At 70.7% G+C, this 53,632-nt stretch carries 60 protein-coding genes, 1 tRNA gene and 1 pseudogene (1 of these 62 cut by a window edge); 34 read left to right on the top strand and 28 right to left on the bottom strand.

Annotation, left to right across the window (positions count from 1 at the left end; all coding sequences use genetic code 11):
- On the top strand, positions 1 to 1,548 hold the 3' portion of the coding sequence (locus tag Mco01_RS20815; RefSeq protein WP_204058573.1) for a cellulose binding domain-containing protein. 285 nt of this gene lie to the left of the window's left edge; only the last 1,548 of its 1,833 coding nucleotides appear in the window; its start codon lies beyond the left edge, outside the window; it ends in the stop codon at positions 1,546 to 1,548.
- Positions 1,549 to 1,647: 99 nt separating this feature from the next.
- Here the strand turns inward: Mco01_RS20815 and Mco01_RS20810 are convergent, their stop codons facing one another.
- A complete protein-coding gene (locus Mco01_RS20810) occupies positions 1,648 to 2,025 on the bottom strand; it encodes an STAS domain-containing protein (protein ID WP_204058572.1) in 378 nt (125 codons plus the stop codon).
- Positions 2,026 to 2,259: 234 nt separating this feature from the next.
- Here Mco01_RS20810 and Mco01_RS20805 point away from each other — a divergent pair, with 234 nt between their 5' ends.
- Positions 2,260 to 2,595, top strand: coding sequence for a hypothetical protein (locus Mco01_RS20805; protein WP_204058571.1), 336 nt, complete (start codon positions 2,260 to 2,262; stop codon positions 2,593 to 2,595).
- A gap of 65 nt (positions 2,596 to 2,660) precedes the next feature.
- Here the strand turns inward: Mco01_RS20805 and Mco01_RS20800 are convergent, their stop codons facing one another.
- Positions 2,661 to 3,695, bottom strand: coding sequence for a GlxA family transcriptional regulator (locus tag Mco01_RS20800; RefSeq protein WP_239103774.1), 1,035 nt, complete (start codon positions 3,693 to 3,695; stop codon positions 2,661 to 2,663).
- A 143-nt stretch (positions 3,696 to 3,838) separates the two neighbouring features.
- On the opposite strand from Mco01_RS20800, the gene Mco01_RS20795 reads away from it, so the two are divergent.
- Positions 3,839 to 4,477 carry an HD domain-containing protein gene (locus Mco01_RS20795; RefSeq protein WP_204058569.1) on the top strand — a complete coding sequence of 213 codons (639 nt, stop codon included), beginning with the start codon at positions 3,839 to 3,841 and terminating at the stop codon, positions 4,475 to 4,477.
- Between the two features lie 169 nt (positions 4,478 to 4,646).
- Positions 4,647 to 5,666 (top strand): L,D-transpeptidase, encoded by a 1,020-nt coding sequence (locus Mco01_RS20790; protein ID WP_204058568.1) that lies wholly within the window; start codon positions 4,647 to 4,649, stop codon positions 5,664 to 5,666.
- Positions 5,667 to 5,746: 80 nt separating this feature from the next.
- Here the strand turns inward: Mco01_RS20790 and Mco01_RS20785 are convergent, their stop codons facing one another.
- Both Mco01_RS20785 and Mco01_RS20780 read right to left on the bottom strand, forming a co-directional pair.
- Positions 5,747 to 6,766 (bottom strand): alcohol dehydrogenase catalytic domain-containing protein, encoded by a 1,020-nt coding sequence (locus Mco01_RS20785; RefSeq protein WP_204058567.1) that lies wholly within the window; start codon positions 6,764 to 6,766, stop codon positions 5,747 to 5,749.
- A 212-nt stretch (positions 6,767 to 6,978) separates the two neighbouring features.
- Positions 6,979 to 8,208 carry a PAS domain-containing sensor histidine kinase gene (locus Mco01_RS20780; protein ID WP_204058566.1) on the bottom strand — a complete coding sequence of 410 codons (1,230 nt, stop codon included), beginning with the start codon at positions 8,206 to 8,208 and terminating at the stop codon, positions 6,979 to 6,981.
- Between the two features lie 155 nt (positions 8,209 to 8,363).
- Here Mco01_RS20780 and Mco01_RS20775 point away from each other — a divergent pair, with 155 nt between their 5' ends.
- From Mco01_RS20775 to Mco01_RS20760, 4 genes are all read left to right on the top strand, one after another.
- The gene (locus Mco01_RS20775) at positions 8,364 to 9,233 is read left to right on the top strand and encodes a helix-turn-helix transcriptional regulator (protein WP_204058565.1); all 870 of its coding nucleotides are present in this window, start codon (positions 8,364 to 8,366) and stop codon (positions 9,231 to 9,233) included.
- A 21-nt stretch (positions 9,234 to 9,254) separates the two neighbouring features.
- Positions 9,255 to 9,725 (top strand): DnaJ family domain-containing protein, encoded by a 471-nt coding sequence (locus Mco01_RS20770; RefSeq protein ID WP_204058564.1) that lies wholly within the window; start codon positions 9,255 to 9,257, stop codon positions 9,723 to 9,725.
- Positions 9,726 to 9,923: 198 nt separating this feature from the next.
- The gene (locus Mco01_RS20765; protein WP_239103773.1) at positions 9,924 to 10,754 is read left to right on the top strand and encodes a helix-turn-helix domain-containing protein; all 831 of its coding nucleotides are present in this window, start codon (positions 9,924 to 9,926) and stop codon (positions 10,752 to 10,754) included.
- Positions 10,741 to 10,899 (top strand): hypothetical protein, encoded by a 159-nt coding sequence (locus tag Mco01_RS20760; RefSeq protein ID WP_204058563.1) that lies wholly within the window; start codon positions 10,741 to 10,743, stop codon positions 10,897 to 10,899. The genes Mco01_RS20765 and Mco01_RS20760 overlap by 14 nt, the downstream gene beginning before the upstream one ends.
- A 5-nt stretch (positions 10,900 to 10,904) precedes the next feature.
- Here Mco01_RS20760 and Mco01_RS20755 read toward each other — a convergent pair whose 3' ends face one another.
- Together Mco01_RS20755 and Mco01_RS20750 are read right to left on the bottom strand one after the other, a co-directional pair.
- A complete protein-coding gene (locus Mco01_RS20755; protein WP_204058562.1) occupies positions 10,905 to 11,936 on the bottom strand; it encodes a zinc-binding dehydrogenase in 1,032 nt (343 codons plus the stop codon).
- A 166-nt stretch (positions 11,937 to 12,102) separates the two neighbouring features.
- A complete protein-coding gene (locus Mco01_RS20750) occupies positions 12,103 to 12,597 on the bottom strand; it encodes a hypothetical protein (protein WP_204058561.1) in 495 nt (164 codons plus the stop codon).
- A gap of 274 nt (positions 12,598 to 12,871) precedes the next feature.
- On the opposite strand from Mco01_RS20750, the gene Mco01_RS20745 reads away from it, so the two are divergent.
- Positions 12,872 to 16,030 (top strand): AfsR/SARP family transcriptional regulator, encoded by a 3,159-nt coding sequence (locus Mco01_RS20745; protein ID WP_204058560.1) that lies wholly within the window; start codon positions 12,872 to 12,874, stop codon positions 16,028 to 16,030.
- A 9-nt stretch (positions 16,031 to 16,039) separates the two neighbouring features.
- Here the strand turns inward: Mco01_RS20745 and Mco01_RS20740 are convergent, their stop codons facing one another.
- Positions 16,040 to 16,486: a S26 family signal peptidase gene (locus Mco01_RS20740; RefSeq protein WP_204058559.1), complete on the bottom strand. Its 447-nt coding sequence runs from the start codon at positions 16,484 to 16,486 to the stop codon at positions 16,040 to 16,042.
- A 162-nt stretch (positions 16,487 to 16,648) separates the two neighbouring features.
- Between Mco01_RS20740 and Mco01_RS20735 the strand changes: the two genes are divergently transcribed.
- From Mco01_RS20735 to Mco01_RS20720, 4 genes are read left to right on the top strand one after another with little or no spacing between them, the layout of a single operon-like run.
- Positions 16,649 to 16,858, top strand: coding sequence for a hypothetical protein (locus Mco01_RS20735; RefSeq protein WP_036325072.1), 210 nt, complete (start codon positions 16,649 to 16,651; stop codon positions 16,856 to 16,858).
- Between the two features lie 27 nt (positions 16,859 to 16,885).
- Positions 16,886 to 17,401 carry a MauE/DoxX family redox-associated membrane protein gene (locus tag Mco01_RS20730; protein WP_204058558.1) on the top strand — a complete coding sequence of 172 codons (516 nt, stop codon included), beginning with the start codon at positions 16,886 to 16,888 and terminating at the stop codon, positions 17,399 to 17,401.
- Between the two features lie 23 nt (positions 17,402 to 17,424).
- Positions 17,425 to 17,982, top strand: a complete 558-nt coding sequence (locus Mco01_RS20725) for a peroxiredoxin family protein (protein WP_204058557.1) — start codon at positions 17,425 to 17,427, stop codon at positions 17,980 to 17,982.
- Positions 17,979 to 19,787 carry an ABC transporter ATP-binding protein gene (locus Mco01_RS20720; protein ID WP_239103772.1) on the top strand — a complete coding sequence of 603 codons (1,809 nt, stop codon included), beginning with the start codon at positions 17,979 to 17,981 and terminating at the stop codon, positions 19,785 to 19,787. Before Mco01_RS20725 ends, Mco01_RS20720 begins: the two co-directional genes overlap by 4 nt.
- A gap of 21 nt (positions 19,788 to 19,808) precedes the next feature.
- Here the strand turns inward: Mco01_RS20720 and Mco01_RS20715 are convergent, their stop codons facing one another.
- Genes Mco01_RS20715 through Mco01_RS20705 form a run of 3 tightly spaced genes read right to left on the bottom strand, consistent with a single transcriptional unit; the run spans position 19,809 to position 21,596 of the window.
- Positions 19,809 to 20,390: a GNAT family N-acetyltransferase gene (locus Mco01_RS20715; protein ID WP_204058556.1), complete on the bottom strand. Its 582-nt coding sequence runs from the start codon at positions 20,388 to 20,390 to the stop codon at positions 19,809 to 19,811.
- A gap of 37 nt (positions 20,391 to 20,427) precedes the next feature.
- Positions 20,428 to 20,826, bottom strand: coding sequence for a VOC family protein (locus tag Mco01_RS20710; RefSeq protein WP_204058555.1), 399 nt, complete (start codon positions 20,824 to 20,826; stop codon positions 20,428 to 20,430).
- Positions 20,823 to 21,596: an arsenate reductase/protein-tyrosine-phosphatase family protein gene (locus Mco01_RS20705; RefSeq protein ID WP_204058554.1), complete on the bottom strand. Its 774-nt coding sequence runs from the start codon at positions 21,594 to 21,596 to the stop codon at positions 20,823 to 20,825. The genes Mco01_RS20710 and Mco01_RS20705 overlap by 4 nt, the downstream gene beginning before the upstream one ends.
- Positions 21,597 to 21,651: 55 nt before the next feature.
- On the opposite strand from Mco01_RS20705, the gene Mco01_RS20700 reads away from it, so the two are divergent.
- Complete coding sequence (locus Mco01_RS20700) at positions 21,652 to 22,971, top strand: APC family permease (protein WP_204058553.1); 1,320 nt, start codon at positions 21,652 to 21,654, stop codon at positions 22,969 to 22,971.
- Between the two features lie 18 nt (positions 22,972 to 22,989).
- On the opposite strand, the gene Mco01_RS20695 is transcribed toward Mco01_RS20700, so the two are convergent.
- Positions 22,990 to 23,577: a TetR/AcrR family transcriptional regulator gene (locus tag Mco01_RS20695; RefSeq protein ID WP_204058552.1), complete on the bottom strand. Its 588-nt coding sequence runs from the start codon at positions 23,575 to 23,577 to the stop codon at positions 22,990 to 22,992.
- Between the two features lie 154 nt (positions 23,578 to 23,731).
- Here Mco01_RS20695 and Mco01_RS20690 point away from each other — a divergent pair, with 154 nt between their 5' ends.
- On the top strand, positions 23,732 to 24,496 hold the full coding sequence (locus Mco01_RS20690; protein ID WP_204058551.1) for an SDR family NAD(P)-dependent oxidoreductase: 765 nt from the start codon (positions 23,732 to 23,734) through the stop codon (positions 24,494 to 24,496).
- A gap of 16 nt (positions 24,497 to 24,512) precedes the next feature.
- Positions 24,513 to 25,493, top strand: coding sequence for an aldo/keto reductase (locus Mco01_RS20685; protein WP_204058550.1), 981 nt, complete (start codon positions 24,513 to 24,515; stop codon positions 25,491 to 25,493).
- 119 nt (positions 25,494 to 25,612) lie between these two features.
- Here the strand turns inward: Mco01_RS20685 and Mco01_RS20680 are convergent, their stop codons facing one another.
- A complete protein-coding gene (locus Mco01_RS20680) occupies positions 25,613 to 26,248 on the bottom strand; it encodes a sigma factor (RefSeq protein ID WP_204058549.1) in 636 nt (211 codons plus the stop codon).
- Positions 26,249 to 26,496: 248 nt separating this feature from the next.
- On the opposite strand from Mco01_RS20680, the gene Mco01_RS20675 reads away from it, so the two are divergent.
- The 6 genes from Mco01_RS20675 to Mco01_RS20650 all read left to right on the top strand — a co-directional run bounded on the left by Mco01_RS20675 (position 26,497) and on the right by Mco01_RS20650 (position 31,976).
- A complete protein-coding gene (locus Mco01_RS20675; protein WP_204058548.1) occupies positions 26,497 to 27,216 on the top strand; it encodes an alpha/beta fold hydrolase in 720 nt (239 codons plus the stop codon).
- 178 nt (positions 27,217 to 27,394) lie between these two features.
- On the top strand, positions 27,395 to 28,618 hold the full coding sequence (locus tag Mco01_RS20670; protein ID WP_239103771.1) for a low temperature requirement protein A: 1,224 nt from the start codon (positions 27,395 to 27,397) through the stop codon (positions 28,616 to 28,618).
- Between the two features lie 49 nt (positions 28,619 to 28,667).
- Positions 28,668 to 29,423, top strand: a complete 756-nt coding sequence (locus Mco01_RS20665; protein WP_204058546.1) for an SDR family oxidoreductase — start codon at positions 28,668 to 28,670, stop codon at positions 29,421 to 29,423.
- Positions 29,424 to 29,463: 40 nt separating this feature from the next.
- On the top strand, positions 29,464 to 29,901 hold the full coding sequence (locus Mco01_RS20660) for a cupin domain-containing protein (protein ID WP_204058545.1): 438 nt from the start codon (positions 29,464 to 29,466) through the stop codon (positions 29,899 to 29,901).
- Positions 29,902 to 29,964: 63 nt separating this feature from the next.
- Positions 29,965 to 30,195 (top strand): hypothetical protein, encoded by a 231-nt coding sequence (locus Mco01_RS20655; protein ID WP_204058544.1) that lies wholly within the window; start codon positions 29,965 to 29,967, stop codon positions 30,193 to 30,195.
- A 26-nt stretch (positions 30,196 to 30,221) separates the two neighbouring features.
- Positions 30,222 to 31,976 carry a ferritin-like domain-containing protein gene (locus tag Mco01_RS20650; RefSeq protein ID WP_204058543.1) on the top strand — a complete coding sequence of 585 codons (1,755 nt, stop codon included), beginning with the start codon at positions 30,222 to 30,224 and terminating at the stop codon, positions 31,974 to 31,976.
- A gap of 11 nt (positions 31,977 to 31,987) precedes the next feature.
- Here Mco01_RS20650 and Mco01_RS20645 read toward each other — a convergent pair whose 3' ends face one another.
- Positions 31,988 to 32,320, bottom strand: coding sequence for a cupin domain-containing protein (locus Mco01_RS20645; protein ID WP_204058542.1), 333 nt, complete (start codon positions 32,318 to 32,320; stop codon positions 31,988 to 31,990).
- Positions 32,321 to 32,391: 71 nt separating this feature from the next.
- Between Mco01_RS20645 and Mco01_RS20640 the strand changes: the two genes are divergently transcribed.
- The 3 genes from Mco01_RS20640 to Mco01_RS20630 all read left to right on the top strand — a co-directional run bounded on the left by Mco01_RS20640 (position 32,392) and on the right by Mco01_RS20630 (position 35,816).
- On the top strand, positions 32,392 to 33,342 hold the full coding sequence (locus tag Mco01_RS20640) for a helix-turn-helix domain-containing protein (RefSeq protein ID WP_204058541.1): 951 nt from the start codon (positions 32,392 to 32,394) through the stop codon (positions 33,340 to 33,342).
- A gap of 257 nt (positions 33,343 to 33,599) precedes the next feature.
- The gene (locus Mco01_RS20635) at positions 33,600 to 34,652 is read left to right on the top strand and encodes a hypothetical protein (protein WP_204058540.1); all 1,053 of its coding nucleotides are present in this window, start codon (positions 33,600 to 33,602) and stop codon (positions 34,650 to 34,652) included.
- Positions 34,653 to 35,321: 669 nt separating this feature from the next.
- On the top strand, positions 35,322 to 35,816 hold the full coding sequence (locus tag Mco01_RS20630; RefSeq protein WP_204058539.1) for a DinB family protein: 495 nt from the start codon (positions 35,322 to 35,324) through the stop codon (positions 35,814 to 35,816).
- 766 nt (positions 35,817 to 36,582) lie between these two features.
- On the opposite strand, the gene Mco01_RS20625 is transcribed toward Mco01_RS20630, so the two are convergent.
- The 3 genes from Mco01_RS20625 to Mco01_RS20615 all read right to left on the bottom strand — a co-directional run bounded on the left by Mco01_RS20625 (position 36,583) and on the right by Mco01_RS20615 (position 40,069).
- Positions 36,583 to 37,755, bottom strand: a complete 1,173-nt coding sequence (locus Mco01_RS20625; RefSeq protein WP_204058538.1) for a hypothetical protein — start codon at positions 37,753 to 37,755, stop codon at positions 36,583 to 36,585.
- Between the two features lie 240 nt (positions 37,756 to 37,995).
- Positions 37,996 to 39,243, bottom strand: a complete 1,248-nt coding sequence (locus tag Mco01_RS20620) for a calcium-binding protein (protein ID WP_239103781.1) — start codon at positions 39,241 to 39,243, stop codon at positions 37,996 to 37,998.
- A gap of 142 nt (positions 39,244 to 39,385) precedes the next feature.
- The gene (locus tag Mco01_RS20615) at positions 39,386 to 40,069 is read right to left on the bottom strand and encodes a lamin tail domain-containing protein (protein WP_204058536.1); all 684 of its coding nucleotides are present in this window, start codon (positions 40,067 to 40,069) and stop codon (positions 39,386 to 39,388) included.
- 109 nt (positions 40,070 to 40,178) lie between these two features.
- Here Mco01_RS20615 and Mco01_RS40230 point away from each other — a divergent pair.
- Positions 40,179 to 40,553: pseudogene (locus tag Mco01_RS40230) on the top strand (DDE-type integrase/transposase/recombinase); the annotation flags it as partial.
- Here the strand turns inward: Mco01_RS40230 and Mco01_RS20605 are convergent.
- Positions 40,528 to 41,106 carry a transposase gene (locus tag Mco01_RS20605; RefSeq protein ID WP_372444894.1) on the bottom strand — a complete coding sequence of 193 codons (579 nt, stop codon included), beginning with the start codon at positions 41,104 to 41,106 and terminating at the stop codon, positions 40,528 to 40,530. The pseudogene Mco01_RS40230 and the gene Mco01_RS20605 sit on opposite strands and share 26 nt — an antisense overlap.
- 757 nt (positions 41,107 to 41,863) lie before the next feature.
- On the opposite strand from Mco01_RS20605, the gene Mco01_RS20600 reads away from it, so the two are divergent.
- Complete coding sequence (locus Mco01_RS20600) at positions 41,864 to 43,045, top strand: cellulose binding domain-containing protein (RefSeq protein ID WP_204058534.1); 1,182 nt, start codon at positions 41,864 to 41,866, stop codon at positions 43,043 to 43,045.
- 466 nt (positions 43,046 to 43,511) lie between these two features.
- Here the strand turns inward: Mco01_RS20600 and Mco01_RS20595 are convergent.
- Both Mco01_RS20595 and Mco01_RS20590 read right to left on the bottom strand, forming a co-directional pair.
- A tRNA-Arg gene (locus Mco01_RS20595) sits at positions 43,512 to 43,584 on the bottom strand.
- Positions 43,585 to 43,690: 106 nt separating this feature from the next.
- On the bottom strand, positions 43,691 to 44,149 hold the full coding sequence (locus Mco01_RS20590; protein ID WP_204058533.1) for a MaoC family dehydratase: 459 nt from the start codon (positions 44,147 to 44,149) through the stop codon (positions 43,691 to 43,693).
- Positions 44,150 to 44,257: 108 nt separating this feature from the next.
- On the opposite strand from Mco01_RS20590, the gene Mco01_RS20585 reads away from it, so the two are divergent.
- Together Mco01_RS20585 and Mco01_RS39825 are read left to right on the top strand one after the other, a co-directional pair.
- Entirely contained in the window at positions 44,258 to 45,481 is a 1,224-nt protein-coding gene (locus Mco01_RS20585; RefSeq protein ID WP_204058532.1) for an esterase-like activity of phytase family protein, read from the top strand.
- Between the two features lie 238 nt (positions 45,482 to 45,719).
- A complete protein-coding gene (locus tag Mco01_RS39825) occupies positions 45,720 to 45,848 on the top strand; it encodes a hypothetical protein (protein ID WP_275410532.1) in 129 nt (42 codons plus the stop codon).
- Between the two features lie 35 nt (positions 45,849 to 45,883).
- Here the strand turns inward: Mco01_RS39825 and Mco01_RS20580 are convergent, their stop codons facing one another.
- Positions 45,884 to 46,411 (bottom strand): DUF4142 domain-containing protein, encoded by a 528-nt coding sequence (locus Mco01_RS20580; RefSeq protein ID WP_204058531.1) that lies wholly within the window; start codon positions 46,409 to 46,411, stop codon positions 45,884 to 45,886.
- Between the two features lie 134 nt (positions 46,412 to 46,545).
- The gene (locus tag Mco01_RS20575) at positions 46,546 to 46,923 is read right to left on the bottom strand and encodes a VOC family protein (protein WP_239103770.1); all 378 of its coding nucleotides are present in this window, start codon (positions 46,921 to 46,923) and stop codon (positions 46,546 to 46,548) included.
- Between the two features lie 99 nt (positions 46,924 to 47,022).
- On the opposite strand from Mco01_RS20575, the gene Mco01_RS20570 reads away from it, so the two are divergent.
- Positions 47,023 to 47,355 carry a nuclear transport factor 2 family protein gene (locus Mco01_RS20570; protein ID WP_204058530.1) on the top strand — a complete coding sequence of 111 codons (333 nt, stop codon included), beginning with the start codon at positions 47,023 to 47,025 and terminating at the stop codon, positions 47,353 to 47,355.
- A 136-nt stretch (positions 47,356 to 47,491) separates the two neighbouring features.
- Positions 47,492 to 47,923: a DUF4304 domain-containing protein gene (locus tag Mco01_RS20565; RefSeq protein WP_204058529.1), complete on the top strand. Its 432-nt coding sequence runs from the start codon at positions 47,492 to 47,494 to the stop codon at positions 47,921 to 47,923.
- 33 nt (positions 47,924 to 47,956) lie between these two features.
- Here the strand turns inward: Mco01_RS20565 and Mco01_RS20560 are convergent, their stop codons facing one another.
- The 4 genes from Mco01_RS20560 to Mco01_RS20550 all read right to left on the bottom strand — a co-directional run bounded on the left by Mco01_RS20560 (position 47,957) and on the right by Mco01_RS20550 (position 50,099).
- Positions 47,957 to 48,784, bottom strand: a complete 828-nt coding sequence (locus Mco01_RS20560) for a MerR family transcriptional regulator (RefSeq protein WP_204058528.1) — start codon at positions 48,782 to 48,784, stop codon at positions 47,957 to 47,959.
- A gap of 87 nt (positions 48,785 to 48,871) precedes the next feature.
- Complete coding sequence (locus Mco01_RS20555) at positions 48,872 to 49,468, bottom strand: hypothetical protein (protein WP_204058527.1); 597 nt, start codon at positions 49,466 to 49,468, stop codon at positions 48,872 to 48,874.
- A gap of 148 nt (positions 49,469 to 49,616) precedes the next feature.
- Positions 49,617 to 49,742, bottom strand: coding sequence for a hypothetical protein (locus Mco01_RS39820; RefSeq protein ID WP_275410530.1), 126 nt, complete (start codon positions 49,740 to 49,742; stop codon positions 49,617 to 49,619).
- 60 nt (positions 49,743 to 49,802) lie between these two features.
- On the bottom strand, positions 49,803 to 50,099 hold the full coding sequence (locus Mco01_RS20550) for a hypothetical protein (protein WP_204058526.1): 297 nt from the start codon (positions 50,097 to 50,099) through the stop codon (positions 49,803 to 49,805).
- 173 nt (positions 50,100 to 50,272) lie between these two features.
- Here Mco01_RS20550 and Mco01_RS20545 point away from each other — a divergent pair, with 173 nt between their 5' ends.
- Together Mco01_RS20545 and Mco01_RS20540 are read left to right on the top strand one after the other, a co-directional pair.
- Positions 50,273 to 50,557, top strand: coding sequence for a putative quinol monooxygenase (locus Mco01_RS20545; RefSeq protein WP_204058525.1), 285 nt, complete (start codon positions 50,273 to 50,275; stop codon positions 50,555 to 50,557).
- A 147-nt stretch (positions 50,558 to 50,704) separates the two neighbouring features.
- Complete coding sequence (locus Mco01_RS20540; protein ID WP_204058524.1) at positions 50,705 to 51,163, top strand: barstar family protein; 459 nt, start codon at positions 50,705 to 50,707, stop codon at positions 51,161 to 51,163.
- Positions 51,164 to 51,496: 333 nt separating this feature from the next.
- On the opposite strand, the gene Mco01_RS40225 is transcribed toward Mco01_RS20540, so the two are convergent.
- The 3 genes from Mco01_RS40225 to Mco01_RS20525 form a co-directional block, all read right to left on the bottom strand.
- The gene (locus tag Mco01_RS40225; protein ID WP_204058609.1) at positions 51,497 to 51,802 is read right to left on the bottom strand and encodes a suppressor of fused domain protein; all 306 of its coding nucleotides are present in this window, start codon (positions 51,800 to 51,802) and stop codon (positions 51,497 to 51,499) included.
- Positions 51,799 to 52,065 (bottom strand): hypothetical protein, encoded by a 267-nt coding sequence (locus Mco01_RS20530; RefSeq protein WP_204058523.1) that lies wholly within the window; start codon positions 52,063 to 52,065, stop codon positions 51,799 to 51,801. Before Mco01_RS20530 ends, Mco01_RS40225 begins: the two co-directional genes overlap by 4 nt.
- A 228-nt stretch (positions 52,066 to 52,293) precedes the next feature.
- Positions 52,294 to 52,626 carry a hypothetical protein gene (locus Mco01_RS20525; RefSeq protein ID WP_204058522.1) on the bottom strand — a complete coding sequence of 111 codons (333 nt, stop codon included), beginning with the start codon at positions 52,624 to 52,626 and terminating at the stop codon, positions 52,294 to 52,296.
- A gap of 259 nt (positions 52,627 to 52,885) precedes the next feature.
- On the opposite strand from Mco01_RS20525, the gene Mco01_RS40075 reads away from it, so the two are divergent.
- Positions 52,886 to 53,530, top strand: coding sequence for a tyrosine-type recombinase/integrase (locus tag Mco01_RS40075; RefSeq protein ID WP_307825613.1), 645 nt, complete (start codon positions 52,886 to 52,888; stop codon positions 53,528 to 53,530).
- Positions 53,531 to 53,632: the final 102 nt, after the last annotated feature.

Genomic DNA, 53,632 nt, shown 5'->3' with positions numbered 1-53,632 from the left:
TACCACTGGAAGACGAACACGGCCGACGGCGGCTACGTCGCGCCCGGCACCGACTTCGACACGTACATGGGCACGGTCCGCGCGATCGGCGCGCAGCCGGTGATCATCGCGAACTACGGGAGCGGCACCCCGCAGGAGGCGGCCGACTGGGTGCGGTACGCGAACGTCACCAAGGGGTACGGCGCGAAGCTCTGGGAGATCGGCAACGAGGTCTACGGCAACGGCCACTACGGCTCCGGCTGGGAGAACGACACCCACTCCGACAAGAGCCCCCGGGCGTACGCCACCAACGTGCTGCAGTACATCTCGGCGATGAAGGCCGTGGACCCCTCCATCAAGGTCGGCGTGGTTCTCACCACGCCCGGAGGATGGCCGGACGGCGTCGTGGGCTCCGGCGACGGCGCCGACTGGAACCACACCGTGATGTCGATCGTGCAGGACAAGGCCGACTTCGTGATCGTCCACTGGTACCCGGGGGCGTCCTCGGCCGCCGACAGCCTGACCAAGGCCGCCCAGATCCCGTCGATGGTGAGCACGCTCCGGTCGCTCATCGGCCAGTACGCGGGGAGCAGGGCACCGGGCATCGGCATCGCGGTGACCGAGATGAATCCGGGCTACCAGCTCACCAGCGCGACCGCGGCCCTGTTCGCCGCCGACACCCGGTTCGCCTGGTACGAGAACGGCGCGTTCAACCTCGACTGGTGGAACACGCACAACGGCACGAGCCAGTCACCCGGCACCAACGACGACGGCACGGCCGACTATCACGACGAGGGCGTCCTGTCGTCGGGAAGCTCGGGCGAGCCGGCCCTGAACACGCCGTTCCCGCCCTACTACGGACTGGCGATGGCCGGGAGGGCCGGGTCGCCGGGGGACGCCATCGTGCAGGCCACGTCGTCCAACCCGCTGCTCGCGGCGCACGCGGTGAAGACCTCCGGCGGGGTCAACGTGCTCCTGGTCAACAAGGACCCGTCCAACTCCACGACCGTCGCGTTGTCGTACTCCGGGTTCTCCCCGGGGGGCGGCACCGTTCTGCAGTGGAAGAAGGGCGCCACCTCGATCTCGACGACCACCGGCTCCTCGGCGACCTCGATCACGCTCCCGCCGTACTCGATCACCGTGCTGAAGGCCTCGGGCGGCGGCACGCCCTCGCCGTCCCCCAGCCCCACCCGGTCGCCGAGCCCCTCGCCGAGCCCGTCGCCGAGCCGGACGCCCACACCCACCCCCACGCCCACCTCCGGGCAGGGATGCACGGCGACGTACACGATCACGAACTCGTGGCCCGGCGGCTTCCAGGGTGAGGTGTCCGTCACGAACACCCGGACCACCGCCGTCTCCGGCTGGACGGTCGGCTGGACGTTCGCGAACGGCCAGACCGTCGGCCAGCTGTGGAACGGAACGGTGTCCCAGTCGGGCGCCTCGGTGACCGTGAAGAACGTGAGCTACAACGGCTCGCTCGCGCCCGGCGCCTCCACGACGTTCGGCTTCACCGGCACCGCCCCCGGCGCGAACGCCGTCCCCTCGCCGATCGCCTGCACCGCGAGCTGATCGAGCGATCGAGCCGGCCGCGGCGCCGAGGCCTTCGTCTCGGCGCCGCGGTCAGCCGTGCGCGCGGCCGGATCCGCGGGTCGCGGGTTCACGCGCGGGTCAGACGGGCGGCGACCGGTGGGCCCGTACGGCCGACACGGCGTCGTCGACCGTGGGCTCCACCCGGAAGGCGGGCCGCAGGCCGGTCAGCGTGAGCACCCGTTCGAGGTGGGCGGGCAGGGCGCTGAGGACGAGGAAGACGCCGTGCTCGCGGCTCTGGTTGAGCAGGACGGCGAGCGCGCCCACCCCCATCGAGTCGCAGAACGTCACCGCGCTCAGGTCGAGGACCAGCGCGAGCGGCGTGAGCGTGTCCCTGGCCTCGGTGAGGCGTTCCCGGAACTGCGCGGCGTGGTTGTAGTCGAGATCTCCGGACGCGCTCGCGACCATCACGTCCTCCTGCACGCGGACGGACATCGCGAAGCGCTGTGTCGGATCCATCTGATCGGGCATCGTCGTGTCTCCGCCCAGCGGGGTCAGGGCGAGCATGTTGTCGTATGTCTACCAGCCCACAGGGTGATCACACGTCGGAAGGGGCATCGGACGGGAGCTTTTTCGTGATCCCTTGGGATGAGGTCACGTTTCCGCTGTCTGATCACGGATACGAAGCGGTACGCAGTCGTTACGTTTAGTAATCAAGCTGGAGTATCGCCAATGCGTTTCACCGCTCGTACCATGTCCGTTGCCCTGCTGACCTCGGCCGGGCTGCTCGCCACGAGCCCGGCCCACGCCAACCCGACCCCGGCGCCCACGGTGACGGCGTCGCACACGGCCACGCACACTGCCACGCCGAGCCCGACGCCGAGCCCGACGCCGACCGTCACACGGCGGCCGGGCATCGTCATCGGGCTGACCATCCTGCTGCCCATCCGGCTGAACGTGGGCCTCGACCTCGGCATCGGCGCCCGCGTCGGCGGCGCGGGAACCGGCACCGGCGGCACCGGTACGGGCACGGGGACCGGCACCGGGACCCTGACCGCCTCCGCCGCGGCGGCCGCCTCGGTCCACTAGAAGCCGGTCGCGCCGGAACCTTCGCCGCCCGTCCCGCCGTCCGCGGGGCGGGCGGCGTCCGCGTCTCAGTCTGCGAAGCCCCGAGGGGCGACGTCCCCCGCACCCCGGCGCGCCTCGCCGGCGGCGCCGCGGTAGGCCGAGCGGAACCGCTGCTGGTAGGCCCGTGGCGGGATGCCGACGTGCTGGACGAAGGCACGCCGCAGGGACTCCGAGCTGCCGAACCCGGCCCGTTCGGCCGCCGCCGTGACCGAGTGCCCGGCGTCGAGCATCGCCTTCGCGGCGTCGAAGCGGATGAGCTCGACGTACTTGGCGGGCGACATGCCGACCTCGCTCTGGAACAGCCGGGACAGGTGGCGCGGGCTCATCCCGGCCCGAGCGGCCAGCCGCGGCACGGCGTGGTCGCCCGCGGGATCGGCCGCCACGGCGTCGAAGACCGCCCGCAGCGCCGGTGTCTGGGGGCGCGGCCCGCGCAGCGACGGCGAGAACTGCGACTGGCCGCCCGGACGTTGCAGGAACACCACGAGAGACTGGGCGACCCGCCGGGCCAGCTCGTCGCCGTGGTCGTCCTCCAGCAGGGCGAGGGCCAGGTCGATGCCCGCGGTGACCCCGGCCGAGGTGTAGAACCGGCCGTCGCGCACGAAGATCGCGTCGGGCTCGACCGAGACGCGGGGGAACGACCTGGCCAGCGTGCCGGTATGCCTCCAGTGGGTGGTGGCCCTGCGGCCGTCCAGCAGGCCGGCGGCGGCGAGGATGAAGGCGCCCGTGCAGATGGACGACATGCGGTCGGCGTGCTGCGCGAGGTCCCGCACGGCCGCCAGGAGCTCCGGGCCCACCGGCCGCCCGGGGAAGATGTCACCCCCCATGACCAGGACCGTGTCGAACCGGGCGGTCCGGTCCGCGGCCGCGTCTACGGGGATGCGCATGCCCGTCGAGGTGACGACCCCCTCGCCGCCCGGCGAGCACAGCACGAGCCGGTAGTCGGCCCCCATCCGGTTGGCCTCGCTGAAGACCTCGCTCGGGCCGGCCACGTCCAGCAGCTTCACCCCGTCGTACACGAGGATGCCGACGCGGTGCGCGCCTCCCCGCCGTGCCGTCGCCACCGTCCCCCACCTCTGGCATGACATGTCCGTTTCTGTGGAGAATACGTCCCTTCGGACGGGGCGCTCATCGGGCCCCGGTTGCGAGGGTGGTGCTGACCAGGAAAGTCCCCGTCGCGGGGACGCCAGGGAAGGAGACCACCCTCATGTCCGAGACCGTCGCCGGCGTCGCCATCCCGGACTCGAAGCTCGCCGCGGAGGCGACCGAGCTGGTGCGGGAGGCGGCGCGACCGCTGCTGTACCACCACTCCCGCCGGGTCTACCTCTTCGGCTCGCTGCAGGGCCGCAGGCTCGGCCTGGACGCCGACCCCGAACTGCTCTACGTCGGGGCGATGTTCCACGACCTCGGGCTCACCGAGCGGTACCGGCGCACCGACCAGCGGTTCGAGATCGACGGCGCCGACGAGGCCCGGCGCTTCCTCGCCTCCCATGGGGTGCCCGAGGCCGAGGTCCGGACGGTGTGGGAGGCGATCGCCCTCCACACCACCCCGGAGATCCCGTACCGGCTGGAGCCGGAGATCGCGCTCGTGACGGCCGGCGTGGAGACCGACGTGCTCGGGATCGGCTACGGCGACCTCGATCCGCAGGATGTGGCCGCGGTCACGGCCGCCCATCCCCGGCCGGACTTCAAGCGCCAGATCCTGGCGGCGTTCACCGAGGGGTTCCAGGACCGCCCGGACACGACGTTCGGCACGGTGAACGCCGACGTGCTGGAGCATTTCGTGCCCGGTTTCCGGCACATCGACTTCGTCGAGGTGATCCAGAACTCCGACTGGCCGGAGTGACGCCGGCCGGGCGGTGGAGGCGCGCGGGCCGGGGCCGCACCTACCGGGGTTCCGTTATGTGATCGTTGCCATGGTCTGCGCACATATCAGGGCATTCGGTCGTCCTACGTGTGGAGGAATGCCAGGCGAGTGCCTGGAGTGAACCACGCACGTTTATGAGGAGAAGACCGTGAACACCCTGAAGCGGGCGGCCGGCGCGTCGTTCGCCGCCGTCGCCCTCGCCGCGGCGACGGCCTGCTCGACAGGAGCCGCGGCCCCCGCCCCCGCCCAGGTCGCCGCGTCCGCGAAGAGCACGGCCTCGCCGGCGCCCCCGGCGCGGCTCAGGGTGGCCGCCGCCTCGACGACGCAGCGGAAGACGCCGCTCGGCATCGCCGACATCACGCCCATGGGCGAGAACGTGGAGAAGGTCGGCGTCGGCTTCCCGATCATCGTCACGTTCGATCGGAAGGTGACCGACCGCGCGGCGGCCGAGGCCGCCCTGCAGGTCCAGGCGGACAAGCCCGTCGAGGGCGCGTGGCGGTGGGTCTCCGACCGCAAGGCCGTCTACCGCACCCGCACGTACTGGCACCCGCACCAGAAGGTGACCTTCACGGCCCATCTGAGCCAGATCCCGGGCAACGAGAGCGCGAAGGACGTCACCCGGCGCTTCGCCGTCGGCGCCGCCAACATCTCGGTCGTCGACACCAAGAAGCACGTGATGAAGGTCCGCAGGGACGGCAAGCTGGTCAAGAGCATCCCGATCAGCGCGGGCCGCGGCGGCCTGATCAGGAACGGCGTGGACGTCTACCTGACGACCAGTGGCGTCCACCTGACCATGGGCAAGAAGCGGGTGGAGACCATGACCTCCGCCTGGATGGGCGTGACCGACCCGAAGAACCCGCTCTACTACAAGCTCCAGATCCCGTGGGCCGTGCGGATCTCCGACAGCGGCGAGTACGTGCACCAGAGCGCCGGCGACTACCAGTTCCTCGGCAAGTCCAACCAGAGCCACGGGTGCGTCCGCGCGACGCCGGCCGGGGCCAGGTGGTTCTACGGCATCGCCCAGCGCGGCGACGTCGTGAAGATCACCGGCACCAAGCGCAAGCTCGACTGGCGCAACGGCTGGAGCTACTGGCAGCTCACCTGGACGCAGTGGAAGAAGGGCAGCGCACTGCCCGCCGGCGGCGCGGCCGCCGCACAGCAGGGCTGAGCACCCGTTCTCCCGAGGCCCGCGCCCCCTGAGGCCGCGGGCCTCTCCGCGTTCCGCTCGCCGGACCGCCCGCCCGGGTCTCAGGCCGCGGGGTCGAGCACGATACGGAAGCGGGCCCGGCCCGCCCTCAGCCGCTCGTACGCCTTCGGCGCCTCGGAGAGGGGGAGCACCTCGGTGATCGGCCGGATCCCCTGGCTCAGCGTGAACGCGAGGTTGTCCTCGCCCTCGACGGTCCGGCCGGTGATCGTGCCGCTGATCGTGCGCTCGCCGAAGATCAGGTCGCCGGGCGTCACCGTGATCGGGTCGAGCCCCGCGCCCACGACGATCAGCCGGCCGCGCGGCGCCAGCCCCGGGATCAGCGGCGACATGGACGCGCCGCTGGCCGCGGTGGCGATGATCCCGGCCGCCCCGCCGAGCCTGCGCAGCGCCTCGCCCGGCTCCTCGGCGTCGCCGTCGATGTAGTGCCGGGCCCCCAGCGACGCGGCCAGGTCGGCCTTGTCGCCGCCACGGCTGATCGCGACGACCTCGTACCCGAGTTTGCTCGCGTACTGCAGGCCGAGGTGCCCGAGTCCGCCGATGCCCTGGACGGCCACCAGAGCCCCGGGACGCGCGCCGAGGTCGCGCAGCGCGCTGTAGACGGTCAGGCCGGCGCACAGCAGCGGCGCCGCCTCCACCGAGTCGAACGCCTCGGGGATCCCGACGAGCGCGTTCGCCTTCGCGTACGCCACCTCGGCGTAGCCGCCGTCCACCGTGGTGCCGGTCAACGGCTGGGCGGTGCAGTTCACGAAGTCGCCGCGGCGGCACTGCTCGCAGACGCCGCAGTGGCCGCCCAGGAAGCCGACGCCGACGCGCTCGCCCACGTGCCGGCCGGTCACGCCCTCGCCGATGGCGTCGATGCGGCCGACGATCTCGTGGCCGGGCACGATCGGCGCCGACGGGTCGGGACGGAACAGGCCGTTCACCGCGAGGGCGTCGGTGGCGCAGACGCCGCACGCCTCCACCCGCAGCCGCACCTGGCCGGGGCCCGGCTGGGCCGCCTCCCGCTCGGCGAGGGCCCAGTGGCCCGCCCCCGACACCGTGAATGCTCGATAGCCGGACATGCTCCGGTCCTCCTTTTCAAAATGACCGGTCGTCTTGGAATGGAACGACCGTAGCAGCGGCCCGGCGACGATGCAAAGCTCGTTCTGAGACGGACCCCTACGTGGTGGCGCACGCTCAGGGCGAGAGCACTTGTACGAGGTCTGCGGCGACCGGGCCCACGAGTCCCGCTCCTGAGGGGGAACCGTGGGACGGCGGGTCAGGCCGATCTCGCCTACGCCGCCGCGAGAGGCAGGCGGAGCACCAGGCGTGCGCCGCGAGGGCTGTCGGCCGCGTAGAGCCGGCCGCCGTACGTCTGGGCGATCTCCCGTGCGATCGGCAGCCCGAGGCCGGAGCCGCCGGGGTCCCGGAGACGGGCCTCCTCCAGCCGGCACAGCCGCTCGAAGACCCGCTCCCGGTCGGCCGGCGGGATGCCGGGACCGTCGTCGATGACCTCAAGGACCGCCTCGGGCGGCTCGACGGACACCACGATCTCGATCGTCGACCGGGTGTGCCGCTCGGCGTTGGCCACCAGGTTGTCCAGCAGCCGGGCCAGCTTGATGCGCGAGGCGCGCACCATCACGTGCTGCTGGAGCCGGGTGCGGAGGGCGGCGGCCGCCGGGGAGTGGCGTTCCAGCTCCTCCGCCACCAGGTAGCCGAGGTCCAGCACTTCGGCGCCGCCGGGCGTGCCGGCGTCGAGGCGGGCGACCTCCAGCAGGTCGGCGACGATCTCGTTCAGCCGCTCGGCGTCACGCAGGAGCTTGCGCAGGATGCCCTGCAGATCGATGTCGGGCTGCGCGAGCGCCACCTCGAGCTCGGTCAGCAGGCCGGTGATCGGGTTCCGCAAGTCGTGGGAGGCGTCGAAGACGAGCCGGCGCTGCTGTTCGATGGCCTCGCGCAGCGCCGAGGTGGTCTCGCGCTGCCGGTTGTGGGTCCGGATGAGCTGCTCGTTGAGCATCTGCAGCTCCCCGGCCCGGGCGTAGACGTCGACGTCGACCTGCTCCAGCCGGGTCCGCGCGCCCCGGACGCCCTCCCTCGACCGGCGGAGCGCCGACACGAACTCGGTGACCTCCTCGGTCGTGTGGATGATCAGCTCGATGTCGCCGCCGGGGCCGAGGACGGGCGTGTTGACCGTGCTCCAGTAGCGCTCCTCGAACATCCCCGGGCTGCCGGGCGTCTCCACGTCGTACCGCTGCACCGGCATGAAGTCCCGCCGGCCGGTGGTCAGGACCCGCGCGAACGAGGCGCCGAGGGTGTCCGCCCCCTGCGTGTCGCACTCCTCGATCATCGCCGGATTGGGCGGGAAGACCGCGAACAGGTGGCGGCCGAGCAGCTCCCCGGCCGTCCTGTCGATCGCCTCGAGGTAGGCGGCGTTGGCCGCCACCATGACGAGGTCCGGCGTGAGTATGAGCGAGGGGGTCGGACTGACCGCGAATACCGCCTCGTAGTCGACCATCGTGTCCATCTCACCGGCGCCTCTCTTCGGACACCTGTATCTCCAGGTTAGGCGGCCTGTCCGGCCGTGAGCGCGGGGCCCGCCCTCTTTACGGGTGTCCACGTCCAATAGGACATACCAGGACGACCTACCTTTTTTTGTAATACAGCCCGTAACGTGTCGATATGGTGACTGGGAGCCCACTGGGGGACTTTCTCCGCGCTCGCCGGCAGGTCACGACCGCGGACCAAGTGGGCCTGAAGGTCGGCCGGCGGCGGACTCCCGGGCTGCGTCGCGAGGAAGTGGCCATGATGGCGGGCGTCAGCGCCGAGTACTACACCCGGCTGGAGCAGGGGCGGGAACGCCGGCCGTCCGAGCAGGTCATCGAGTCGCTGGCCCGGGCCCTGCAGCTCGACGCCGAGGCCACCGAGCGCCTCTACGAGCTGGCCCGCCCGCGGTCGTCTCGGCACAGGCCCGCCGACACCGCCGGCCAGCTCACTCCCACGATCCTGCGGCTGATCGAGAAGTGGGACCACGCGCCCGCGTTCGTGGTGAACCGGCGGCTGGACATCCTCGCGAAGAATCCGCTGGCCAGGGCCATCTTCGGCGACATGGAGCACAACGACAATCTGATCCGGCTGACGTTTCTGAATCCGCGGGCCCGCGAGTTCTACCGGAAATGGGAGCAGGAGGCCCAGGCCGACGTGGCCCATCTCCGTGCTGAGGGCGGGGCGGCCGACGACCCCTTCCTGCTCGAACTCGTGGAGGAGCTGTCGGACGGCAGCGAGGAGTTCCGCCGGCTGTGGGCCCGGTACGACGTCAGGGGCAGGAACCAGGAGTTCGTCCACCTGCGTCACCCCGACGTCGGGGACATGACCCTGCGGCACCAGACGGTGCGCATCGACAGCGCCCCCGACCTGTGCGTCTTCCTCGGAGAGGCCGAGCCGGGCAGCCCGTCCGAGGACGCCCTCAGGAGGCTGCGGAACTCGCCCGCAGCGAGCCCGCCCGCCGAGGAGCCGGGACGGCGTTACGTATCCTCGGAGGGGCAGGGCTGATCGTGGGCCGAGGGGTGGGTCGTGACGAACCGCAAGCCGCCGGGTGTCAGCTTCGAGACATGGATCGACCGGCAGATCCGCGAGGCCGCCGAGCGCGGGGAGTTCGACGACCTCCCGGGCGCCGGCAAGCCCCTCCCCGGTGAGGGCAAGCCGTACGACGAGATGTGGTGGATCAAGCAGAAGCTGGAGTCCGAGGACCTCTCGTTCCCCCTCCCGGGGACGCTCGCCCTGCGCAAGGACGCCGAGGACTCCCGGGCCGCGGCGCTCGACGCCCGGACCGAGGCGGAGTGCCGGCGGATCGTCGAGGCCGTGAACGACCGCATCCGGGAGAGCCGGACCAGGCCGCTGTCCGGCCCGCCCGTCTTCCAGGGGCTCCTCGACGTGGAGGAGATCGCCGCCGAGTGGCGGGCCCGTCACCCCGTCGAGGACCCGCCGGCCCCCGCGCCGCCGCGCCGCGGGCGTTCGCTGTTCCGGAGGCGCGGACGCGCCTGACGGCGTCGCAAGGCACGTGTACGGCCGTCATCCGGGCTCGGCGAAACCCGAGACGAAGACGGCCACGTCACGGCGGCGGGAGTCGGCCGGCCAGACCAGCCAGGTCCGCCGGACCACGGGGTGCCCGGCACCTGCGGGTTCGCCCTCGATTCCCGGGAGGAATCGCCGAATGTCGTAGGCGGCCGTTAGAAAGGGCGGGTGACCAGCACGCGGAACGGAGTGGGATCGGAGCTGGCCCGCTGGCGCCGGTCCCGCCGAATCAGCCAGCTCGAGCTCGCCTCGCTGGCCGGCACCACCCAGCGCCATCTGAGCTTCATCGAGAGCGGCCGCTCGCAGCCGGGGCGGGCGATCGTGATCCGGCTGGCCGAGTCCCTCGGCCTTTCCCTGCGGGAACGCAACGACCTGCTCGCCACGGCCGGGTTCGCGCCGGTGTTCACCGAATCCGGCCTGGACGAGGCGGCGCTGCGTCCCGTCCGCACTGCTCTGGAGCAGATCCTGCACGGCCACCTGCCGTACCCCGCGCTCGTCATCGCGCCGTACGGACGACTGGTGGCCGTCAACGACGCGGTCGAGGTGTTCACCGAAGGCGCGTCCCCGGAGCTGCTCGCTCCCCCGGTCAACCTGCTGCGGCTCATACTGCATCCGGACGGCATGGCGCCGAGGGTGCGGAACCTGGGCGAGTGGGGCCGTCACATCATCGAGAACCTCCGGGCCAGGGCGCGGCGCAGCCCCGACCCGCGCCTCGACGCGCTGGTCGACGAGCTCGCCAGGTACGTCCCGCAGGTCCCGGTCGGCCCCGACCACCTCGGCTTCGCGGTTCCCCTGCGCCTGGCCTCGGCGGACGGCGAGCTGCGCCTCATCACCACGCTCACCTCGTTCGCCACCGCCACGGACGTCACGCTCGCCGAGCTCCACCTGGAGGCCTTCCTCCCCGCCGACCAGCCCACCGCCGAGCTCCTCCGCACCCGCGCCGAACGCCGTGCGTCGAGCTCCCTCACCCGGCACCATGATCCGGATGCGAGACGTTGACGCGCTGCTCGACGCAGAGGACCCCGCCTGGCCGTGGATCCTTCAGGAGGTGTCGCGAAGCGGGGTGCCCGTCGAGCTGGGCCTTCCCGATCCCGGCCTGGGAGGCTTCCGGAACGCCCTGCTCAGCGGTCGGCGCGTCCGGTGAACGGCTCAGGGGCGGATGAGGACCTTGAGCGCCTCGCGGTCGGCCATCGCGCGGTAGCCGTCCGGCACGCCGTCCAGGCCGATCGTGCGGTCGAACAGCCGGCCCGGGTCGATCCTGCCCTCGAGGACGTCCGGCAGCAGTTCCTCGATGTACGCCCGAGCGGGCGCCACGCCGCCGGTCAGCGTGATGTTGCGCATGAACGCGTCCGCGCCCATGGGCACGTCTCCGTACTGGGGGAGGCCGACCCGGCTGATAACGCCGCCGTCGCGCACCACGCCGAGCGCCGTCTCGATCGCCGGCCTCGTGCCGACGCACTCCAGGACGCTGTGGGCGCCGTCGCCGCCGGTGAGCTCCCGTACGCGTTCGACGGCCTCCTCGCCGCGCTCGCCCACCACGTCGGTGGCGCCGAAGTCGCGGCCGAGGTCGGTGCGGTCCTTGTGGCGTCCCATGAGGATGATCCGCTCGGCGCCGAGCCGCCGGGCGGCCAGCACCGCCGACAGTCCCACCGCTCCGTCGCCGATCACGGTGACCGTCGTACGCGGGCCGGCCCCGGCCTTCACCGCGCAGTGGTGGCCGGTGCAGAAGACGTCCGAGAGGGTGAGCAGCGACGACAGGAGCGGGTCGTCCTCCCCTACCGGCAGCTGCACCAGCGTCCCCTGGGCCAGCGGCACCCGTACGGCCTCGCCCTGACCGCCGTCGAGGTCGTGCCCCCACTGGCCGCCGTTCCGGCAGGAGGTCTGCAGCCCCTCGGCGCAGAAATCGCACGTGTTGTCCGACCAGACGAACGGCGCGACCACGACGTCGCCCGCCTTCAGCCCGGACACCTCCGAGCCGACGTCCTCCACGACCCCGAGGAACTCGTGGCCCATCCGCTCCCCGTGCTCCGAGGGCGGCAGGGAGCCGTACGGCCACAGGTCGCTGCCGCAGATGCACGAGCGCAGCACGCGCACCACGGCGTCGGTCGGTTCCCGCAGCTCCGGGTCCGGAACGTCCTCCACCCGCACGTCCCCGGCGCCGTACATCACAGTCGCTCGCATGGCGAGACCCCTTCCTGGTGCTCATCTCCGTCGCCTCGCCGATCAGGCCGGTGTCGAGCCGGCCTGCCACGGCCACGGAAATGCCCGATGGGCACCGTCCTGGTGTTGCCTCTCCGTACGCCGGTAAACGCCACCGGCGGCATGCGCGGCAACAGAAAATGCCAGGTCAGCGCGGTCCGCCGTAGAGGGACACGCGCTCGTCCTTCTCGTGGCCGACGTCCTCGCCCAGGAACACGTCGCGCCGCCACGGCTCGTGGGCGATGTTGACGATCCAGTGCTCGTAGTACCAATCCGTGCCGTACCCGCTGAAGCGGAAGTTGGCCTGGTAACGCGCACGCTCTCCCGGCCGCAGCACGAACACCTGGCCCGGGAAACGATCCCGCGGGTACGCGGCCGGGACCGGCGTCCGCGTCACGTGGAGCGCCGCCTCCGACACCGTGAACCGCAACCCGTCGAGCCTGACCGGGAGGGTGTGGTCGCTGACGACGGCGGCCGGGGCGTACCCGGCCCGTTCCTCGGCGAGCAGGTCGTGGCGCACGAGCGGCGCGTCCGGCATCGGCGGCAGCGCGAACGCCGCGGGGACCTCGCGCCGGCGTGCGGCCTCCGCCGCACCGCGCCCCTGCTTCGTCCACCGGATCACGATCCGCTGCACGATCACCACGAGTCCCCCTGGGATCTCCCCCGCGGCCCGTCCTGCCGCGGAGACAGGTACTGAGATCGAAGCGTACCGATGTCGAAAAGGGGGTGCCATCTGGGCCTATACCTCGTCTATACCGGCGTCTTCGATGCTCGGTCCAGGCCCGCGATGTCCTTCGGCGAGAAGGCGAACGTCCAGGCACGACTGAAGTGGGAGCGCTCCCACGCTCCACGATCGCGGGGCCTCGGCTGATGGATGGGGGCCGCCGCAGGCGGCCGGGTTCTCTCGGGGGTGAGGGGTGTTCCAGTTCGACGTTCTCGGGCCGCTGCGGGTGAGCCGTGACGGGGTGCCCGTCCCACTAGGCGCGGCGATGCTGCGGCGCCTGCTGGCGACGCTGCTCTGCGCGGCGGGCAGACCGGTGGCGGTGCCGGCGCTGATCGAGTCGCTGTGGGGCGACGATCCGCCGCCCAGCGCGCACAAGACCCTCCAGGTGTACGTCCTGCGGCTCAGGCGGGCGATGGGCGAGCGTGATCGCATCGTTCACGGCGCCGGCGGCTACGCCGTCACCGTACGGCCGTCGGAGCTGGACGCGCTGCGCTTCCGCGACCTCGCGGCGGCCGGGCGGGCGGCGAGGAGAGACGCGGACCCGGCGACGGCAGCTGCGCTGTTCCGGCGCGCGCTCGACCTGTGGCGGGGTCCCGCGTACGCCGGCGTCGAGGACGTCGCGCTCGTCGCGGACGAGGCCCGGCGGCTGGAGGAGGAGCGGCTGCTCGCCCATGAGGAGCTGGCGATCGTCGATCTGGCCCGCGGCCGCGACGCCGAACTGGTCACGGACCTGACGGAGATGGCCGGCCTGCATCCGTACCGGGAACGGCTGCACGCCTGCCTGATGCTGGCGCTGTGCCGCGCCGGGCGTCAGGTCGAGGCGCTGGAGGTGTACCGGCGGGCCCGGACCGTGCTCGGCGAGGAACTCGGCGTGGAGCCGGGCCGGATGCTGCGGCGGGTGCACGAGGCGGTCCTGCGGGGCGACGCGCCCGGCTCGGTCGTCGACGAGCTCCTCGGGCCGGAGACGGACGACGGGGACGGGCACGGCGCGCACCTCGACACCGGGAACGGCGACGCCGAGGAGCGGACGAGCGAGGGACGGACTGGGCCGGCGGCGGTCGCGCCCTGCCACCTGCCCCCGGACGTCGCCGACTTCACCGGCCGCACCGAGACGGCGGAGTCGCTGCGACGGTGGCTCGCCGACGCGGGGCCCTCCCCGACCGTGACGGTCGCGGCCCTGTACGGCGGGGCGGGCGCCGGCAAGACCGCGCTCGCGCTCCACGTCGCCCACCGCCTGCGGGAGACGTTCCCGGACGGCCGCCTCTACCTCGACCTGCGGGGAACCCGGGAGCGGCCGGTCGACCCGGCCGAAGCGACGGCGCGCCTCCTGGTCGCCCTCGGGGTGGACGCGCGGGAGGTGCCGGACGGCGTCGAGGAGCGGGAGAGGCTGCTGCGTGCCGTCCTGGCCGACCGCCGTGTGCTGCTGGTGCTGGACGACGCCGCGGGCGAGGAGCAGGTGAGGCCGCTGCTGCCGGGCGGCGCGGGCTGCGCCGTGCTGATCACGGGCAGGCGCAGGCCCGCCGGGTTGAGCGCTCACTGCGTCCGCGTGGACGCCCTCGACCCGGCGTCGGCGACGGAGCTGCTCGGGCGGATCGCGGGACCGGAACGGGTGGCGGCCGGCCCGTCGGTCGCGGCCGAGATCGTCCGGCTCTGCGATCACCTGCCCCTGGCGGTGCGGATCGCCGGGGCCAAGCTGACACTGCGCGAGCACTGGCGGCTCGACGACCTGGCGGACCGCCTCCGGGACGAGCGGCGGCGCCTCGACGAGCTCGCCGCGGGCGACCTGTCGGTGCGGACCGGCCTCGCCGCCGACTACGACAGGCTCGACAGGGCCGCGCGGAGGGCGCTGCGGCTGCTCGGCCTGCTCGACGTCCCCACGTTCGCCGCCTGGACGCTCGCGGCGGCCCTCGACGTCACCGTGCGCGAGGCCGAGACGTACGCCGATCTGCTCGTCGACGCCCAGTTGCTGCGCTGCGAGGGCGGCGACGGGGGCGGCGGGTTCCGGTACCGCCTGCCCGGCCTCGTCCGGCTCTATGCCCGGGAACGCGCCGAGCTGGAGGAAGCCCCCGGCGAACGGGACAAGGCCGTCACCCGTGTCCTCGGCGGGCTGCTCGCGATGGCCGACGCGGCGGGCCGCGGTCTGCCGGAGCAGGTGGCCTCCGACATCCGTGGGACGGCCCCCCGCTGGTACGCCGATCCCGTCACCACGCGGAGGCTGGTGGGCGACCCGCTCGCCTGGTTCGACAGCGAGCGGGAGGCCCTGGCCGCCGGGGTGGCGCAGGCCTGCCGTCTCGGCCTGGACGAGCTGGCCTGGGAGCTGTCCGCGCGGGCGGCCGGCTACTACGCCGTCCGCGGCCACTACCGGGACTGGTCGGCCACCCACGAGGCGGCGCTGAAGGCATGCGCGGCGAGCGGCAACCAGTGGGGCGAGGCGGCGATGACGCGCGACCTCGGCTACCTGCGCATGGCCGGAGTGGAGCCTCGTCGGGACGTCGCGGCGGACAAGGCCGAGGAGGCCCTGACGGTGTTCCGGACGGCGGGGGAACGGCACGGCGAGGTCGACCTGCTGTGCCTGCGGGCCCTCGCGCTGTGTCGCGCGGGCGACCCCGAGCAGGCCCGCGCGGTGGCGGACGAGGCCATGGCCACCGCCGAGGAGATCGGCTACGACCTCGCCCAGGCTCGCCTCTGGTACGTCCAGGCCGTCACCTGGCGGGAGCAGGGCCGCCACGCGGACGCGGCCGCCTGCGCGGAGGGCGCGCTGCGCCTGGCGGTCCGCGGGGGCGGCGTCCTGACCCGGGCCCTCACCCTGTGGGAGCTGGCCACCGCCTGCCGGGACCACAGCGCGAGCAGGCGGGTCTCCCACCTGCTGTGGGAGGGCCTGCAGGTCTGCCGGCCGCGTGGGGAGCGGCTGGCCGAGGCGTATCTCCTGCTCGCCCTCGGCGATCTGCGGCTCCGCTTTGGGCGCCGGGACGCGGCGAGGCTGGTCGAGCCGGCGCTGGCCGTGTTCGGCGAGTTCAGGGTGCCGTCAGGGCAGGCCGCCGGGCTCCGGGTCCTGGGCGAGTCGCACCGCCTCGACGCCCGGCCGGAGCAGGCGGTGCGGACGCTCACCGACGCCGTCGGCGTGGCCCGCGAGCTGGGCGACCTCCACGAGCAGGCGCTCGCCCTCGGGGCACTCGGCCGCGCCCAGCGCGACCGCGGCGACCCGGTCGCGGCCGCGCGGTCGTGGACGGCCGCCCACGGGCTGTTCCAGCGGCTCGGCGACATCGGCGGAGCCGCCGAGATCGCCGCGTCGCTAGCGGAAGAGGCCTCCCGGACCGCCGGACTCTCCGGCTGGGGCGGAGTGCCCGGCTAGCGAAGGCCTTCAGGACAACCTGCGGACGACGACGCCCAGCACCTCGTTCACCGGCAGGTACCCCCAGTGCCGGGAGTCCCGGCTGATCGGGCCGTCGCCGAGGACCACCAACCGGCCGGCCGGGACCACGTCGTCCGGCCCCGCCTGCACGCGCGCCGCGACCTCGGCGGGCACCCCGTCGCCCGGCGTCGCGGCGATCCGCTTGATGAGCCACTCCGTCCCGCGCAGGTCCCGCCCCGAGGAGCGGGCGCCGTCCGGCTGGACGCGCCGGAAGACCACCACCTGGCCGCGCCGCAGGGCCACCCGCCCGCCGCGCCGCAACAGGACCCGGTCGCCCGGCTGGTACGTCGGCACCATGCTCGTCCCGGCCACCCGTACCACGACGAAGCGGCGCCGGGCCGCGACCAGCCCGGCGGCGACGGCGAGGAACAGCAGCAGCATCACGAAACGTCGCATCGGCACCCCTCCGGCCCGGTCAGCCCGATCGGGATTCTGACCTGCCCCGGTTGCGCCGCGGTAGCGCCATCCGGCGGCCGGCCGCAACCGCGGCGCAGGCGCCGTCGAGCATCCTCACTGGGCGGGCGGCCTACCACGCCCGCACCCCTGAAGGGAGAACGCATGATCCGGACGCTGAACCGCCTGGGAGACCGGCTGCTCGCACGGCTCCTCCCGGGCGCCGAAGCCCAGGCCGACAACTGTTTCACTTACTGGCCGTCGGGCGGTTGCGACCGCTACAAGGACTGCTACCCCAACCCGACCGGCTTCCTCTGCATCACGTACTGGCGGAGCAGCTGCAGCGGCGCCTGGCAGAACATCGGCTACTGCTGACGGGCTCCACGTCCCATGGTCTACGCCGTGCTGACCGTCCGGCTCGTGCTGACGGGGGTCTTCCTGATCTCCGTCCTCACGAAGCTGCGCACGCGGGAGGCGTTCGGCGAGTTCACCACGGCGGTACGGCGGCTCGGCGGCCTTCCCACGGGCCTCGGGACGCCGGCCGCCGTGGCGGTCGTCGCCGTCGAGGCCGGAACCGTCGTCATGCTGGCGGCGCCCGGGCTCGGCGGCGACGGCAGACCGGGCCTCCTGCTCGCCGGGGGCGTGCTCCTCGGGTTCGCCGTGGTCCTGGCCACAGCGTTGCGCCGGGGGACGACGGGGCCGTGCCGGTGCCTGGGCGGCTCGGACGAGCCGATCGGCCGCCGGCACGTGGCGCGCAACGTCGTCCTCGTCGCATGCGCGGTGGCCGGGGCCGCCGCGACGTCCGCCACGGGCGGGACGCCCGTGGCGGCGCCCGCCGCCGCGCTCTGCCTGCTGGGGGCCTCGGTCGCCGTGGGCGCCGTCGTCCTCCTCGACGACCTGCTCCACCTCCTCCGCTGACCCTCGAATCGAAGGGAACGCCCATGGCCGTCCTGGTCGCCGCCGTCATCCTGCTCGGCGGGCTCGTCCTGGTGAACCTGCTCCTGACCGGCGCGGTCATCAGGAAGCTCCGGACCCTCTCCAAGGAGTCCAGTGCCGGGAGGGTTCCCCGGAGTTTCGGACTCGCCGTGGGCGCCGAGGTCCCGGCCTTCTCCGCGGTCACGGTGACGGACACGAAGGTCACCGCGGACGACTTCGCGGGCGAGCGCACCTTCGTCGGGTTCTTCAGCACCGACTGCCCGCACTGCCTGCCGAAGGCGCCCGCCTTCGTCGCGACGGCCCGCGCCGCCGCATCCGACGGGATGCGGGTGCTGGCGGTGGTCGTGGAGGGCGAACAGGAGTCCGCCGGCCTGCTCGCCGCGCTGACGGACGAGGTGAGCGTCGTCTTGGAGAGCGAGGGCGGGGCGATGGCCGACGCGTTCGCGATCGCGGCCTTCCCGTCGTTCTTCCTGGTCGGCCCCGACGGAACCGTCGAAGCCAGCGGCCTGAAGCCGGAGCTGCCGGTGCCGCCGGCCGTGCCGGCCCCGGCCCGATCGGCGTGAGGTCGCGGCTCGAGCCGCTGCGGCTCACCCTGGCGCTCGTCTGGCGCGCCGGACCCGCACTCGCCCTGTCCCAGCTCGTCATGGCGGTCCTGGGCGGCGCCTCTCCCGTCGCGATCACCTGGCTCACCAAGGTCATGATCGATCGCCTGAGTGCCGGGACGGGCCCGTCGACGACCCCAGTGGCCGCCGCGATGGCGGCGCTCGGAGCCTTGACCGCGCTGCTGCCCCATCTGTCCGGGTACGTCCAGCGGGAACAGCAGCGCCGCATCATCTGGCACACCAGCGACGAGTTGTTCGCCGCGGTGTGCCGGATGCAGGGACTGACGAGGCTGGAGAACCCGGGGTTCCACGACCGGCTCCAGATGGCCCAGCAGTCCGCCCAGACCGCACCGCAGCTCGTCACCGAGTCGGCGCTCGGAGTGGTGCGCAGCGGGATGACCATCACCGGGCTCCTCGCCGCCCTCGCCACGCTGAGCCCGCCGCTGGCCGCCGTCGTGGCGGCGGCCTCCGCGCCCGAGCTGATCGTCCAGCTCCGGCTCGGCCGTCGTCGCGCGCGTCTCCGCTGGGAGATGGCCCCCGCGGAACGCCGCCGGATGTTCTACCAGACGCTGATGCTCGACCACCGGGCGGCCAAGGAGATCCGGCTGTTCGACATCGGCGGCTTCCTGCGCGGACGCATGCTGGACGGGCTCGCCGCCGAGCAGCGGGCGGACCGCCGGATGGACCTGACGGCCATCCGCTACAACGCGGTGCTGACCGCCCTCAGCACGGTCATCGCGGGCGGCGCGCTGATCGTGCTCGTCGCCCGGATATCGGCGGGCGAGGCCGGCATCGGCGACCTGGCCGTCCTCACGGCCGCCGTGGCGGGCACGCAGTCGTCCCTCTCCGGCGTGGTCATCCGGCTGGCCCACCTGAACGAGGCACTCGACCTGGTCGGCCACTACGCCCACGTCGTGACCGTCGGGCCCGACCTGCCGGAACCCGCCGCCGGCGGCGAGGTGGCGCCGCTGCGGCGCGGCATCGAACTGCGCGACGTGTGGTTCCGGTACGACGACGACCATCCGTACGTGCTCCGCGGCCTGAACCTGACCATCCCGCACGGGCGGAGCGTGGCCCTGGTCGGCCTGAACGGCGCCGGCAAGAGCACGGTCGTCAAGCTCCTGTGCCGGCTGTACGACCCGGAGCGCGGCAGCGTCCGCTGGGACGGGACCGACCTGCGCGACCTGCGCGTCACCGGGTTGCGCCGACGGATCGGAGCCGTGTTCCAGGATCACATGGCCTACGACCTCACCGCGGCGGAGAACATCGCCGTCGGCGACATCGACGCGCTCGACCGGCCGGAACGGATACACGAGGCGGCCAGGCGAGCGGACATCCACGACAAACTGGCCGGCCTGCCCCGCGGCTACGACACCATCCTGTCGCGGTTCTTCGCCTCCGACCCCGACGAGGACTCCGGGCAGGGCGTGCTCCTGTCCGGCGGGCAGTGGCAGCGGGTCGCCCTCGCCCGCGCCCTCCTCCGCGCGGACACCGCCGACCTGCTCATCCTCGACGAGCCCAGCTCGGGGCTCGACCCCGAGGCCGAGCACGCCGTCCACCAGCGGCTGCGCGACCAGCGCGCCGGCCGCACCTGCCTGCTCATCTCCCATCGCCTCAACACCGTGCGCGGCGCGGACCACATCGTCGTCCTCGACGACGGCCGGATCGCCGAGCAGGGCACCCACGACGAGCTGATGAGCCTCGGGGGCGCGTACGCCCGCCTGTTCACCCGCCAGGCGGCCGACTTCCAGCTCACCGCGCCCTGAGCCGGGGGTGCTCCCCCTGACTCAGTGCCCGGGCAGGGTGGGATGGGGTTCGACCGGCCCGATGTCGACCATGCCGGTGGTGATGGCCCACCGTTCGTGGTCGCGCCAGGCGCCGTCGATGAACAGGATCTCGGGCGAGAGCCCCTCGTGGCGGAAACCGGCCCGCCGGACCAGTCCGAGGGACGCGTGGTTGCCGGGCTGGATCTGGGCCTCGAGCCGGTGGAGCCGCAACCGCTGGAAGGCGTGGCGCACCACCAGGTCGAGGCCCTCGGTCAGGTAGCCCTGGCCGGCGCTGGGCGTGAAGGCCGCGTACGCGAGCGAGGCGGACTGGAACCGCCCGCGGATGATGCTGTTGATCGTCACGACGCCGGCGATCGCTCCCGTGCCGCGCACACAGACCAGCAACGCCTCCTCGTCGGGCTTCTCGTATCGCGCGAGGTACGCCTGGAACTGCTCGGGGGTCGCGGGGAGCGACATCCAGGGGTGGTGCAGGCCAGCGCTGGCTTTCACCAGGTCGAGGAACTCGTCCTGGTCGCCGCCGGTGAGGGGGCGCAGGACCACCCTGGAGTCCGGCCGGGCGGCCGGGATTTCATCGCCATGCATGGGCCGCACCGTATCGGCACTCGGGTACCGGTCGCGGTCAGGGTGTGGGGGCGCCGGGCCGGTGGGCGGGCTGGAACAGCTCGACCAGGTTGCCCGCGGGGTCGGCGAGCAGGATCTGACGCCCGCCGGGCCCCGCGACCACCTCGGTGCGGAACGACAGGCCGGCGGCGCGCAGCCGGGCGATCTCGGCGTCCAGGTCGTCGACGTTCAGGTGGATGCGGTTGCGGCCGGCGCCGCCGACGTCGGGAGGGGTGGCGCGGGCGCCGGAGCTGCCGGGTCCGGACAGCAGCAGCCGGAGCGGCCCGCGCACCACGTCGGCGAACGCCGGGGAGGAGCTGTTCACGGTGAAGCCGAGGTGGGTGGTGTAGAAGTCGACCCCTGCTCGGACGTCGTCGACGACGTAGCGGACGCCGGCGTGCTGGTCGGATGCGGTCATGGATGAGCCTCCGGTGTCTGGGCGAGGACGGGCAGGAGGTGGCGGACGCGGCCGTCGATGTCCGCGGCCGTGTCGGCGAACGCGGCCCGGCTCGTCCGCTCGGTGGGGTCGCCTGAGGCCGGGTCGGGGATGCTCCAGTGGACCCGCCGCGTGTGGTCGCCGAACTCGGGGCAGACTTCGCGGGCCCGGTCGCACAGGGTGATCACGTAGTCGAACCGGCGATCCCGCACCGTGTCCAGATGGCGGGGCCCCAGGCCGGCGATGTCGATGCCGTACCGCTCCCGCAGCACCCGTACGGCATCGGGATGCATCCGCTGCCTGGGCCGGCTGCCGGCGCTCGCCACGGTCACGCCGGCGGACGTGTGGTGGCGCAGCAGGGCTTCCGCGATCGGCGAACGGGCGCTGTTGCCCGTGCACACGAACAGCACCGCGAGACGCGGCCACTTGTACCCGCCCGCCGGTGGCGGGGCGACGTGGCCCAGCGCCGGATGCAGGGCGGCGCCGGCGCCGGCCACGGCCTGCGCGCACCGGTCCACGTCGAGCCGGTAGTAGCTGTCGCGACCGTCGTGGCTGCTGCGTGTGGCCGCCACCAGGCCGCCGTCGCGCAGCAGCCGCAGATGGTAGGAGACCAGGTTCTGCGGCGCGCCCACCAGCGTCGTCAGCTCGCGGACGCGCAGGTCGCCGGCGGCCAGCTCGGTCAGCAGCCGCCAGCGCAGCGGATGGGCGGCCAGGCGGACGAAGGCCGGGGCGACTTGACTCGACGACGCCATGCCCAGGACGATACATCAAACCAGTTTGATGGAACAGCTCCCCGGGAGGTGCGGGATGGCATCCCAGCCGGAGTCCGCCGGCGTACCGGGGGCGGACCGCGACGACCGCCTGGCACGCCGGCTGGGCACGGGGGACGCGGTGGTGATCGGGCTCGGGTCGATGATCGGGGCGGGCGTGTTCGCCGCGTTCGGCCCGGCCGCCCGCGCCGCCGGGACGGGCCTGCTGGCCGGGCTGGTGATCGCCGCCGTGATCGCGTACTGCAACGCGGTCGCCTCCGCGCAGCTCGCGGCGGCCTACCCCACCTCCGGCGGCACCTACATCTACGGCCGCGAACGCCTCGGCGACTGGTGGGGGTTCACGGCCGGCTGGGGCTTCGTGGTCGGCAAGACCGCCTCGTGTGCCGCCATGGCGCTCACCTTCGCCTCCTACGCGGTACCGGGCCCGTGGTGGGCGCAGCGCGCCGCCGCCGTCGCGGCCGTGTTCGGACTGACCGCGCTCAACTACCGCGGCGTGACCAGGACCGCCCTGCTCACCCGCGTGCTCGTCGCCACCAGCCTGACCGCCCTGGCCGTCCTGGTCGCCGGTATCGCGCTGGGCGGGCACGCCGGCACCGCGCGTCTGGGCGGTTGGGCCGCCCTGGGCACGGGCGGCGCCTACGGCGTCCTCCAGGCCGCGGGGCTGCTGTTCTTCGCCTTCGCCGGGTACGCCCGCATCGCCACCATGGGGGAGGAGGTCCGCGATCCGCGCCGCACCATTCCCCGGGCGATCCCGGCCGCCCTGTTCATCGCGGTGGCCGTCTACCTGGTGGTCGGGGTCGCGGCGCTGCTGGCCGCCGGGCCTGACCGGCTGGCCGCCTCGACCGCACCGCTGACGACCGCGGTCGAGGCGGCGGGCGCGGGCGTCCTGGCCCCGGTGGTACGGGTGGGCGCCGCGCTGGCGGCGCTGGGCGCGCTGCTCGCCCTGATCGCCGGCATCGGACGCACCACCCTGGCGATGGCCCGCCACCGCGACCTGCCCGGCCGGCTCGCGGCCGTCCATCCGCGGTACCGGGTGCCGCACCACGCCGAGATCGCCCTCGCGGTCGTCGTCGGCGTCCTGGTGGCCGTCGCCGACCTGCGCGGCGTGATCGGCTTCTCCTCGTTCGGCGTCCTCGTCTACTACGCCGTGGCCAACGCCTCCGCGTTCACCCAGCCCGCCGCCGACCGCCGCTGGCCACGCTGGCTCAACCTGCTCGGCGTCGCCGGTTGCCTGACCCTGGTCGTCACCCTGCCCTGGCCGTCCGTGGTCGCCGGCGCGGCCATGTTCGCCATCGGGCTCGCCGGCCGGTGGGTGATCCTGCGACGCCGGGCACCGGAGACCGCATCCGGCAGGTGAGCCTCGCGGGGTGGCCGATCAGCTCGTCAGGACGCCGTGCAGGAGGAGGTCGATGAGCTTCCCGGCGAGGCCGGGATCCTGCTCGGTGTCGGCCATGACGCTGATTCCGCCGAGCGCCATGAGGACGTCCTGTGCTCTCACCTCCGCCCGCGTGGCCCCCTCGTCCGCCCCGGCCGCGAGAAGGCAGCCCATCGCCTCGGCCAGGTCGGCGCGGGTCTGCAGCCGCTCGCCCTCGTCGGTCAGCACCACGCGGAGCGCCTCGGCCATGCCGTGCTTGGCGGCCATGAAGTCGATGAAGCGCGCCATCCAGGTCCGCAGCGCGTCCGCCGGGGGCAGCGCGGCCGCGAGCTCGGGCGCTGCCTCGCACAGGAGCCGCACTTCGTGCCGGTACATCGCCTCGATCAGCAGTTCCTTCGAGGGGAACCGGCGGTAGAGCGTGCCGACGCCGACGCCGGCCTCGCGGGCGATGTCCTTGACGGAGGCGCCGGCGCCGTCGCGGGCGAAGGCGGCCGCCGCGGCCTTGAGCAGCCGGTCCTCGTTGCGTTGCGCGTCGGCGCGCAGCGGCCGTGGCTGCCGCGCGGCGCCGCCGTTGCCGGTGCCGGTCACTCCCACCCCTTCCCGTCGGTTTTGCAAGCGGAACCGGTTCCGGTTATGGTTCGAAGCGGAACCGGTTCCGGATACGAGGTTACCGCGCCTCGGGCTCCGCGGCGAGCCGCGGTAGAGCCCCACCGCCCGGCACCCGACACACGGAGGAGACATCATGACCGCACGACTGCAGGACACGGTGGCGCTGGTGACCGGCGCCGGCAGCGGCATCGGCGAGGCGACCGCCCGTGCCCTCGCCGCGGAGGGCGCGGCCGTCGCCGTACTCGGACGGCGACGCGACAGGCTGGAGCAGGTCGCGGACACGGTACGGGCCGGCGGCGGGACCGCCCTCGTGGTGGAGGCCGACATCACCGACCGGCGGCAGGCCGCGACGGCCGTGGAGAGCGTGGTCGCCGGGCTCGGCCGCCTGGACACGCTCGTCAACAACGCCGGCTTCATGGGCGTCGGGCAGGCGGTGGACTCCCCGATCGAGGAGTGGGAGCACATGCTCGCGGTCAACGTCCAGGGACTCCTGTACGTCACCCACGCCGCCCTGCCGCACCTCCTCCGCGCGGCGGAGGACTCCCCGCGACGGGTGGCGGACCTCGTCAACATCAGCTCCACCGCGGGCCGGGTGGCGCGGCCCGGGACGGCCGTCTACAACCTCACCAAGTTCGGGGTGAACGGGTTCACCGAGGCCCTGCGGCAGGAGGCGGTGCCCAAGCGCGTCCGGGTGAGCGTGGTCGAGCCCGGCACCGTGGACACCGAGCTGAGCTCGCACATCCGCGACGGCGTGCGGCAGGCCATCGAGCGCCAGATCGAGGGCATGGAACTGCTGCGCCCCGAGGACGTCGCCGACGCCGTGTCGTACATCGTGACCCGGGACCGCAGGGTCGCCGTCAACGAGATCCTCGTGCGCGCCGCCGAGCAGACCTGGTGAAGGAAAGGGACCGAACATGGAATACGTGAAGCTGGGCACCACCGGCCTCGACATCTCCCCGATCTGCCTGGGCTGCATGACCTTCGGCGAACCCGAGCGCGGCTACCCCTCCTGGAGCATGCCCGAGGAGGAGGGACGGTCGATCCTCCGGCGGGCGATCGACGCGGGCGTCAACTTCTTCGACACCGCGAACGTCTACTCGGCCGGCTCCAGCGAGGAGATCCTCGGGCGCGCCGTCAAGGACTTCGCCCGCCGCGACGAGGTCGTCATCGCGACCAAGGTCCACGGCACCATGCGGCCCGGCCCGAACGGCGGCGGACTGTCCCGGAAGGCGATCCTCACCGAGGTCGACGCGAGCCTCACCCGCCTCGGCACCGATTACATCGACCTCTACCAGATCCACCGCCTGGACCCGAAGGTCCCCATGGAGGAGACCCTCGAGGCCCTGCACGACGTGGTGAAGTCCGGCAAGGTCCGCTACATCGGCGCCTCGTCCATGTACGCCTGGCAGTTCGCCAAGGCGCTGTACCTCCAGAAGATGAACGGGTGGGCGCGCTTCGTGTCCATGCAGGACCACTACAACCTGCTGAACCGCGAGGAGGAGCGCGAGATGCTGCCCCTGTGCGCCGACCAGGGGATCGGCGTCATCCCGTGGAGCCCGCTGGCCCGGGGACGACTCACCCGTGACTGGGGCACGGTGACCGGCCGCTCCTCGGCCGACGCCTTCGGCGACAGCTTGTACGGCGCCACCGAGGCCGCAGACAGGGCCGTGGTCGAGAAGGTCGCCTCGATCGCCGCCGCGCGGGGCATCCCCCGGGCGCAGGTCGCGCTCGCGTGGCTGCTGCGCAATCCGGTGGTCTCCGCCCCGATCGTGGGCGCCGCCGACCCCCGCCACCTCGACGACGCGGTGGCGGCCCTGGACGTCCACCTGACCGACGACGAGGTCGCCGAGCTCGAGGCCCCGTACGTCCCGCACCCGGTCGCCGGGTTCTCCTGACCGGACCGGTTCGCCGGGGCCAACCGCGGCATGACGTCGGGGCGGTGAGGCGCAGGCGACAGCGCGGCCACGGCCGCCCGGCCGGGTACGGCGAACCCGTCTCCCCGCGGCCTCGCTCCCTAGCCGATGACGTCGGCGGCGAGAAGTTCTTCCAGCTCGGCGAGGTCGCCGGTCTGCGCCGCGGCCAGGAACGTCCGCACGAGGCGCCGGTGCGCGGTGGTGTTCACCGGCTGACGTCGCTCCGTGGCCAGGCGCTCGTGGGCGCGCCGCGCGAGTTGCCGCGTGTGGCACGCACGCAGGTGAAGAATCTCGGAGATTCGCCGGTAGGGGTAGTCGAACGCCTTGCGGAGGAGATACACCGCCCGTTCGGCCGGCGTCAGCTTCTCCAGCAGCAGCCAGACCGCCACGTCGACCGCCTCCTGTCGTTCGGCCGCCGTGTCAGGGCCCGCGCCGTGGTCGGCCGCTTCGGGAAGCCAGAGACCGGCGGACGTCTCGCGACGCCTGCGGGCGGACTGGACGACGTTGACGGCCAGCCTGGTGGTGGTCAGGGCGAGGAACGCGGGCGGACTCAAGACGGCCGAGCGGTCGGTGCGCGCCCATCGGAGCCACGCCTCCTGCACCACGTCCTCGGCCTCGCCCCCGTCTCTCAGGACGCGGAGCGCGATCGCGAGGAGCCGGGGCCGGACAGGGACGAACGCCGCGGCGGCCGCCTCCAGCCCGCTTGCCGACCGGTCATCCGCCACGGAGACCGTCATGGTCGCCTCTCCGTCCGCGCACGCCGTCCATCTCGGCGATCTTCATCTCCGTCCACCCCCGTCAAGGTCTGTCCGTCACACGACTCGCCCGAGGCGAAACTCGGACACTCTTCGTCCGATTAACATACCCGGATAGGAAATGTCCGATTACCCACGGGCGTCGGAGCGGGGCCGAATAGTCGCTGCCTGGGGCCGGACGCGCACGCCAGACCGGATAGAAAGAGAGCTGACCGCGGAGAGGAACGATCATGAGCCGGCAGAATCCGACCGTCGTTCTCGTGCACGGCGCCTTCGCCGAATCCGCCGGCTGGAGCGGCGTCGTCGAACGATTGCAGGCGAACGACGTGCCGGTGGTCGCCGTCGCCAACCCGCTGCGCAGCCTGCCGGGCGACGCCGCCTATGTGCGCGACGTGCTCGCGAGTATCGGCACACCCGTCGTCCTCGCCGGTCACTCGTACGGCGGCATGGTGATCACCGAGGCCGCCGGCAGCGACACGGTGGCCGGCCTCGTCTACGTCTGCGCGTTCGCGCCGGACCAGGGTGAGTCCGCGTTCGCGCTGTCGACCAGACTCCCCGGGAGCACCCTGGGCGAGACCCTCACCGCCTACCCGGTCACCACCGGCGGCGTCGAGTTCGCCATCCGGCCGGACGCCTTCCCCCAGCAGTTCGCCGCCGACGTGCCGCCCGGCCTGGCCGCCGTGATGAGCGCGACCCAGCGCCCGGCCACGGAGATCGCTCTCGCCGGAGGGCTGCGGACGACCACGCCCGCGTGGAGATCCATCCCGTCGTGGTTCGTCTTCGGCGACGAGGACCTGTGCATCCCGGTCGCCGTGCACCGCTTCATGGCGGACCGGGCCGGCGCCAGGGGGGTACGGCAGGTGGCCGGCGCGTCCCACGCGATCAGCGTCTCCCGGCCCGACGCCGTGACGGCGTCGATCCTCGAGGCCGTGACCGCGGTCACGGCGTAACGAGGTCCCGCCCTGAGGTCCCCGGCGGCCACCGGGGGCCCTGGAGCCGATGACGATCCCGGCCCGGCGTTGTCACAGATCGCCATGCTGCCCTGTCTTTCTCACCGTGAGCAGCCGCGGGAGCGACGGGAGCCGAACCTTGCCACCAGCCAGCACGACACTGCGGATCCGCGTCCGGATGAGCGCGCGTTCCATCGACGAGCCGCACCGCGTCTCCAGCCAGCTGGAGCTCCTGTTCGACCTCACCTTCGTGGTCGCGGTCGCGGCCGTCACCGCCGAGCTCGCGCACGCGGTCGCCGACGGCCGGGGACTGGGCGAGCTGGTCCCGTTCCTCCAGGTGTTCTTCGCGATCTGGTGGGCGTGGATGAACTTCACGTGGTTCGCCTCGGCCTACGACACCGACGACGTCGCCTACCGGCTGCTGACCATGGTGCAGATGGCCGGTGTGCTGGTCCTCGCCGCCGGCGTTCCGGCCGCGACCGGTCACGGCGACTTCAGCGTCGTCACGGTGGGCTACCTCATCATGAGGATGGCGCTGGTCGCCCAGTGGGTGCGGGCCGGTGTCGACGACCCGGTGAGCCGGCGCACGGCCCTGCGCTACGCCGCCGGCATCACCGTCGTGCAGACCGGGTGGATGCTCCGCTTCCTCCTCGCGGGGACGGGCGTGCTGCCCTCCTGGTGCGAGCTGCCGTTCTTCCTCTGCCTGGACGTCATGGAGGTCGCGCTGCCCCGGTGGGCGGAACGGGTCAGACCCACCACCTGGCACCCGCACCACATCGCCGAGCGCTACGGCCTGTTCACGATCATCCTGCTCGGCGAGAGCGTCCTCGCGGCGAGCCGGGGCGTCGAGGGGGCGCTCGACGCGGACGGGATCACCTGGCCCTTCGTCGTCGTCTCCTTCTCCGGCCTCGTCCTGCTGTTCGCCCTCTGGTGGCTGTACTTCCTCGTCCAGGCCGGCGAGGGCCTGCGGGACCGCCGTCAACGCTCGTACCTGTGGGGGTACGGCCACTACGGCATCTTCGCCGCGCTGGCGGCCCTCGGCGCCGGGCTCGAGGTGGCGGTGACGCAGACCGGGCATCCGGTGGCGGCGTCGCCGGTGGCGCTCGGCTACTGGGTCGCCATCCCGGCCGGCGTGTTCCTCGCCCTGCTCTGGGCGGTGCACGCGCTCGTCGCCGAGGAGCCGGTCATCCATCCCGTCGCGGTTCTCAGCTGCGTCGTCGTCGTTGTGTCGCTGCCGCCCGCGACCGCCCGGGCCGGTGTCGCCACCGTGGTCGCGGGGATCTCGGCGGCCTGCGTGCTGCTGGTCGTCGTCACGATCGCGACCGCCGCCCGGCGGCGTGCCCGGCTCGGGGAGTGGAATTCCGGGACGGCTGTCACAAGCTCGGAGGCTGCCTTGTCTTAGCTGACGACCGGCCGCACCACGCGTGCCGGTGAAAAGGAAGGTGTGTGTCATGAAGTTCGTGGTGGTCGGCGGGACCGGACTGATCGGGTCGAAGCTGGTGGCCAGGCTGCGCGAGCACGGCCACGAGGCCCTCGCGGCGGCGCCCAACACCGGTGTGAACACCCTCACGGGGGAAGGGCTGGCCGAGGCGCTGGCGGGCGCGACGGTGGTCGTCGACGTGTCGAACTCCCCGTCCTACGAGGACGCCGCGGTGCTGGAGTTCTTCGAGACCGCCACCCGCAACCTGCTCGCGGCCGAGACGGCGGCCGGCGTCGGTCACCACGTCGCGCTGTCTATCGTGGGAACGGAGCGGCTGCCCGCGAACGGTTACTTCCGGGCGAAGGTCGTCCAGGAGAACCTGATCGAGAAGTCGTCGATCCCGTTCTCGATCGTGCACGCCACCCAGTTCTTCGAGTTCGTGAGGGGCATCGCCGACGAGGCCACGGAGGGCGGCACGGTCCGGATGGCGCCCGTGTTCTTCCAGCCCATGGCGGGCGACGACGTCGCCCAGGCGGTCGGCCGGGCCGCGATGGGGCCGCCGCTGAACGGTCACGTGGAGGTCGGCGGACCCGAGCGGTTCCGGATGGACGAGTTCTTCCGCGACGTGCTCGCCGGTTGGGGCGATCCTCGCGAGGTGGTCACCGACGAGCACGCGCGCTACTTCGGCAGCGAGCTGAGTGAGCGGTCGCTCGTGCCGGACGAGGGCGCGACCCTCGGCACGATCCGCTACCGCGACTGGGCCGACCGGGACGCCAACGGGAAGTAGCGCGTCCTCGCCCTTCGTCAGATCACGAAAGGTGCGTTCCATGCCCGACATCGACCCGGCGACCGGCCGGTCCACACCGAGATCGACCGCGTGGCGGACGGCGCTGACCGTGCTTCAGGAGGCCGAACCGCCCTTCGTCCCGGCGGGCGCCCACGCGATGACCGTGGTCATCGCGTATCCGCCCGGCGACCCCGGCACGCCGCCGCACCGGCACTCCGGCCCTGCGTTCGGCTACGTGCTGGAGGGCGAGATGCTGCTGGAGCTGGAGGGCGAGCCGGAGCGGGTCGTCCGCGCCGGGGAGGCGTTCTGGGAGCCGGGCGGCGACGTCATCCACTACCAGGACGGCAACAACCGCGACGACGTCCCGCTCCGCTTCACCGTCACCATGCTGTGCGAGCCGGGGACGCCGATGCTCACCCTGGTCGACGAGGACGAGCTCGCCCGGCGCGCGGACCGCCGGGCCCCCCGCCCGTCCTGACCGTCCCCATCACCACGGGCTGCCGACGCAGCCGTTCCACTCACGCCCACGTACGGAGGAAAGATGAGCGCGCCCAACGGCGAGAACGAGTTCCTGTACGAGCTCAAGGCCGAGGTCGAGGTCGAACTGACCCTGGCCGAGGCGAGCCGTCCGGAGGAGGCCGCCGATCTGCCGGTCACCGACTGGCTGTTCGACCCGGCGGACGCCGAGCGCGAGGAGATCGGCCTGCGGGGCCTGGTCAACGCGGTCGAAGTGCTGGAGAAGGACGTCCCGCTCGGCGACCACGGCGCATGATGCCCGAAGCACGAGAGCGAACCCAAATGAGACAGCCACAACCGGGGCAGACCTCCCGGATCGACACGCTTGACAGCCTTCGCGAGCACCTGCAGTGGGCGATCGAGCTGGAACACGCGACCCTGCCGCCGTACCTGTGCGCGCTGTACTCACTCGACCCGGAGCGCAACCCGGAGGCCGTCGACGTGGTGGGCAGCGTCTTCGCCGAGGAGATGCTGCACCTGGCGCTGGCCGCGAACCTGCTCAACGCCGTCGGCGGCCGTCCCCGTCTGGACACGCCGCGGATGCTGCCGCCGCATCCCCGGACCCTGCCCCACGGCGACCCCTCGCTGGAACTGTCGCTGGTTCCCTTCGGCGCGGAAGCCCTCGAGATGTTCCTGCGGATCGAGCAGCCGGCGCCGCCCGGCGCCGTGGCGGAGGGCGACGGCTACGCCACGATCGGGCAGTTCTACGACGCGATCGAACAAGGGCTGCGGCATCTGTGCGACCGGCTCGGCGAGCGGGAGGTCTTCAGCGGCGATCCGGCCCGCCAGGTGAACGCCGGCCACTTCCGGCACACCGCCGGACGGCTGATCGCGGTCGACGGCCTGGACTCCGCGCTGGCGGCGCTGGAGGAGATCGTCGAGCAGGGCGAGGGCACCGGACACGGCGACGTCTGGGACGGCGACCGGGACGTCTTCCACCCCGATCGGGACGAGGTCGCGCACTACTACCGGTTCCAGGAGCTCAAGGCCGGGCGGCGGTACCGGCGCGGCGACACCCCAGACTCCGGGCCCACCGGTGAGGCGATTTCCGTGGACCTCGCCGGCGTACGTCCGATGAGGCGCAACCCGCGCCTGACCGACCACGCGCCGGGCAGCGCGATCCGCACGGCCCAGGAGGAGTTCAACCACACCTACTGCGCCGTCCTGCACCTGCTCGAGCAGGCGTTCAACGGCAGCCCGCGGCTGCTCGCGGTCGCCACCGGCGCCATGTACGCGCTCAAGGCCCAGGCGCAGGCCTTGCTGCGGATGCCCGACGAAGGGGGCACGACAGCCGGCCCCACCTTCGAGTACGTCCCGCCCGAGCTGCGCCACTGGAGCAGGGGCGACCGGCAGCGGATCGTCGTCCTGCGCGACGGCCCGTACGTGGTGTACGGAGGCGTCCCCCTCCGGCGGAAGAAGAAGATCGTCTCCGCGGAGGGCAAGGCGCTGACGTGGCGGACCGGCGAACGGCTGGAGACCGAGGACACCTACGCCCTGTGCCGCTGCGGCCACTCGGGCTCCAAGCCGTTCTGTGACGGTACCCACGCGTTGATCGGGTTCGACGGAACGGAGACCGCGGACGTCCGGCCGTACGAGGAACTGCAGCACGTGCACGACGGAACGGGGATCTCGGCCCGGCGGGTGGGGGAACTGTGCGTCCACGCCGCCTTCTGCATCGCACGCACCAGGTCGATCGCCGAGATGCTCCCCGACACCGGCGACAGCGACGTGCGGTCCGACGTCATGGGCCGCATCGACCACTGCCCCTCCGGCTCCTACAGCTACGCCCTCGAACGTGGAGGCGACACGATCGAGCCCGATCTCCCGCAGGCCGTCTCGGTCCTGGAGGAGGAGGACGGGCTGGCCAGTGCGCTGTGGGTCACCGGTGGAGTGCCGGTCCTGCGGGCGGACGGCCGCCCGCTGGAGACCCGCGCCAGGATGACCCTGTGCCGCTGCGGCCATTCGGGAAACAAACCGCTGTGCGACGGAACCCACCGGCAGATCGGCTTCCACGAGGAGCCGGCGGACGGTCCGTGACCACGGGTGATCTAGCCGGTCGGATAGAAGAGGAACAGCGTGCAGCCCGTCGTCGTCTGCGGGACGTGCGAGGAGCCCGCGGCGGCGTGGATGAAGGTGCCGGCCGGGTAGTCACGGTCGCCGTCGTTGAAGAAGCCGGAGACCACGAAGACCTCCTCGGGACCCGGTTCGTGGACGTCGACCCCCTGCCAGCAGGTGTTCGCGTCCATCTCCAGCACGAAGGCCTTCGCGCCGTCGTCCCCGGCCCACAGCGGGCGCAGGCGGATGCCGGGGAAGACCTCGCGGACCGGGGCGTCCTGGACGGCCGACCACACGTAGGCGGGCGCGCTCTGTTCTGTCGTCATGAGACCAGCCTGGGGCGCCCACCGCCGCCTCGCCGAGTGTCAGGAAAGACATCACGCGGTACTTTCCTGCCATGCATCGCGTCGCGGCGCTCGTCCGCCCACCGCAGTCGACCTTCGAACTCGGCTGCCCGGCCCAGGTGTTCGGGATCGAGCGGCCGGGGCTCCCGATGCCGTACACCTTCGGTGTGTGCACCGAGCGTCCCGGCCCCGTCGCGACGTACGCCGGGTACGACATGCTCGTGACCGACGGGCTGGACGCGCTCGACCGGGCCGGCACGGTGATCGTCCCGGGCTGGCTGCCCGTCGAGGAACCACCGTCACCGGCCGTCGTCCGGGCGCTGCGCCGCGCGCACGCCCGTGGAGCGCGGGTGGTCAGCATCTGCTCCGGCGCCTTCGCGCTGGCGTACGCGGGCCTGCTGGACGGGCGACGGGCGACCACCCACTGGGCGCTGACCGGCGAGCTGGCCGCCCGCTTCCCGCGCGTCCACGTCGACCGGGACGTGCTGTACGTGGACCACGGTGACGTGGCCACCAGCGCCGGCGCCGGGGCCGGCCTCGACCTGTGCTTCCACCTGGTGCGCGGCGACCAGGGCGCCCGATACGCGGCGCACATCGCGCGGACCATGGTCATGCCGCCCCATCGCGAGGGCGGGCAGATGCAGTACTCGGCGCCGCCGCATCCCGCACAGATCGACGGGACGCTCGCACCGCTGATGGAGTGGATCACCGAGAGAATCGGCGAACCCCTGACCATCGAGAGCATGGCCGCCCACGCGGGCGTCTCGACGCGTACCCTCGCCCGGCGCTTCGCCGATCAGCTCGGCACGAGCCCGGGCCAGTGGCTGCTCGCCCAGCGGATCGCCACGGCCCGGGACCTGCTGGAGTCCTGCGACCTCCCATTGGACGCCGTCGCCCGCCGCGTCGGGCTTTCTTCGGCCACCAACCTCCGCAGGCGCTTCCTCACCACCCTCGGCACGACGCCGGGCGCCTACCGCCGGGCGTTCCGGGTGGGCCGCGACTGATGAGGTTCAGGTTTTCGTCACCATGAGTTCGTCGGGTTCCAGACCCAGGTGCGCGCCGGCCGCCTCCGCCGTCTGCGCGAGGAGCATGGCGTGGTCATGGGACCGCGTTCCGGCCGAGCAGGAGCATCCCGGCCGGCTTGCCCAGGATCGCGTCCATGAGACGGGGGTCCTGGGTACCAGGCTGAGTTCCATCTCCTGCCCTGCCGCATGCCAACTTTTCCCGTGAAAGGCGCGTCTCACCCTTTATGGGAGTGTTGTTGCGCGGTACCGCCGCAGCCGTCGCGTTCTTCGTCACTGCGGTGCCGGCCGCCGCCGACGCCGTCGCGCCGACCGGCCAGTGGAGTGTCGTCCATGCCGACCTCCGCGACTCCTACGACGCGGTGACGGTGACGCCGGGTGGGGCGGCCTGGGTCGCCGGGACGAGGCGCCGCGGAGCGGGCGGCACCGAGTCGCTGCTGCTGAAGGGCCGGACCACCTTCAAGCGTGTCACCGGGCCGGGCTTCCGGGTGAAACGGCTGACGTCGGCGTCCGACACCAGGGTCTGGGCGTTCGGCGCGTCGCGGTACGCCCGGTGGGACGGCAAGCGCTGGCAGGTCAAGCGGTGGCCCTACGGCCGGGTGGATCGTGCGTACTCCAGCGGCAGGAATCTGTGGGTCATCGAGAACGCGAACGCGTTCCCCGCGAACGGTGGCGCCGGGTGGAAGGCGCAGTCCACGCTGCGGCGCCTGGTCGGGTCGGTGTGGCGCAAGGTCAAGACGCCGATCGTGATCAAAGGACTCGACGGCGCGTGGGCGGCGGGCTCGGTGCGGGGCAGGGCGGCTCTGGCCCGCTGGACCGGCACGGCCTGGCGCGCGGTCGCACTTCCAGTGATTCCGTCCGCACACTCGGGCCAGATCTCAGAGCTGACGGATGTCGCGATCGACGGCGAGACCGGCCGCGTGATGGCCGTCGGCTGGGTCGCCTGGCCGTGCGGCGGTGCGAAGCACCCCTTCTGCGGTGAGACGTTCCTGCTGTCCGGCTACGTGGGCGGATGGAACGTCGAGGTCCGCGCTGAACTGGGCATCCAGCCGCGCGCCCAGGCGGAGCCCGACGGCAGAGGCGGAGCCTGGATCGTCTACGACGCCAAGGGCGGAGGCAGCGCGTATCTGCACATCGGCGTCGACAGTGTCGAGCCGGGCGCTTTCCCTGCTCCGTCGAACAAGAACGCGTCCGTCCGTGACCTCGCCATCCAGCCGGAGAGCGGTTCCGTCTGGGCGGTCGGCGCCGCACCTTCCGGCGGCAACGGTTCGATCTGGGCCTTCGTCCGCTGAGTCGACTGGGGGCCACTCGGACGGGAAAACACCAAGGCCCGTTTCCAAGTGATCCCTGGTCACGGGCCTTTCTACAGGCATCGAAGCCAGGCGACCAGTGGGTATCCGCCCCCACCCGGTAGCTCTATCCATCGATAACCCGCCTCGACCTGGGCACCGATGTTCCTGGTCTCTCCTTCTCCCCACAGGCATTCAGGGCGACCACCGATGTGGAGCATGCCGTCGCGACCAGTCCACGGCACCTCGGCTGGAAGCAGCATTGTCTGCCCGCCGTCTGGGGTGAACGAACCGCCACTGCCGTCGGCAACGAGCTGGGCATACCCCTCAGAGGTGATCAACGACACCTTTCCAATGGGCAGGTTCTGCGCCGCGACGCCTCCGATAAGCGCCGCGCCAACCACGATCGTGATGAGAAAGGCCGGACGAGTCGAAACTCGGCGTGTGAGTGAATGGGGTAATCGGCGAGGGAGCGACATGTCGGGGACTGTAGCTCTGATCTCTGCGCGGCGGGCACGCCTTCACCTGACCGATCTTCCCGTGCGCCCCGGCCCACCGCGGAGCGGCAGCGGGTCGGGGGCACGGATAGGGCTCGTCTCGCTTGAGCCGATGAACGCGTACCAACTCCATCCGGTCACCGCAATGGCACGACCCAGCCGTAAGGTTGCGACCATGCTCGAATCGCAACGCGAACGTGTGCCACTCAACGACGGCGGCGAGCTGGACACGGCACTTGCGTTTCTGTCGTTCGCCCGGTCCTGTGTGCTGAAAAAGGTCGACGGCGTGGACGAGGAGCAGTTGCGCCGGCGTCTGGTTGTGTCGGACACAACGCTGCTGGGGCTGGTTCAGCACCTGACCGACGCCGAACGCTACTGGTTCGGGTACACGCTGGCCGGTGATCCGCAGTACGCCGATGTCGGCTTCAGCATGCTGGTCGCGCCCGACCGGAGCGCGGATCAGGTCATCGCCGACTACCGGGCGGCTATCGCCGAGAGCGACGCGCACATCCGTGCCGCCGACGGCCTCGACGTCCGCACCTCGCACCCAGTGGCCGACGAGCCCCTCACGCTTCGCTGGGTGCTCGCCCACATGACCAGCGAAACCGTCCGGCACGCCGGGCACGCCGACATCCTGCGCGAACTCGTCGACGGCGTGACCGGCCGCTGATCTCGCCGGTCCTGGGGATCCTCATTGGGCTGCGAAATGCTCACCGTCTCTGAGGCCATGCAGGCGAGGGAAGCGGTCTGGGTCCTCAGCCCATGACGTTCAACATCCGCCGCCTATGTATGTCGTTGAAAGGATAGTCGGCCGCAGGATCAGCGATCATTTCGGGAGCGATCGCGGGGCATTCGCTGACGGCGGGCTGAAAAGCGCTGCCGGGGACGCTGGCCGACGCCGTCACCCGGCTGTGGCCGAGGAGTTGGTGACCGGGATGAGGGCAGGCGGAAGTTGGGCTTCGTGAAGGGCCGTACGCTCAAGCCGCCGATGTGGCGTTCCCGTCCACATCGTCGCGGCCCGTCTCGCCCACGCCGACCCGTCCATCACCCTCCGGGTCTACGCACGTGATCAACGAGCAACTCGTGAAGGCGGCGGACATCGTCGCCACACAGATCAAGGCCACTTAGGACGGCCCCTGTAGCAAAAAACCCCTCGCGTGATCGCGAGGGGCCTTTGAGCTGCGCGGCCGGGAGGACTCGAACCCCCAACCTTCTGATCCGTAGGGATGGGCAGATGGCTCGTCAGCGGCATCCTGGCCTGTTCAGGCGGTAGGTACGGTCCGGTGACGTGTGATCGTGAAGGCGGTGTTGCTGTACGGGCTGCTGTACAGCAGCCTCCCCGGATCCCACGCCTGCGCCTTGCCGTCGACTACTTCAAACGGGCGATGCGGAGCCGCGTTTCAGGATTGCGCTCCCCCGGGTTCGTCACACGCGGGTCAGGACTGGGTCATCCGCTGCCAACTGAACGGCCCGAACGCGTTGGCGCTCGCGGGGTGGTTCGCCTTGGTGTCAATGGTCAGTTTCAGCCACTCGAGCGGGAAGGTGCTGCCGTGCACCACCACCCGGTGGAAGTTCGGCACGTCGTATCCAGGGTGCGTCGACGCGACCGAGGTGCACGCCCCTGCCTCGCCGACACACGGGGCCGACGGAGACAGCGGGTTGTCGGACTTGTACACGTGGGAGTCGCCGTTCAACAACAAGACCGACTTCCCGAACTTCTCCGTGTGGAAGGCGATGCTCGCCACGAAGGGCTCGTACTCAGTCAGGTGTGCCGGAGTGTTACCGTCCAGGTCCCACATGTCGGCCTGCGTGAAGATCACGACACCCTTGGCGCCGTCTTCCTGAGCCTGAGAGAATGCCCGGTCAAGCCAGCGCAGGTCGGCGGCCGTGCGCTCGGCGATCTCCTCCTTCTGCGCGGCACTCTGCGTCGGAGCGCCGTACCAGACATCGGTGTCGTTGTTCGATCCGCCCGGGATGTTGAGCGTCACGAACTGGATGCCCTTCTGCTGCCACATCACGTTCTCGACGAACTTCGAATCCGTGGGGTGCGCCCGGTCATAGACCTGCGCCTGCGAGACCACGTGCTGTTTCCCGTTGCCGAGCGTCCTGCCGGGCTTCGAGAAGAAGATCGAGCGGATCAGGTCGAGGTTGGCGGCGGGATTGCCGCTGGCGTAATCGACCGGCTGGTGCGTGACCGGGTCGAGGACATAGCTGATCTGCTGCGTGGCCGAGCTGTACGTGCCGCCGCCCTCAGCTGCCTTGTGGCAGTCCGTCCACTCGTTGTCGCCGGGGGTGTAGACCAAAGGCTTCTGGTACTTCGCCCACAGGTTGAATACCGACTGATCATAGGCCTGCGTGCAGTACTGCTTGCCCGAGTGGATGTCGCCGACATGGGCGATGAGGCTGACCTGTGCGTCATCGTTGATCGACTTGACGAAGCCGGGTGTCGCCTGGAACTCGGCGGTGTCGGTGGGTGACGTCCCATACGGGGCATCTCCATAGACGGCGAGCGTGAAGACGTGACCATTGCTGGATTGGGCCATCGCGGGGGACACGGTGCCCAGCGTGAGGGCCGCGGCGGCTGCCGCCAGCGTCACGATTTTGTGCATGTGTGTCATGCTCCTCAAGGAGGTTTGTTTGACGGGCTAATCTTCTATGGCCCTGCTGTCCAGGGCATGACGAGAGCGTTATGCGGTGGTGTCGGGAGTCCTCAATGACTCGGCTGCGCGCTTTACGTTTCTACGTGGGTGTGATTCCGAGCCCCGAAGGTCGGCAATGGCGAAGGTGCGCCCGCGCGGGAATCGTAGGGCCGGCCAACCCGGCCGGCCCTACCGAGGAGTCGACCGCAATCAGGTCCCGAACGTCTCGCATCCGTTGCCGATGTTGGTGTTGTTGCCGCCGCCGGGCCGCGCGGTGTCCGCGCCGTCACCGCAGTCGATGCCGTCGTTGCCGCTTCCGGTCGTGATGGTGTCGCCGCCGCCGGCGGTGGTCACCGTGTTGTTGCCGTAGCCCGCGTCGACCGTGTCGTCGCCGTCGCCGGTGGTGATCTGGTCATTGCCCGAGCCGGACGCCACGGTGTTCGCGCCGGCGCCGGCCTTGACCACGTTGTTGCCGCTGCCCGCGTCGATCCAGTCGTTGCCGCCGGTCGTGGTGATCTTGTCGTTGCCGCTTCCCGTCATGACGCAGTCGCTGCCGCCGTTGCCGTTGACCGTGTCGTTGCCGCCCCGCCCGATGATCATGTCGTTGCCGCCGGTACCGGAGATCTGGTCGTTGCCGGTCGCGGCGACGATGACGTGCTGGATCACGATGCCGGCGCACGCGGTCGCGGGCACACCGTCCGCTCGGACGCCGACGCTCCCGGTCCGCTGGATGTCGCTCAGGCCGGTGACCCTGCCGTTGGCCGACGCCTCGGTATAGGCGGCCGATCCGCCCTGCACGACGGTGAGCGTGATCGGCAGGCCGTTCACGCTCACCGTGACGACCGCCTGCTCGCCGTCGACCGTCCTGATCGTACTGGTCTTCCCCGAGCCGGTGAGCTCGTAGGAGCCTCTCCCCAGCGCGATCGTCGCGCCGCTGCCAGCCAGCTGGAATTGCGCCGGTGCGGAGCCGGCGCCGACGTTCACCAGTACCCCTGTGGGGTTGTGGGCGTCGGAGACCGTCAGCGTGCGGCCACCCCGGCTCAAGATCCTGCCCGACGTGGCACCGCCCGCGAGCGCGTCGGAGAACGTCTCGTTGGCCGGGTCGCCCGCCTGCGAGGTACCCGGCGGGAACGTCACGTCCACGTCGTCGTTGACGCCGTCGTTGTCCCCGTCGAGGTCGACGACCGTGCAGTTGATCGTTCCGCTGCGCAGCGCGTGCCCGCCGTCGTTGTTGTCGTCGGACCAGAAGACGGGCTTGTGGCCGTCCACGCACTCTGCCTGCGGCGCGATCGCGAACCCCTCGTTGTTGAAGTTGGGCATCGATCCCGGGCGCTCGTACAGATGGGTGACGGCGAACTTCCCGCCGGCGTTGATGTCGAGCGTCGCGGTGCGGCCGGTGCAGGTGTCGTCGCACACCGCCCAGAGGTGGTTCGTCTCGGGCTCGAATTGGAGGTCCATCACGCTGGGGAACCCGCTCGCGATCGTGGCGACCCGGGTGAATCCACCGCCGGCCTGGTCGAGCGCGTAGGCGTAGATGGTGCCGTTGGCTTCGAGGCCGACGAAGAACAGGCCGTCGCCGTGGCCCGGATAGGCGCTTGGGTCATAGGCCGCGCCCCAGGCGGTACAGCGTGCCTGGACCGTTCTGCACCGCCCAAAGGACGCCGGGCGTCGAGCCGCCGGACGCCTCGTAGGCCAGGCCGCTCATGTTGGTACCAAAGGTGTTGGCGTCGTCGGCGACGGCCACTGCGGCACCGCCCGGCCAGGGCGAGGCGGAGGGGGAGGGGGAGGGGGAGGGGGAAGCCTGACCGGAGCAGTCGTTCGCCGCGCCCTTGGTGGATGTTGTGGTGGTGGCGAAGGAGCCGGTACCGTCCGGACACCTGCCATAGGTCGTCGCGGCGTGAGAGGTCCAACTGTAGGAATCCACCAGTGTGGTGCCGTCCGCCAGGAACAGGCGGGCGGAGTCCGCACCGCCCAGCCCGAAGACCGGATCGACGTCGAGCGCCAGGAAAGCACCGGCGGCCATGGTGGTGCCCGCGGGAATGGTGAAGACGTGCGTCTCGTCGTTGTCCTTGACGACCCAGCCGGACACATCGGCGGGGCTCGCGCCGACGTTGACGAGCTCGACCCAATCACCCGGCGTGCCGCCGTTGGACTCGACCTCATTGATCTTCACGGTGGACGGAACCTGATCGTCGGCCGAGGCGGGCGACACCGCGACGAGAAGCGGAACAGCGGTCAGGAACGCGATTACCAAAGTAATTGGCGCATGCCAATTCTTGCGCAACGTTGATGTCCTCTTCGCAGGTCCCCGCAGCAGACCACGGGCAGTAGTCGCTGAGAAGTGTCGGGCACCTTGGCAACCAGGACGCTAATGTTGAGCGAACGGTGGGTGAGTGCTCCCTGTGAATGTCGACAGTGTGACAAGGGAATTGCTTGACGGTGCCTGGCGTGTGCTTCCGACAGGGGACGTTGCCGTCAGGGGTCGCCGTCGGAATCAGCGGGACGATCTGTGCGCCCGCGAGCGCCGCAAACCCCGAGGGCTGACCACGGCCAGGAAACGGCCCGTGGCGGCACCTGATCTGGTACGGCGGCAGTTCACCGCGGTCGCGCCGGACGTGCTGTGGTGCGGGGATGTCACCGAGATCCCCACCGGTGAGGGAAAGCTGTATCTGGCCACGGTGGAGGACCTGTTCTCCCGCCGGATGCTCGGCTACGCCATTTCCGCCCACCACGACGCCGCCCTCACCGTCGCCGCGTTGCAGATGGCCGCCGCCACCAGGGGCGGCACCGTGGACGGTGTGGTCTTACACAGGGACCGCGGCGGCGAAAGCCGACCGCGACGGCGGCTTTCTTGTTGCCGCGCCTGCGGGCGATGCGCCGGTAGCGTTCGCCGAGGAAGGTGTCGGTGTGACCGGCTGTTACGGCTGCCTCGCCCAGAACGCGGGCCAGGTAGGAGTTGCCGGGACCAGTGGCACCCCTGCCTTTCTTCTTACCCGCCGACTTTTTCACTCCTGGTGCGAAGCGGGCCCAGGAGGCGAGGTGTTTGGCGGTGGGGAAGCGACTCATGTCCAGGCCGATCTCCGGAATGATTACCTGGGCTGCGATCGGGCCGATGCCAGGGATCTCATCCAGGCGTTCGACCGTGTCTGCGAACGGGGTGATCTGCTGGGCGATCGCGGCGTCGAGGACGGCGATGTCGGCTGGGCTTTCGTGTGGCACGGCCGAGAGGACTCGAACCCCTGACCTTCTGATCCGTAGGGAGAGACGCAGCAAGCAGCAGTAACGCCTGTGACCTGCATGAGGTTCATCGATACGCCCCATAGAGACCGTCCGGGGAAAGCATTGGGAATGATCAAGGTCCGGCCACCCCTCATGTCACCGGAGACTGACATGGGCGCGAACCCAGACGACCGTCAGGGGACATCTCGGATCAACGACTGATGGCCGGACCCGTTAACTGACCTTCCAATCAACCCGACCTGCGGAAAACGGGGCTAGCCGCTCTCACTGCCGAACAGCATCCGCTCGTCACGACGTGACAGATGCCTGCGATGTGTTTGAGGCAGCCTGCGTTGCGTCAATAGACGCTCCAGGAATCTGGTCCCGACCATCCTCAAGGTCACACGCAGCTGCTGACCGCGCCCGCATCTTCCTGGCCGACCGCCCACCGTGCGGCGTACACCTTGCGCTGTGGCCGATCACGGTCCACCAGCACTGAGAGGCCGGTCCGGGAGATTAAGTCCGTTCCGCCCGCAGCCCATGGGATCACCCTCACGTAGGGCGTCGCGTACACAATTCGAATCTGAAACGACACGGCCGCGATTCCGGACGACGACAGGATCTGACTTCACAGCGCGCCCGCGGCGCCCCATTGACCGTTCTCCCCCGAACGCTGGCACGAGGTTGTCCAGGCGCATCCAATGATGAACGCATGTCGATGATCGAATTCGTAGTATGGGACCGCCTTTGTTGAGAGTTCGCTTGTTGAAGCCGTCCCCCGGAGGCCCCAATGACCCACCAACCTGTCATACCTGTACCCGAGGCTGCCCCCACCCGGCCTCGTCCGCGTGCGCGCTCCGTGAGCGTCGTGCTCGCCATGCTGGCCGCCGTGGTCGCCGGCATCGGGCTGGTCGCCGGCACTGCCGGTGCGGCGACCATCCAGTCCGCAGTTCCCGCAGCGGCCACCCCCACGCCGAGCAGCACTGCAGGCGTCCTGCCGACCCCGAGCACGACGCCGACCATCTGCCCCACGTCGCCGACGGCGCTCATTCCATGGGGGACGGCGAGCCCAGCCGTGGCCAATGGCGACACCGTGCCGCCCACGCCGCACGGCGGGCCGGTCTTCACCGAGTGCGGACCGACCGTCGTGGTCAGCTGGGCGCCCGCCACCGACAACGTCGGCGTGGTCGGCTACTACATCCTGCGCAACATCAACCAGTCCGAACAGTTCTACCGCTACTTCGTGACGGGCACCTCGTTCGCGGTCAGCCACGTTGAGGGGCACGAGGTCTACACGGTCACGGCCGTGGACGCTGCCGGCAACGCCTCCGGACTTGGCCAAGCCACCACGGGATGCTGGTCGGCGTCCTGCCTGCCGCCGTCGCCGTCGCCGTCGCCGTCTGGTGGGTACCCGTACGGCTACCCCGGCAATCAGATGCTGACGGTCAACGGGTCAACCGCCACCGTGAGTTGGGCCAAGGCCGGCAGCGTGCCTGTCGTGAGCTACCTGGTCGGCCACCAGTGGTACGAGGTCGGCGGGACGGTCCACGCCGAGTTCGTCACCGTTCCGGGCACCACGACCAGCCAGACCCTCAGCATCGCCGCCCCCGGCCTCCACACTTTCTGGGTCAGCGCCCTGGACGCGGCGGGCAACATCTCGCCGGCGCCCAACACTCTCGACTACGGTGTCCCCGTGCCGAGCCCGACCGTGCTCCCACCCACCAGCTGCACGGTCACCTACACCATTAACAGCCAATGGCCCGGCGGATTCCACACCGACGTGAAGATCCTCAACACCGGCAAGACCACCGTCCACGGCTGGCGGCTCACCTTCACTTTCGCCAACGGCCAGACGATCTCCCAGATCTGGAACGCCGTCCAAGTCTCCAACGGCGTGTCCCCCACGGTCGCCCACGCCGACTGGAATCCGGACATCGCGGGCGGGGCCACCGTCTCCTTCGGATTCATCGGCACCTGGACCGGCACCAACTCGCGGCCCGTGGAGTACGCGCTCAACGGGTCGAAATGCTCAGCCGCCTGACCGGCGCAGCGGAGGCGCCGGCGCGCTGATCCGTCGGCTCGACGTCGTGGAAACGGATCGGCTCCGACCTGATTCTGTCGGGATCGATCTGACACACCCTGGGGTGCGATCCCGGCCGACCCGGCCTGGATCCCTGGCAGCCCTCACCGCAGTCGTCACAGACGCTAACCCGGTGGCCGCGCCTCCGGCCGACCCCCGGCGGGCCGCCTCGATAACCAGCATGCACTGACCGTAACGGGAACAAGCCCCATCGTCAGAGGAAAGCCGTCGAAACGTCAGGGACCGTCTGCGGCACTGGACCAAGGAATGGCACGGTGTGCTGTCGGCCTGCGAGACTCTGTGGGAAGGCATCGGGAAAGATCAACCGGAGTCAACGGCTGACGGCCGGACATAGCCGGACACCGGCAACTGATCTGGAACACGAGAAAGCCCAGGTCATCGGCTGATGATCTGGGCTTTCGTGCTGCGCGGCCGAGAGGACTCGAACCCCTAACCTTCTGATCCGTAGTCAGATGCTCTATCCATTGAGCTACGGCCGCAGATTGCCTGTCTCACCAGGGGGTGATCTGGCAACGGGTGTAACTCTACCAGACCCCACACCCCTGCTCGCGCCAATAATCCGGCCACCCGCAGGTCAAGTGGACCTCAGTCCTCCCGCACGAACAGGGAGAGCGTCTCGGCGATGCAGGAGGGCCGATCCGCGCCCTCGACCTCGATCGTCACGCGGAGGTTGGCCAGGGTGCCGGCGGGGGTGCCCTTGACGTCCACGATCTCGGCGCCGGCCCTGACCCGGGATCCGACGGGCACCGGGCGGGGGAAGCGGACCTTGTTCAGCCCGTAGTTGACGGCCATGCGGATGCCCTCGACCCGGAACAGCTCCTGCATGAACGACGGCACGAGCGCCAAAGAGAGGTATCCGTGGGCGATCGTGCCGCCGAACGGACCCTCCTTGGCCCGGTCGGCGTCGACGTGGATCCACTGGTGGTCGTCGGTCGCGTCGGCGAACAGGTTCACCCGTTCCTGGGAGATCTCGCGCCAGTCGGTGTACCCGAGGTGCTCGCCCTTGGCCGCCTTGAGCTCGGCGAGGTCCGTGAAGATCCGCATGTACGGCACCTTACGACAGGTGCCCACGCTCAACTCGTATGACTCTGGCCTCCTGCACGCGGAACGCTGTTGCACCGTCTGTCACGCGGCGTCCCTAACGTGCCCCGCATGAGACGACTTTCGATCATGCTGGGCGCCGCGGCCCTGACCGTGGGCCTGGCCACCCCGGCGATGGCTGATCCCAAGCCCGCCGACCCGAAGCCCGCCGACCTCAAGCCCGCCGACTTCGGCCAGGCGCGGCTGACCGGCTTCGCCGTCCTCCCGGCCGAGACGTACGTCCCGGGGAGCGAGCCGTCCGGGTCCGCGGCCGGGACCGCCCCTGTCAACGGGATTACGCTGCCCTTCCCGGGCCAGCCGGTGCAGGGCTTCAGCGGCGTCGTCAACCGGCACGACGGCACGTACGACGTGCTGTCGGACAACGGGTACGGCCAGAAGGCCAACAGCGCGGACTTCCTGCTGCGCGTGCACCACATCCGTCCCGACCTCAAGTCCGGGAAGGTCTCGGTGATCGGCGGGTTCAACCTGACCGACCCCGACCACAAGGTGCCCTTCGCGCTGACGCGGGCCGACCGGAAGCTGACCGGCGCCGACTTCGACGTGGAGTCGATCGTGCGGGCCTTCGACGGCACGTACTGGATCGGCGACGAGTTCGGCCCGTACCTGCTGCACTTCACGCCGTCCGGCCGCCTGCTGCAGGCCCCGATCCCGCTGCCGGGCGTCATGGCCCCGGAGAACCCGAACCTTAACGGCGGGCAGCCCAACATCCGCAGCAGCAAGGGCTTCGAGGGCATGGCCCGCTCGGTCGACGGCCGCCACCTCTACCCGCTGCTGGAGGGCACGGTCGACGGCGACACCCCGGGTGACCTGCGCATGTACGACTTCGACCTGCGCACCGGCACGTACGCGCCGAAGTGGCGGACGTACCGGCTGGAGGCCGCGGGCAACTCCATCGGTGACGCGATCGCGGTCGACGACCACCGCTTCCTGATCATCGAGCGCGACAACGAGCAGGGCGACGCCGCCAAGCTCAAGCGCGTCTACCTCGTGGACGGCTCCGACCGCGACCACGACGGCGTGATGGACAAGACCCTCGTGGCCGACCTGCTGAACCTCGTGAACCCCAGGAACCTCGGCGGCTTCGGCCCGGCGTTCCGGTTCCCGTTCCAGACCATCGAGGACGTGGCCCTGCTGAACGACCGGACGCTGGCCATCCTGAACGACAACAACTTCCCGTTCTCGTCCGGCCGTACCCCGGGTAAGGCCGACAACGACGAGTTCATCACCGTACGGCTCTCGCACCGGCTGAACGCGGACCCGCGCGCGCTCCTGTAGCCGCTCCCGAGGCCGGCCGCTTCCGGAGGAGGCCAAATGTGCGCATCGGCCCCCCGCGAGGGGGTGCCGGTGCGCACACTTGTCGTCGGGGGCGCATGCGGGGGCGGGGATGCGGTGATCGTCCGTGACCGATACATCTCCGTGCGTGATCGCCCCGAGGGGAAGGCCGGCCGAAGCCGGGGTATCTGCGGGGCATGGAGGCCGGCACGGGAAGAGGCCGTCCTGCCACGGGAGGACGATGAACGAGCGGGAGCCCCCCGGCAAGCGCTACCGGCTGCGCGGACTGGTCGTGGTGACCCTCGCCGGCCTTGCCTCATGGGCGCTCATCATCTGGCTGATCGTCAGGCTCCTGTCACGAGACGGGTGAGGGACGCCGCACGCCCCTCACCCCGGCTCGGACGGTCATCCGCCGCTGCCCTTGATGTTCTCCAGCAGGTCGAGATGGCCCTTGATCACGGGGCCGGCGTCCCGGGCGAGCTGCTTCACCTGCTCGGACGAGCCCTCCGACTGCTGCTTCTGGCCCGCCGCCAGGTCGGCGCGGTGGTCGCCGATCTCCTGCTCCACCCATGCCCGGTCGAAGGCGGCGCCGCTGTTGGCCTTCACCTTCTCGAGGGCGGCCTTCTGCTCGGCGCTCGGCTCGTCCGGCAACGTGACGCCGAGCTTTCCGGCGACCTCGGTGATCTGCCGGTCGAGCGTGGTGTGGTCGCGGACGAAGCGCTCGCCCGCGTCCTTCACCGCCTGGCTCGTGGCCTGCTCCTGGGCGGCCCGCCCCGCCTGGATCTCCGACAGGTTGCCCTGGTGGGCTTCGGTGAGGAACGTCCTGTCCTGCTCGCTTACCGTGGGCGTGGGTGCCGCTGCGGCCTGCACGGCCGTTCCACCGGCCGACATACCGGCCAGGACGGCGAGAAGGACGATGAGCCGTCTGAGCATGAGATCCCCCGATTCTCATCCGAACGGCACAATCACGACATTCATTGCCATTCGGGCACGACAGTTCGTAGGCGTCATACCCCGTGAGAACGCGTCCTCGCATCAGCGCTCGCCGGAGGCGATCTCCGCGCGGCTCAGCGCACCCAGAGGCAGAACGGGTGGCCCGCGGGGTCGAGGTAGACGCGGACGTCGTCCTGCGGCTGGAAGGCGGCCAGGGTCGCGCCCGCCTCGGCCGCGTGGGATCCGGCGGCCTCCAGGTCCTCCACCTCGATGTCGAGGTGCATCATCATCCGCTGCTCCCCGTCCCCGGCGGGCCAGGTCGGCCGGACGTACGCCCGCTCCCGCTGGAACGACAGCCCGGGCCCGCCGCCCTCCGGGCGCAACGTGACCCAGTCGGGCTCCTGGTCCCCGATGGGCCAGCCGAGAAGCCGCTGGTAGAAGGCCGCCAGGGCGTGCGGGTCGGGGCCGTCGAGAACGGTGGCCGTGAGGCTCATCCCCGGTCGTGTCCCCATGGCGTACGTCCTCTCGGTCGGCTCCCGGCGGCCCGCCACCTACCCTGGTTCCGATCACTCTCACCGCCGTACGCGATCCCATGCGAAGGGAGCTCGACCGTGACGAGCGCAGCCGGTAAGGTCGTCGCCCGCTACTTCGAGATGTGGAACACCGGGGACACCTCCATCGCGCCCGAGGTCCTCGCTCCGGACTGGCTCGACCACGCCCACCCCGAGGCCGGAGGGCCGGAGAGCGTGGCCCGGGCCGTCGAGCGGGTGCGGGAGACCCAGCCCGACCTGACCTTCCGGGTCGACGCCGTGCTCGGCGACGGCGACCTGGTCGCCGTGGTCGGCGCCGCCGGCCGGGACGGGGCCGGGACCCCCTTGATCTGGCTGGTACGGGTCCAGGACGACCGGATGGCCGAGATGTGGACCTACCGCAGGACCCAATAAGGGCTTCCGGCCGGCCTCGAGTCCATCGAGGTCGGCGTCCCCGGGCGCCTGTGGGACGGGCCGCTCGGGGATGCCGAGACCGGAGTAGGGGTCGTCCGGGGATCCCCGGCCGCCCGCCGGCCGGTTGAATGGTCGGGTGGCGACCGCGCAGGAAACCTTCCGCCAGATGCTCCGTGAGGACTTCGCCCCGGCGCTGCGAGAGCTCGGCCTCGTGGGATCAGGACCCTTGTACCGGCTCCCCCACGACCGCCACTGGGCGCTCCTGGGCTTCCAGAAGTCGGCGTTCAGCTCGCGTGAGCTGGTCAGTTTCACCGTGAACCTGAGCGTGGTGCCGAAGGAGCTGTGGGAGCGGGAGAGATCGGTACGGGGGCTGCCGGCCCGCCCGGCCGCGTCAACCTTCTACGGCCTGTGGATGTGGCACAGGCGGATCGGCCGCCTCCTCCCCGGCGACCATGACCACTGGTGGGAGGTGGGGACGGCCCCGGATCCCGCCGTGGTCGACGAGGTGCTGGACGGTGTGCGCGACTTCGCCCTCCCCGCGATGAGGCGTCAGCTCGACCGCCACTGAGCCGGCCGGCTTTTCAGCGGTGATCCCCGGCGGTCAGCGCAGCGGCAGGGCGAACTGGCTGTCCGGCCCCCGTCCCTCACTTGCCGGATTCGGGACGAGGACCAGCCGCAGACCGCCGGACGGCTCACGCCGCCGCTGCTGCGCCCACGCGGCCAGGGCCTCGACGGCGTTCACGGCCTGCGTCCCGGCCCACTGCCCCGGCGTCTCCTGGACGACGTACGCCTCCTGGTGCGCGGGCTCCGTACGGAGGGTGAGGTCCGGGAACCGGGCGGCGATCTCGGCGGCCTCGCCCTCCGGGACGGGCCAGCACCACTCGACCGGGCCGTCGCTGTCGCCGCTCACCTCCCCGTGGTAAATGATGAACGGCGCTCCCGCGATCCCCTCGACGCGCGGGACTCCGCCACGCCGGAGCCGGTGGATGAACAGCTCCCGCCCGGTCGGCACCAGGTCGTCCTCGTGGACCCGCCGGATCATGCTGAGCAGGCGGCGCGCGGGCATGTCGCGGACGTCGACCTCGTACATGGTGTGATCCTTCCCCTCGAGACGATCGACGAGGGAACCGACCAGGTCCCGCCGGGCGGCGTGCTCGGCCTCCGCCCCGGCCCAGTAGGACCGGATCTCCCCGGCGGCCGACGCCGGCTCCAGGGCCAGGATGTCCCTGATCCGGGCCAGCGGCACGCCGATCCGGCGCAGCGAGGCCGCCAGGCGTGCCGGGTCCAGCTGCGTGACCGCGTACCAGCGGTACCCCGTGCCGGGGTCGACATGGGCGGGCACCAGCAGGCCGAGCTCGTCGTACAGGCGCAGCGCCTTCGGCGACAGTCGCGACAGACGGGCGAACTCCCCGATGCTGACCAGGCTCATGGACGGCTCCCTCGTTCCGGGCGGCTGCCCGGGTCGCGACCACTGTGCGGCCTCCCCGAAGGGGAAGGTCAACGTGGTCGCCGGAGACTAGGCGGAACAGGTGAGGTAGAGGTCGGCCCAGGCCGTGTTCAGGAAGTCGTCGTTCTGGTACCTGACCCAGTACGAGGACCCCTGCTGGTCGTAGTCGACGACGCTGACGCCGGCGGGGTGCCGCTCCTCATGGCCGGTGACGCGGGAGTGGGTGGGCGGGCAGCTCACGGTGACGAGGGCGTCGCTGCCCGGGGCGATCGATGTGCTCTGCTTCAGCTCGACGCCGCTCAGGGGCGGCTGCGGCACGTTCGAGCAGAGGATCTCCAGCTTCACCGACAGGGTGACCTGGGGCTTGGCCTGTAGCGACTGGGAGTTGGTGAACGTCATCTTCACGACGCGGCCGTCGACCGTCAGGTTCTTGTAGTTCAGATACTGGGAGTTGTACGAGTCCTTGGTGCCAGACGAGACCGAGGTCTTGACCGGGTACGGGGCGGTCGAGGGGCAGATCTGGGACAGAGTGGTCGTGATGGTCGGGCCGATGGAGGTCGAGTTCCACACCACCACCGTGTTCTCGGCGAACGCGGGGACGCCGAACCCCATCAGTGAGGCGGCGGCCACCGCCGCGATCGCACCGGTCTTCGTGAGCGTGCGCATGCTTCGTCTCTCCTCGTTCGTCAGGCGTGTTCTTGTGCTGACGACGCTAGAGACCAGATCTTGGGACATTCTTGGCAAGATCATTTTGCGCGACTTAAGGGGCACTTGGGGTCGGCCGTGGGCCCGCGGCGCATGCCGGGCGTCGGCTCTACGGCTGGAAGATCAGATTGATCACGACGGTCAGCACGATCGAGAGCAACACGGACAGGACGATCATGGTCAGGCATCCGGCCCAGCCGCCCAGGAATCTGATCTCCGTGTTCCCGACGCGCATGCCCCCGGCACTACCCGTCGCCCACCAGGCGAAACTGCAGGCCACGCGGCCGGGCGCAGGTTACCGGCGCCGGCTCCAGATGTGGTGGGTCTCGAACGCGTCGGAGAGCTCCTGGGCGACCTCCGTCGAGCCGGCCGAGAAGAACCCGCGCTCAAGGATCGCCGCGGGCGCCGGCCCTCTGATCCAGTCGTCCAGGAGGGCGTACCACTCGGCACCGTGGGCGACGCTGAGGGTGTAGTCGTTCATGAGCCACGCCATGTGACGCGCCGCCGCCTCGGTGGTGGTCGACTCCCATACGGACAGGTAGGGAGCCAGGTCGAGTTCCAGGCCGTCCGCGATGATCTCGATCAGCGACATGACGTCGACATCACGCGGATAGTGGTTCAGGGTGTGCGCCCACCAACCACTGCGGCCCACCGAGAGGTTTCCGCTCGTTACCGCCCAGCGTCTCGGGACTACTACGTCTGTCCGTGCCGATGGCCTGATCTGCACGCTGCGGTTCTGTCGTTGGCGGATTGTACGATGCCGACGTGATCATCATTTCCGGATGGCTCAGTGTGGACCCCGGTGTTCGTGACTCCTACCTTCAAGGCTGCATCAGCGTGGTCGAGCAGGCACGAGCCTCGTCCGGCTGCCTCGACTTCGCGCTCAGCCCCGACCTCATCGACGCCGGGCGGATCAACGTTTACGAGCGGTGGGAATCCGGAGAGACTCTCGATGCCTTTCGGACCGCAGGACCGAACGAGGACCAAACAGCGATGATTCGCGACGCGAAAGTATTTCGATACCACATCAGCGAGGTCGGCCCCGCCTGATACAGCCGCTTCTAACGAGCAGCCCAACTCCGACGTAACTGATGAGCCCTCATGCTCACCGAGACTGTCACCAGTCGCGGACGATGACGTCCTGTCGGTCATTCCGACCGACCCGGCTTCTTTGAGCCATTACGGAAGGTATGCCCGGTGAGTGTCGAGTGGGTCGATGTTGAAGAGCTGATCGCTGGGTTGCCATCTCCGCCCTACCTCGTTCCGAAGAGAACGACGGCCGGCATGGTTGCAGCGCTTGCGAAGGCCGGCTTCGTGCTTTGTGAGCTCGACGGTCGCCTGATCAGCTCCCAGGAGGATCTTCTGGAGGAGGTCGGCAAGGCGCTGGAGTTCCCCGACTACTACGGCCGCAATTGGGATGCCTTCAACGATTGCGTCAGGGACCTGCCGGAGTGGGGGAAGCCTAAGGTTGCGGTCGTCTGGCACGACAGTGATCTTCTTCTGCGCCGTAACGTTCACGACTTCGTGCGTTCAGTGACGCTCATGCATCGCATAGCTGAGAGCGCGAGCGCCATCCCGTTCGAGAGTGGCGATCCCCATCTTCAGCTGGAGATCTTCTACAGCGGAGAGTGGGAGGCGGGTGATTCGAGGCCGTAGATCCCGGAGAGCATCGACTCGTCTATGAATACGAGAGTTGGTCGCAACGACAACTGCGACCCTCAGGGCCCTGGAGATCAAAAGCCCCTCTCGCCGAAGCCGGCGAGAGGGGCTTTGAAGTGCGGAGGCTCGGGGATTTGAACCCCGGATGGGCTTGAGACCCAAACCGCATCAGCAGCTCGGATCATGGCAGTCCCGATCAGTCCCACCTGGAGCAACGTGCTCGGCTGATCTATTCGGAACGGCATGGTACGGCGCTGAACTGCAACCCAAACTGCAACCCGAGCCGGGTGGTCACGTGCGGCTCCGGATGTCGTCCCTTCTCGTGAAGCGTCAGGCGACTGACGGCCGGTGAGGGTTGGTGTAGTCAATTCGCTTCTCCTCGCAGAGCGATTCGAAGGCTTCCAAACCGGCGTTCATAATGAGGTCGCGTTCCGCCGGGGTGATCGGCAGGAGCCATAGGATGCGGGCATGGCCGCCATCCCACGCGCAGACCTCGAAGTCGGGGCCGAAGGGGTAGGGCAGGCTGATCAGATATCGGTCACACGCCGAGCCAGCGAACCACGGCCGTCCGATCGGGACGACATGACCGTGATCAAGGCGCTGGTGAGGAGGGCCGGCGTGGTAGTAGGCGTTCAGGTCATCGACTCAAGATGCTGCCAGTCGTCGGTCCGCGCGGTGAGGACGAACTCCAGGCCATGCCCGTCGGCCGAGGCGATGTCGGCGCACCCTGAACTTACGTAGGTCCAACCACCGAATCGCGGCCCCGGCCCGATACGGAAGATCCGGAATCCCGGGATCCGCTCCCCGATGGGGCCGGCGACTCCCGGCAGGCAATCGACCAGGTGTCCGCGGAAGAAGTCCTCCAGGTGGTTCCGCAGGGCGTCGTGGGCTTCGGCCACATCAGTCCTCTCATCGTTGGCACAACTGGCACACACCCAGCCTCCGATTGTCCTGTCTGCCTCGTGCCCCTCCTTAGGACCGCTGACGAGAATCAAGTCCGCGCTGTCAGCTTGGGAATTGCATGGAGCACAGCCTGTAGGGGCGCTGACCTGGGCGCGGGGCCGGTCATGAGTGACCGTGGTTGCCCCCTCGTCACCGTGCTAAATGGCCCGCTAATGGTCCGCCGATCAGTCGACTGTTCGGCCGGTCCAAGGTGCTGGCGGCATGAGGGCAAGGGCGGCCAGAGCGAGGATTCTTAGGCGCTCCCAAGTGGGATGGCACTGCAATCCTGCGGCGCTCCAGGGCTCTGGGCCCTCCTCGGTAAGGTCGTTAGTGAGTCCGTCGATCTCGTCGAGGTAGCCCGCCACCTCGTCGCTGATCCACCCGGCCTCCCGCGACTGCCAGGAAGGTTGATAAGCGCCGTCGAAATCGAGGGCCAACTCGTCCGGGCACAGCACCGACCCGAGCCACTCGATCTGGTCGGAGGCTGGCAGCGCCAGATGAGTCAGGGCCTCACGCAAGAGCCTCCAATTGCCCTGGGCAAGTGCCTCTTGCTCGTCTGCATGCCGCACACTTTCATCCTGCCGCAGGCGCACCCCGCCGGAGGCATAACGAGCCTGGAAGGGGTCAGTGGATTGTCTTGCAGAGAACGACGTTTCGTGCTTTGGTCGCTCCAGACTTGGTCGGCTCTGTTTTCGTGAGGATCATCTTGTCGTATAGCTGGTCCCATTCTCCGCCGCGTATACGGTCCCACTCTTCGGTAGGTATGACTGCGTCGGAGTGGCATGTGGCTTCGTATTCCGCATCCGACACCCAGGAGACGGAGGGTGTAGATGCTGCGGTGACCATCAGCGTCAACAGAGCTGCGGGGGCAGCAAGGATGTGTCTAACCGATCTGGTCATATCTGTTCAGCCTTCCGAGATCCGGCTATCAGATCATGCCGGAGCGGCTGGGCGGTAAATCGGAGCGGTGCGACGCCGGCGGTCGGCGCGGTGGCTTGGTACGGCGCGGCAGATGTGCGGCGAGCGGCCCGAGCCGCTGCCGGCCGGGACCGGCCTCCAGGCCGCACGCCCGGACGGCGGGCGGGCGAGGGGCCGCAGTGCGGCGGCGCGGCGCGCCGCCGCCTTGACGACTACCGGTCCAAGACTGGGTACTGGATCATTCCGCTGCTCGGCCGTCACCGCCTCGACCGGCTCGCCCCTGAGCACCTCGATAAGGCGCTCCTGCGTCAGGCCGGGGTCAGGGAGGCCCGCCTCCATGACGCTCGGCACACGGCTGGGACACTCCTCGTCGAGCAAGGCGTCCACATCCGGGTCGTGCAAGAGATCCTTGGTCATGCGCGGGTGACGACCACCGAGCGTTACACCCACATCGCCAGTCCCCAGGTGAAGGACGCTAGCGAGCGCATGGGCGCCGCCCTGTAGGGCGAGGACTGAAGAAGGCAATTGCAACTAGAACTGCAACTAGAGGCCCCGTGGAGATCAAAAAGCCCCTCTCACCACGACTGGCGAGAGGGGCTTTGAAGT

Origin of the sequence: Microbispora corallina (assembly GCF_016863035.1) — a bacterium.
In the GTDB taxonomy this organism is placed as follows: domain Bacteria; phylum Actinomycetota; class Actinomycetes; order Streptosporangiales; family Streptosporangiaceae; genus Microbispora; species Microbispora corallina.
The sequence above is the reverse complement of the archived record's forward strand: the minus strand, read 5'-3'. Positions and strand labels throughout refer to the sequence as shown.

Excerpts from the sequence above, each read along its gene's own strand:
- Mco01_RS20810 (WP_204058572.1), bottom strand. The coding sequence starts at position 2,025 with ATGGATCCGACACAGCGCTTCGCGATGTCCGTCCGCGTGCAGGAGGAC.
- Mco01_RS20805 (WP_204058571.1), top strand. The coding sequence starts at position 2,260 with ATGTCCGTTGCCCTGCTGACCTCGGCCGGGCTGCTCGCCACGAGCCCG.
- Mco01_RS20795 (WP_204058569.1), top strand. The coding sequence starts at position 3,839 with ATGTCCGAGACCGTCGCCGGCGTCGCCATCCCGGACTCGAAGCTCGCC.
- Mco01_RS20785 (WP_204058567.1), bottom strand. The coding sequence starts at position 6,766 with ATGTCCGGCTATCGAGCATTCACGGTGTCGGGGGCGGGCCACTGGGCC.
- Mco01_RS20780 (WP_204058566.1), bottom strand. The coding sequence starts at position 8,208 with ATGGACACGATGGTCGACTACGAGGCGGTATTCGCGGTCAGTCCGACC.
- Mco01_RS20775 (WP_204058565.1), top strand. The coding sequence starts at position 8,364 with ATGGTGACTGGGAGCCCACTGGGGGACTTTCTCCGCGCTCGCCGGCAG.
- Mco01_RS20760 (WP_204058563.1), top strand. The coding sequence starts at position 10,741 with ATGCGAGACGTTGACGCGCTGCTCGACGCAGAGGACCCCGCCTGGCCG.
- Mco01_RS20755 (WP_204058562.1), bottom strand. The coding sequence starts at position 11,936 with ATGCGAGCGACTGTGATGTACGGCGCCGGGGACGTGCGGGTGGAGGAC.
- Mco01_RS20740 (WP_204058559.1), bottom strand. The coding sequence starts at position 16,486 with ATGCGACGTTTCGTGATGCTGCTGCTGTTCCTCGCCGTCGCCGCCGGG.
- Mco01_RS20735 (WP_036325072.1), top strand. The coding sequence starts at position 16,649 with ATGATCCGGACGCTGAACCGCCTGGGAGACCGGCTGCTCGCACGGCTC.
- Mco01_RS20725 (WP_204058557.1), top strand. The coding sequence starts at position 17,425 with ATGGCCGTCCTGGTCGCCGCCGTCATCCTGCTCGGCGGGCTCGTCCTG.
- Mco01_RS20715 (WP_204058556.1), bottom strand. The coding sequence starts at position 20,390 with ATGCATGGCGATGAAATCCCGGCCGCCCGGCCGGACTCCAGGGTGGTC.
- Mco01_RS20710 (WP_204058555.1), bottom strand. The coding sequence starts at position 20,826 with ATGACCGCATCCGACCAGCACGCCGGCGTCCGCTACGTCGTCGACGAC.
- Mco01_RS20705 (WP_204058554.1), bottom strand. The coding sequence starts at position 21,596 with ATGGCGTCGTCGAGTCAAGTCGCCCCGGCCTTCGTCCGCCTGGCCGCC.
- Mco01_RS20700 (WP_204058553.1), top strand. The coding sequence starts at position 21,652 with ATGGCATCCCAGCCGGAGTCCGCCGGCGTACCGGGGGCGGACCGCGAC.
- Mco01_RS20690 (WP_204058551.1), top strand. The coding sequence starts at position 23,732 with ATGACCGCACGACTGCAGGACACGGTGGCGCTGGTGACCGGCGCCGGC.
- Mco01_RS20685 (WP_204058550.1), top strand. The coding sequence starts at position 24,513 with ATGGAATACGTGAAGCTGGGCACCACCGGCCTCGACATCTCCCCGATC.
- Mco01_RS20680 (WP_204058549.1), bottom strand. The coding sequence starts at position 26,248 with ATGACGGTCTCCGTGGCGGATGACCGGTCGGCAAGCGGGCTGGAGGCG.
- Mco01_RS20675 (WP_204058548.1), top strand. The coding sequence starts at position 26,497 with ATGAGCCGGCAGAATCCGACCGTCGTTCTCGTGCACGGCGCCTTCGCC.
- Mco01_RS20670 (WP_239103771.1), top strand. The coding sequence starts at position 27,395 with ATGAGCGCGCGTTCCATCGACGAGCCGCACCGCGTCTCCAGCCAGCTG.
- Mco01_RS20665 (WP_204058546.1), top strand. The coding sequence starts at position 28,668 with ATGAAGTTCGTGGTGGTCGGCGGGACCGGACTGATCGGGTCGAAGCTG.
- Mco01_RS20660 (WP_204058545.1), top strand. The coding sequence starts at position 29,464 with ATGCCCGACATCGACCCGGCGACCGGCCGGTCCACACCGAGATCGACC.
- Mco01_RS20655 (WP_204058544.1), top strand. The coding sequence starts at position 29,965 with ATGAGCGCGCCCAACGGCGAGAACGAGTTCCTGTACGAGCTCAAGGCC.
- Mco01_RS20650 (WP_204058543.1), top strand. The coding sequence starts at position 30,222 with ATGAGACAGCCACAACCGGGGCAGACCTCCCGGATCGACACGCTTGAC.
- Mco01_RS20645 (WP_204058542.1), bottom strand. The coding sequence starts at position 32,320 with ATGACGACAGAACAGAGCGCGCCCGCCTACGTGTGGTCGGCCGTCCAG.
- Mco01_RS20640 (WP_204058541.1), top strand. The coding sequence starts at position 32,392 with ATGCATCGCGTCGCGGCGCTCGTCCGCCCACCGCAGTCGACCTTCGAA.
- Mco01_RS20630 (WP_204058539.1), top strand. The coding sequence starts at position 35,322 with ATGCTCGAATCGCAACGCGAACGTGTGCCACTCAACGACGGCGGCGAG.
- Mco01_RS20625 (WP_204058538.1), bottom strand. The coding sequence starts at position 37,755 with ATGCACAAAATCGTGACGCTGGCGGCAGCCGCCGCGGCCCTCACGCTG.
- Mco01_RS20620 (WP_239103781.1), bottom strand. The coding sequence starts at position 39,243 with ATGGACCTCCAATTCGAGCCCGAGACGAACCACCTCTGGGCGGTGTGC.
- Mco01_RS20605 (WP_372444894.1), bottom strand. The coding sequence starts at position 41,106 with ATGGGGCGTATCGATGAACCTCATGCAGGTCACAGGCGTTACTGCTGC.
- Mco01_RS20590 (WP_204058533.1), bottom strand. The coding sequence starts at position 44,149 with ATGCGGATCTTCACGGACCTCGCCGAGCTCAAGGCGGCCAAGGGCGAG.
- Mco01_RS20585 (WP_204058532.1), top strand. The coding sequence starts at position 44,258 with ATGAGACGACTTTCGATCATGCTGGGCGCCGCGGCCCTGACCGTGGGC.
- Mco01_RS39825 (WP_275410532.1), top strand. The coding sequence starts at position 45,720 with ATGAACGAGCGGGAGCCCCCCGGCAAGCGCTACCGGCTGCGCGGACTG.
- Mco01_RS20580 (WP_204058531.1), bottom strand. The coding sequence starts at position 46,411 with ATGCTCAGACGGCTCATCGTCCTTCTCGCCGTCCTGGCCGGTATGTCG.
- Mco01_RS20575 (WP_239103770.1), bottom strand. The coding sequence starts at position 46,923 with ATGGGGACACGACCGGGGATGAGCCTCACGGCCACCGTTCTCGACGGC.
- Mco01_RS20560 (WP_204058528.1), bottom strand. The coding sequence starts at position 48,784 with ATGAGCCTGGTCAGCATCGGGGAGTTCGCCCGTCTGTCGCGACTGTCG.
- Mco01_RS20555 (WP_204058527.1), bottom strand. The coding sequence starts at position 49,468 with ATGCGCACGCTCACGAAGACCGGTGCGATCGCGGCGGTGGCCGCCGCC.
- Mco01_RS39820 (WP_275410530.1), bottom strand. The coding sequence starts at position 49,742 with ATGCGCGTCGGGAACACGGAGATCAGATTCCTGGGCGGCTGGGCCGGA.
- Mco01_RS20550 (WP_204058526.1), bottom strand. The coding sequence starts at position 50,099 with ATGTCGCTGATCGAGATCATCGCGGACGGCCTGGAACTCGACCTGGCT.